This window comes from Xanthomonas rydalmerensis (genome assembly GCF_033170385.1).
In the GTDB taxonomy this organism is placed as follows: Bacteria; Pseudomonadota; Gammaproteobacteria; order Xanthomonadales; family Xanthomonadaceae; genus Xanthomonas_A; species Xanthomonas_A rydalmerensis.
On record NZ_CP126170.1, the window covers coordinates 4,929,617 to 4,987,287 of the forward strand.

The following is a 57,671-nucleotide window of genomic DNA, read 5'->3' on the forward strand; positions in this document are numbered from 1 at the left end:
GGCCAAAACAACGGCAACGGCAACGGCAACGGCAACGGCAATAGCCATCATGGGCTGCAAGCCCTGCGTAGGAGCGGCTTCCGCCGCGACGAACGAAGCCGCGATGGTCTCTAGACCCACGCGCCACGTCGTACCTTGCGCCCTATCCCTCTCCAAAAAATGCGCTCCTCCCATGTCAGCACTCGCCTCACGCGCCGGCGTGCCGTGTCCAACCCAGGCAATATCCCATCCGCCACCAGCCACCGCAGCGCGACCGGCGCTCGGGCTAAGATGCGCGCGGTGACCACCTGCGCCCGCCCTCGCTGATGTCCTGCATCCCGGCCGCCTCGCCGACGCCCCCGCCGTCGCTGCAACAGCAGACGCAGCGCCTGCACACGCAGGTGCAGCAGGCGCAGGCGCGCCAGGCGCAAGCCGAGGTGGAAGTGGAGCGGCACCTGCCGGCCGTGGAGCAGGCGGTGGCCACGATCCGGCGCCGCTTCATTACCCATGCCCGGGCAGCGGCGCGGGCGGCGGTGCGGCGCGAACGCCGCCGCGCCTGGGGACCGGCACTGCTACTGCGGCCGCTGCTGCCGGACTGGCGTTGGCGGGCGGCACTGCTCGGCCTCCTGCTGCTGGTACTGCCATGGACGAGCGCGCACTGGCTGGGCGAGACGCGCGGCTTCCTGGACTGGTGGCGCCAGGTCGGCCCGCACGGCGATGGCAGCCTGCTGCTGCAAAGCCTGCTGCCTTCGCTATTGGCGTACGGCCTGCTGGTCGCCGCCGGTGCACAGTTGCTGGCCTGGCACCACAGCCATGCCGAGCGGCGCGCGCTGCACGCGTTCGCACGCATGCCGCTGGCGCTGGTACAGGTGGCCGACGCGGCGCAAGGCGATGCGGCCTCCATGTACACGGTCACCCGCGCACCATGGCCGCAGCGTGCCTTGCATGGCCGCTGGTCCATTCCCGCCATGCATGGCGATCTGTCCGGCGCGCGCCTGCTGGCATTGCATGACGGCGCTGCCGAACCGCGCCTGCTCGCCTTGATCGTACTGCCCGGCACCGACCACGCCGCGGCCTGCATCGTCCTCGACCATGCCGTGACCGAGACCGCGCCGCAGGCGCTGCACGCCATGGCGCTCGCGCTCGCGCAGGACGCCGTGGAGGATGCGGCCCCGATCGCCGCGCTGCACGATCACGTGCAGGCCTGGGAGACCGCGCGCGCCCAGCAACGCGCGCTGCAGCAGCGGCTGCAGAGCCTGGATGCGGTGCAGCGGCACTGGGCCGACATCGCCCTGCCCGACGCCACGCTCGACCAGATCCTGAAACTGGTCGACCTGTTCGTGTCCGGACGCGCCCCGGCGCCGAAAGGCATGCTCCTGCACGGGCCGCCGGGCACCGGCAAGACCCTGATCGCGCGCAAGCTGGCGCGCCATGCCGGCTGCCATTTCGAGGCGCTGGGCGTGGCCGATCTGAAGGCCGCGCACATCGGCCACACCGGTCCCAAGGTGCAGGCGATCTGGCAGCGCTGCCGCGAGCGCGCACCGGCGATCCTGTTCATCGACGAGTGCGAAAGCGTGTTCGCGCGCCGCGGCGGCGCCGACAGCGACAGCTTCGGCGCCGAGCTGGTGCAGACCTTCCTCGCCGAATGGGACGGCTTCCACGCCGCGCATGGGCAGGTGCTGGTGATCGGCGCGACCAACCGCCCGGCGCTGCTGGACGACGCGATCCTGTCGCGCTTCACCGCCAGCATCGCCATCGGCCTGCCCGACGCCGCGGCGCGTGCCCGCATCCTCGGCGCCGAACTGCGGCGTGCCGGTTTCGCCCTGGAGCCGGATACGCAGGTGATCGCCGACAGCAGCGGCCTCTCCGGCCGCGACCTGCACACGCTGGTCGCGCGGGTCGCCGCCGAGTGCGTCGACGGTACGCTCGACAACGCCACCCTGCTGGCGCAACTGCGCGCGCTGCGTGGCAAGGGTTCCACTGCCGTCGCCACGCTCGGGTGGGACGACATCGTGCTGCCGGCCGCCACCGTCGAGGAGTTCGTCGGCCTGGGCAAGGAACTGCGCAATGCCGAAACCCTGGCCACGCTGGGCGTGCCGGTGCCGCGCGGCATCCTGATGGTCGGCCCGCCCGGCACCGGCAAGACCCAGGTCGCGCGCATCCTCGCCAGCCAGTCGGGCCTGGCCTTCATCGCCCTGAGCAGCGCCGACCTCAAGGCCGGCTACCTCGGCCAGTCCGGCCAGCGCGTGCAGGCCGCGTTCGAGCGTGCGCGGGCGCAGGCGCCGTGCATCGTGTTCGTCGACGAACTGGACATCGTCGCGCCGGCGCGCGGTGCCGACGGCGACGACGCCTTCACCCGCGAGATCGTCGGCCAGTTGCTGCAGGAACTGGACGGCGTCGCCAGCCACACAGGCCAGGTGTTCCTGCTCGCCGCCAGCAACCATGCCGCCGCGATCGACCCTGCGCTGCTGTCGCGACTGGACCGGCAGATCGCCATCGTCTTGCCCGACCACGCGGCGCGTACCGCCATCGTCGCGCGCCTGCTGCACGGCAAGCCGCTGGATCTCGACGCCGACGCGGCGGCGGCCTGGATCGCCGATCGCAGCGAAGGCCACTCCGGTCGCGACCTGCAGAACTGGATCAGCCGCGCCATGCGCCGCGCCGTCCGCCGCGCCCTGCAGGACAGCGACGACGCCTCCGGTACGCGGCTGCAGTGGGATGATCTGGTCGAGACGGCGGGGGCTTCGGTGTAGGTGCTTCGGGCTGGTCGGCGTGGCGCGTGACGGCTGACTGGCGGGCTGAAGCATGCCGCCCCGGGTCTTTCCGGGAAGATACGACCGGAAGCATGACGGCTTCATTTGTCGCGGCGAATAACACCTCCAATTTTGATGGGGTGTGTCCCTTGTAGGAGTGGCTTTAGCCGCGACAGGGCATTCCTGGGGATACCTGTCGCGGCTAAAGCCGCTCCTACGAGACAGTGGCGCATCCGGCCACATCTGGCAGAAGGGAACGTGCGCTCGAGTCGATCCAAAGTGCGACATGTGGCTTTTTGAAATGCATCGGCCTGACATGCTTGGCCGACCATATGAAACATTTGAGTAGTGCAACAAGACGAACAACGCGTAAGCGCGGAGAGAGAATCCAGCCACCGAATGTGGCAGCGTGCCTCCACGGTGTTCGGCCGGAATCCTCTATGGGAGGGGCTTCGGCCCCGACGCGGCTGGCCAGACGGAGCCAAGCGCTCAGCGACTCAGCAACGCGATAAACACCAGCCCTCGGCGAGCGCAGCTAAACCCGCACCAACGGCACCGAACGCACTGCATGCGCACGCAACGCTGATCCAGGCATCATGCGCAAAACACCGCCAGGAAACGCACCACGTGACACAGCTCGCCTCGTCCCCGCCCCCGCACGCCGAAGCCATCGTCGTGATGGGCGTGTCCGGCAGCGGCAAGACCAGCGTCGCCCAGGCACTGGCGGCGCACTACCGGCTGACCTTCCTGGATGCAGACGATTTCCACAGTGCTGCCGCCAAGGCACAGATGGCGCACGGCATTCCGCTCAGCGACGCACAGCGCGCGCCCTGGGTCGCGGCCCTGGCGCAGCGCCTGCGCGCATCGGTGGATGCCGGACAAAGCGTGGTGCTGGCCTTCTCCGGGCTACGCAAAGCGCATCGGCAACAGTTGCGCGATACAGGCGTGCCGATGCGCTTCGTGTTCCTGCACGCGGCCGCGCATGTGATCGCCGAGCGCCTGGCCGCGCGTCACGGCCACTTCATGCCACCGACGCTGCTGCAGAGCCAGCTCGACACCTTGGAGCTCCCGCTGGACGAGCCCGACGTCATTTCGGTGGACGTGGACGCACCGTTCGCCACGGTCGTGGCCGATGCCATCGCGCAACTGGATGCAAGCGCCGCCATCGCCTAGCGCGTTCCTCGTCGGTACATCCTCAACCATGCACGCCGGGTTTGTGGCGGTGATGACGCAAGCTGCCCGTCGTAGGAGTGGCTTCAGCCGCGACGAACGAAGCGAAGGCACCTGAGACATGCTTTCCTAGCCGAACCGACGCGCCTTCCGTCACAACCGCATTGCGTGTCTTTGGCTTGTGACGTCGGGCAAGGCGCCGGCATTCCTGCAGCTTGTAGGACGACGATGCCTACAAGCGCCACACTACCGGCGGCGCTTCGTCCGACCCGCCACGAAGCGCGACACGTTCGGCTCGTCGGGCACGTGCCAGCGCCACGGCGCGTCCGTCGCCTTGCTGATGCCGACCCGCTGGGTGACAACCGGCGCGGTCGGCGGCGGCGTCCCGTCCTGGCCTAGCCACAGGCGCGACTGTCGCGTGGTCAGGTCCAGCCCATTGTCCGCACCGGATACACCCAGCGCCTTGGCCAGGCGCCCCGGCCCACGGGTGAGATCGGCCGCGCGCACCGCGCCGCGTGCCAACTGCATCGCCTCGATCCCGGCCACCGGCGCCAGGGCGCGAATCAGCACCGCATGCCCCGGCGCACCGCCACACACTGCGTTGAGCGCCCAGTGCATGCCGTAGATGAAGTACACATACAGATGTCCGGGGGGACCGAACATCACTCGCGTGCGCGGGGTCATGCCGCGGAACGAATGCGCCGCCGGATCCTCCGCACCGCAGTAGGCCTCCACCTCGACGATACGCCCGCAGCGACCGTCGGCGGTGACGAGCAGCTTGTTCAACAGTTCCGGCGCCACCACACGGGCATCACGCGCATAGAACGCACGTGGCAAGGGCTTAGCGACAAGCAGATTCATCCAGTAAGTCTAAGCCCTGCGGCAGAGTCGCTGAGTGAGCCGCGACGATGCATTTCGAGCATCGTGATTCTTCCAACCGAATGCTGAGTCTGCCAACGGCGCGGCATGCCGCCCGTGTGGGAGGGACTTCAGTCCCGACGCAGGAGGTCTCCAGAATCACGATCTTCTTCCTCGTCTCCGATGACGCACCACGCATCGCGGTGAACGGTGGCGGCTCTCTGACCGAGGCAGCGGCCGGGGTGCGGAGCGTGTTCGACCGCTGCGACGGCGACTGAGTTTTACCAGTCATGCCACCACCGCATCAGGGCGCAGGGCACATCGCATGCCCCGCCCCGATTCTGCTTGAGGCAACGCCAAGCATCGTCCGCATCTCCGACCTGCCCCACTCACTCCTGCGGAACGTTCAACTCCTTCAGCAATTGCGGTGCCGGATACACCTTGGCCATCAACCAGCGCAGGTAGCGCATGTCCACATGGATCGCGCGCTTGTAGCGCGGGTCGTACCACCAACTGGCGCTGACAGCCTCCCAGTTGCTGTCGAAGTTCAGCCCGATTAGCTCGCCGCGCGCATTGAGCACCGGCGAGCCGGAGTTGCCGCCGGTGGTGTCCAGGTTGGTCAGGAAGTTCACCGGCTGGGTCTTCGACTGCGGATCGACCGTGCTGCCGAAGTCGCCCTTGGCGATCGCCGCCAGCAGCGGCTTGGGCGCATCGAACGGCTCCTTGCCGGTGTTCTTCTCGACGATGCCGGCGACCGTGGTCAGCGGCGCGAAGCTGACCGCATCGCGCGGCGCCAGCGGCTCGACGCGGCCATAGCTGATCCGCAGCGTGCTGTTGGCGTCCGGATACACCGCACGCCCCTGCTGCTTGCGCCAGGCGAACAGGGCACGCATGTAGGCCGGGCGCAGCCGCAACTGCTCACCTTCGCGCGCCTTGCGCTCGTCGTCCAGCCGCAGCTGCGCCGGCACCAGCATGACGGCCAACGTCAGCAACGGATCGGCCGCAGGCGCCTTGCCTTCACGCGCGGCAGCGAAGCGAGACAGGCGCTCGGCCTCGGTGCCCAGCGCGGTGTCGGCATAGGCCTTGTCCAGCGCCGCCTGCAATTGCGCCGGCGTCCGCCCGAACGCCGCATCGAACTCCGGCACCCGCTGCGCCTCCGGCAGTTGCTGATAGCGGATCAGCAGCGTCGTCAGCAGCGCCTTCTCCACGGTGGGCGAATAGCGCCGCTGCACCTGCTTGAGCATGCCCTCGATCAGCGCCAGGTCGCGCTGCTGATAGCCGCTCTCGCGCTGATCGTCGGGCTTGCTTGCCTCCAGCCGCAGCCGCTCCAGGGTCAGGGCCGAACGCAGCGCCTGGGTCTGCGTGGCAACCAACCCCAGCAACAGGTCGCGCTCGCGCAGCGCCGAAGCCTGACCAAGCAGCTTCTGCAGCGCGGCGATGTCGCGCGCGTCGCTGCCATGCGTAGCCGCGAGCATGCCGCGCTCATCCTCCGCGCGCAAGCGAACCGCATCGCTGCGCTGCAGCCCTTCCAGTTCGCCAGCGGCCCGCTTGCGGTTGTTCTTAAGCGACTGCAGCTGCGACGCGTAGCGCGTGCGCGCCTCCGCATCGGCCTTGCCCGACGCCTCGATCACCTCGATCAACTGGTCCAGCACCGCCACCCGCTGCGGCAGCGTCGCCCCCACCTGCTCGGCGAACTCGGCCCCCGTGCGATGCCGATAGGTGATGCCCGGATACCCAGCCAGCATCGCGAAATCGCCGGCCTTCGGCCCATCGGTGGCGATCTGCAGATGCGCCGGCGGCTGGTAGGGCACGTTGTCGGCGCTGTAGTCCGCCGGCTTGCCGTCCTTGCCTACGTAGGCGCGCAGCAAGGTGAAATCGCCGCTGTGCCGCGGCCACATAAAGTTGTCGATCTCGTCGCCGTAATTACCGATCGCCCGCGGCGGCGCATACACCAGGCGCACGTCACGCAGCTCCAGCTGGCGGATCCGGTAGAAGTCCGTGCCGTAATACATGTTGGCGACACTGCAGCGCACCCCAGCCTCGCGCTCGCAGTCGGCAACGATCCGCTTGCTCGCCGCATCCACCGCATCGTAGTAGGCGCGCCCCGTCTTGCCCTTGGCCGACCCCAGCACCTGATCGGTGACCTTGTCGAAGCCCACCGTCACCAGCACCCGGAAATCGGGATTGGCCGCGCGCTCGTCGGCGCGATCCCGCGCGATGAACCCGTTCTCGATCAGGTTCTCCTTCGCTGACGTGTTGTACTGGATCACTCCATAGGCGACGTGGTGATTGGTCAACAGCAACCCGTCCCCGGACACGAAGGCCCCGGTCCCACCTCCGACTTTGACCACCGCACTCAACGGCGGATGGGTCACCTCGGCCAACACCTGCGGATCACCCTGGAAGCCTGCTTCGCGAAGTGGCTTGGCTAGCTCCGGCATCTGCGATGGCATCCACATGCCTTCGTCGGCATGGGCGGTGGTGGTCGCGGTGGCGATAAGAGCGAGGCTTAGGGTGAGAGAGGCAACGAGGCAGTTTTGCAGGGCCATACGATCTTTGAGGCTAAATAAATGCTTCTACCTTAGCTCGAGTGGCATAGGGCGACAACTGGTTCAATTCGCGTACCAAGCTTGCCACGCTGTGATTACTTTAGCCGCAGCCCACACCGCGGACCTAGTAGAGTGATCCAGCCTCAAACTCGCCTGACTCATAAGCGATATGTCGAGCCATTTTATATTGTGAAATCCCGGCTACTTTCTATTTAGATCTTCCACCACGCGGCTTATAAACCTAATGACCTGCATCGTGTCGAAAAATTTTCCGCTTGTTCCTGTCACCGGTATCAAAGCTTCTCCACCGCTTGTGAGCTGAATTGAGACGCACAAGTCGTTTTTTCCATAAGGCACGGAAGCCCTCTTTATTTCGTCATACCTTATTTTTCTTATTGCCAAGTCCTCAACCCATGCTAATCCATCAAAAAAGAAAGCAACATTACCGACACTATCCGATTTGTTTTGATAAATTCCGATGAATTCACCAAGTGATACGGCACTAAATTCTTTTGGAATTGCAGGGCTTTCCGCTGAACTAATGAAGTTGCATGTTTCACGTAAAATTCTGCGCGCGCGAATATATGGATTCATAGGCAGATCTAATCGCTCACTTCAATGAAATTGTTATAGTTTCGTTTGCACCTTCTGATACCACGTTGTAGCGCCTTGCCAAAAAGTCAAACAACTTCTCATTAGCAAAAGATGCTTCTATTCGGAGCGAAGTTGCCCCCGTAGCCCTTGCGGTTTCAACCATGTTATCAACAATTCTGTACGGATTTAATATCCGCCCTTCCAGCATATCGACGCGCATTGTTGCAACACCATCTTTTACTGTAAAAGCTCCTCTAAGTTCCGTTACTGTACCTTTTACTCCTAGGTCAGCGACCCGCAACTCTCTTGAAAAATTTGATGCTCCCTCAAACCAGAAAAATCCTTTTCCCGCCAATCCCGCCAGTTTAAAGGGGGCGCCCTCGGGCGTGTCCATCAGCGGATAATATATATCGTGCCAAATCGCCCCGAAATCAGTAAGACTTCCGTCTCCGGTAAACCAATTTCTATCTGTAATCCAACTCCAACTGGAATCAGTTGTAGGCGTTACAGTGATTGTGTCCATATTTGCGACAGGGATGGTAGGTTCTGAGTTCCCATCCTTGTCCTTCCCGAGCCTTCCGTCTGGATCGATATATCTATATGGGTTGTTCCCGCCGTACCAGTAGCGATTGAAGTTGGCTCCGTTTTGACTACCTATAGGGTCGCTACTTAGGAATCGGCCAACTGCAGGATCATAATATCGTTGTTGCATATACGTCAGGCCGGTTATTGCGTCCCCAATGTGACCAGCGTACGCAACATCATCCGACAATGGGCGATTCAGAATACTTCCATAAGGCTCATACTCACTCCGCTCGACGACATTGCGGTCCTTGTCAGTCACCAATACAGGAGATCCCAGCCCATCCGTATGGATATAGCGGACCGTCTGTGCCGAGGCGCCGAAGGCGATGAGCAATGAAAGGCCGGCTGCAGCCATCAGGCGCAGTGCCGCACAAATCCCCTGGAAATTTGACATTACTCGTCCTTGCGAGTTGGAACCATAGATGCGCGATGTATAATTGACTTTTCTCGTAGAAGTCGAATCGACAACGCTTCCCCTAGCAACATTACTGTGCAACGTACCCAACGAAATCTACGGTGCAGACTCCGCCAGAGCCGGCTTACTTCAAGTAGACCTCAACGATGTCGCAGCCATTGGTCTGCACATCGATCTTGCGCTTATTCACTAACGCCGTCATCAAGACGGCCAGCAACGCCTTGCCACCTGGTTGGTCGTCTTGAAAATGCAGGACTTGGGTCCCGGATGTGGACTTGCATTCCGCTGGCGTGTCTGACAGCCAGACAAAATGGTCAGCATGGGCCTGATATGTGCCCAGTTGTACGACGTCGACATTCTGCATCGACTCGTTTGCCGATGCTGGCCCACTCAGGCTGGCAAACAGCAACAACGTGGCCCATGTCGTTCTCATAGCTCGTTCTTCTCTTCCGTTAATTGTTGTGCTTTTCAGATGGCTGGCTCGCTTGCATCCTACCCAGTCAATCAACCATGTAGATGAACTTTCCGGTGCACGACGTATCGTTGTCGTCCATGATCAAGGTCACGCGTTTCCCACTGACGAATGCCGACATCAACATCGCGTAGATCGCCTTGTTGTTTTCCTGCTCCTTTGCCCAATAAACCGGCTTTCCGGCGGGGCACGTGGCATTCCCCTCGCTAAGGAGAAAAGGGATCTGGGTAGGCATGTAGGTCGCCTCGATCTGCGTCACCTTGCCCGTGATGATCTGCAAGGCACTCGCCGAATCGCTGTAAGACATCCAGAGCAGCGCACATCCCAACATCAAGATCAAACGCATAAAAGCTCCCCATTAAGAAATTAAAGATTAGATTGCGGATGCCGTTCTTCCGGCACCGCAACCTTCAACTGTTCAGCAGCAGCTGATACAACAGCGGCACGATGTCCACCGCAGGCCGCTGGTCATGCGTCACGTTCGAGGCCGCGGTGCAGTTGCCGTCAGCCGTGCAAGCGGTCACGCGGTACGAATAGATTCCTGCCGGCCTGGCCAACGAGGTCCAATTGCCCTGGCTGCCGTCATACACCGCAGTCCAAGTGACACCGTCCACGCTCTCTTCCACCACATAGCGGGTCGCGCCGGAGACTGGGTTCCAGTTGACGTAGTCCTTGACCGAGAGCGCCTGCCCTAGCGGCCAGTCGGCTTCGGCGACCAGGCTGCCACCCAGCATGATGTAGTCGGTAGACTTGGACTGGCGCTGGTTCTTCTGGAAACGCAGTGCTCCGGACTGGTCGTACAACGAGCCGATGTTGCCAGCGCTCTGCAGCGCCAGCGTGCGACGACCAAAGCCGTCGTAGCGGTAGGTCTCCTTGCCGGTCGCCTGACGCAGGCGGTTGCCGTAGTCGAACACGAAGGCCTGGCCATTCTTGTTGCTGAGGTTGCCCTGCGGGTCATAGCTCATGCCGATGACCGTACTGCCGCCGCAACTGCCGGTCTTGACGTTGGTGAGCTGCCAGTTGGTGCCGTAGCAGTAATAGTGATCGCGGCCCGGCGCAACGACGTGGGTCAGGTTGTCGAGCACGTCGTAGCTGTAGGTAGCCGTGCCGAACATCGGCGACTCAGCCTTGATCAGCCGATCCATGCCGTCATAGGTCATGGTGCGGTTGCCGCGCTGGTTACGCCCGGTGGCGCCGTCGCTGATGCCGGCTACATTGCCATTCGCATCGTAGTCGTAGCCGTCGTTGAGGAAGGCGGTACCGCCATAGGCATCCTGGCTGGTGTCCGGCAACTGACGCGCGTTCTGTGTCAGGGTATGGACGATGCCGTTGCCGTAGGTGAACTGCTTGATCGCGCCGTTCGGATAGTAGCTCACGCCGGTGGCGTAGCTGCCGGCCTTAGTCGGCTGGCCCAGGGCATTGGGCGCATAGTCCACGGTCTGTCCCGACGGATAACGATGTGCGGCGAGATTACCGTTGGCATCATAGGCGTAGCCCAGCGCCCAAGTCTCGCCATCGGCCTGGCCCTGGCTTTCGGCGATCAACAGGCGACGCTTGTTGTATGCATAGCTGTTGTATGTGGCGACACCATTGTTAAGCGTGGTGATCTGCTTGACCGCGCCATCCGGCCAGTAGATCCACGCTTGATTGCCATTACCATCCGGAAAGCTACGCGACCTGATTCGGTTGCGCACGTCGTAGCTACGATCGACCCGGCGCCCAGAGGCGAAGGCCGCATCCGCGTCGCACGATGTAGTACTTGGCAGCGCCAAGCCAGCCGCGCTCCATACCATATTGCCTACGGCGTCATAGCCATTGGCGATAGCGCCAGTTTCTGGCTCTACCGTTTTGCAAAGTTGCTGATATGCGTCATATACGTAACTTCGAGTAAGCGAATAAACACCGTTAGCATCTCGACGCCGTACAGAAACTGGCTTTCCAAAGATGTCGCGCGCAATCTCAGTGACACCACCTTCTGGATGCTGAACCCAAACGGGGATATCATAGGCCGGCTTATCAAAGATCTGATAGCCAGTTAACGTTATATTGCCTCTCGGATCAGTCACACGAATTTGGTTGCCGGGCAAATATTCCGTAACAGTCTTCAAAGCTTCTGATCCCGAATCTTGCGATACAACGACCTTGCGTCCAAGCGCGTCATAGTCACTCCATACGCCGGTGTTCACCTGCGCTGTGTCACTAGGATATGACGCGAATTTGAGACGCCCTGCGTAGTCGTATGAAAATCTTTGATAGCGTTGGCTTGAGCCCTCATTTGCGAGATCGACTTCACGCGTAAGAACTGTACGCAGCAAGGCATCAAAGTAGGTTACTTTGCGATAGTTCCCTGCGGAAACAGTTCGCCGCCAATGGCCGGCGGGCAGCCCATATTCAACTGACGCTATTTGTTCAAGCGCCTGATTCGTATCGTTCCAATTTGTAATGTCATTGCCTTGGTAAGATACTTTTACAAGCCTTCCCATTACATCATAGCTGTAGCCTGTAAGGTAGCCGTTTTCATCAGAAAGTGAAGTTATCAATCCATAGTCATTGACAGTTGTTGATACAGAGCTATTGTCAGGGAACAATATGGACTGTGGAACGCCCCGCTTCCAGTTATAGAAGTTCGTGACGCCGTTGTTTGCGTCAACGATGTTGGCTAAGGTTCCGTCGCCGTTATAGTTCAAGGTTTGTAGAAGCCGCCCAAAGCTCCAAATCTGCTTTGGCATTGCATTAGCGTCGTAAACCACTTTGGATTCCACAGCCCCAGTGTCATCATTAGTTGCCTTGGATTTATTGCCCAAGATCCATTTTGAATAATCATCATAATACTCAATGGAATCTTTTCGAGCATACCAAGGGCTATAACGGGACGAAGCGACGGGTCGCCCAAAGTTATCGAAAGTGCTTATCAAGTACTCATAGACTGTGCCAGCCTGATTTACGGTTTTTCTGGACGACGGGGAAACCTCTACTGCCTGTCCATCGTTCATTATGTCCAAAAAAACTGTTCCGATTTTTTTTGGCCAAGAACCAGATCCAGGAGCAGCATAGCCAAAGTCAGTTGCCCTTAGAATGGCCGATCCAACCGCACTGGTATATTCTTCGACGCGCAACAGTTGGCCCTCAGAATAATCAAGTCGATTGCTCGAAATGTATCTTGAGGTGGCACCATTCGGATCTGTCACATCGGTCGACACAGTGTTTGTGCATCCCGAATTGCAATCCTTTTCCCAGCTGTTATTCGGGCCGGAATAACTATACGACCATTTTTGAGGTGAAATGCCGGGTCCAGAAATTGTCTTGCTCAATATTGCGCTTACTGTATAAAGATTAAATTTTTTCAGGTATGAAGGCTCACCATTGGGCCCACCACCGTTGCAAACATACTCTGCATGTGATCGCCCCCTAACGATCGAACCTAATACAAATGTCGCAACCGCCCCAGAAGGGTGGCGCACTGTTCCGCTCTTGGTTCCTGAATTTTGAGTTGCGACAGGAGCACAAGCATTCGGGTAATAAGAAACTACTGATGGCGAGCCCTGCCAATCCGTAAAACCAGAAAAATCAATACTCCAGCCACTATTGTCTGGCAGGTACACCGAGGCCAGTCGGACTCGGGAATCTGACGCGGTTTGATAGCCGTATTTCCACGTCCTGATTGGAGTGTCTGAAGCTTGCAATGTGGCCGAAACAATACGATTTCCTGGAGTGGAAGTATTCGCTCCCTGCCACGATTCGTAATTTATCGTTACTGCACGACCGTCACTGGCTTGGATTTTGATGAGGTTTCCAGACCCATCATATTGATACTGCAAAGAATTTCCGAAACGATCTTCTACACGAGAGACCATCATCATGGCCATCTTTCGCTTAAAAGCGTAATCTCGTGTTCTGGTAAAATTTAATTCTGGGTATGGCCTGTAAACCAGCCAGTCCATCCAGTATTTTGTTCCATCCGGCGAGACTACAAGAAAAGCTTGGCCAGATAACCCATTACTGGTGGATTGCAGACAGCTTATCATCCACTGTTGCTTTGTTACAATTGGAAAACTCTTAGCCGTTCCATCTGCTTCATACATCGTTGGTGACAGAGAATTTGAAGCATCACGGAGAAGCAGGTCCTGTGAACCCACGTTGGGAATTACGAGCTGATAGCCACCCCACCAATTTTCAGCTGTATACCTCACAGAGGAATGTAGACCAGTATTCATGAAAATTGTGGGTGCCTTCGCGAAACCACTGCAGCGATTTCCGCTAAAGAATGTTCCCTTATAATCCGATTGCTCTGAAAACGCTTCAAATAAAGTTTCAATATGGGGAACTTCCAGCCTCCAATCGGCGAATGCTCGAGAGGGTCCTTCTTCAGCGCGCGAATCCCTAACATCGTAAGTGCGAACAAGCTGAATTGGCAAGCCAATGCCAGGCAGATTAATATCTACTTGTCTAAACGACATTGCACCGCTATAGAGGCTTATATTTTCACCAAAGCTTTGTCCGCCCAAAGAAGCTACAGTTTGAGAATCACGCAACCGGTCCTCATATTCATCCTGAGGCGTTACAACAGCCATTGCCGGCCATGTTGCGAAAAAGAAGAGCACTAGCAGGACAACGAAACGAAGTCCCCCAAACTTACTGAGCATTGTCATCCCCTAGTCCCAAGGCGTTGCGCCGAGGGTAGACATAACTCTCTTAAATTTGCTAAGGCTTTGTCAAGCAGATCGTCTGGGTGGTTGCGGGTCCGACCAGCACTACTTCTCCTTCCGCCAATTCACCGACCCACGGTTTTCCACCGTGCTCGATTCCACCTCGGCGTCGAAGCCGCGGCCGAGCAGGTATTTCAGCGTCAATACCGAGCCGCTACCGATCAGCGACACGCCGTAGCTGACGTAGAGTTTCGGAGAGAGGTATTTACCGAAGCCCACCACCGAGCCGCCGAGGGCGCGCGACTGGCTGACGCCGGCGTCGTCGAAGCCGAGCTTGGCGCCAAGCTGCGAGGCGAGCAGGCCGCTGCCGGCCGACAGTGCGCTGGCCGCGGCGGTGACCTGGTCGGCTTCGGCGCTGCTGGTGTTGCTGAGGCTGCGGCCCAGTACGAGGTAGGACATGGCCTCGGATTGCGACATCGACGGGTCCGACCACACGTCCGCATGCGGGGCGGTGGCGCGGCCGGTGACGTCGATGCCGGCGGTGACGTCGGCGACCTGGCGCTGGGCGCGGATGTTGATGCGCGGGTCGGAGACGATGTTGTTGCTCCAGGTGAGCTGGCCGCGGGTGATGGTCAGGTCCTGCCCGTACGCCTTGTACTTGCCGCTGACGTCCAGCCCGCCAGTGGCGGTCATTTCGCGGCCCTGCCGCGAGCGCACCTGCATGGCGCCGGTCAGCGCGCCCTTGAGGCCGAAGCCGGCCATCTTGACCTGGTCGCCCAGGGTCACCCGCAGGTCCATCTCCAGCGGCGAACTCGGCGCGGCCTCGGGATCGGCCGGGTCCAGCACCACCACGTCCTCGGACAGCGAGGTGCCGCGGTCCAGCCGTTCCAGGTCGATGTCGGCCGACGGCACGGTGACCTGGCCGCTCAGCATCATCGTCTTGTTGGCGATGCCGAACTGCAGGTCGGGATTGGCCACCGCGCGCAGTTCGGCGGTGTTGGACACCAGCACGTTGGTGCCGCGGATGTTCAACTGCAGCGGCGTGCTGTCGCCGTACCAGGACAGTCCACCGTCGACGTTGAGCGTGCCTTCGCCGGACTTGACCGAGGCGACGATGCGCGCCGAGCCGTCCGGCTGCGCGTCGAAGCGGCCCTTGCCTTCGCTCAGCGTCAGACCCAGCGCCGGCAGTTCGCCGGTGAAGTTGCTGAGCGTGGCGTCGCCGCCCATCGCCGGCTGCGAGCGGGTGCCGCGCAGGCTGACGTGGCCTTCGACCAGGCCCTTGGGCCGGACCAGGTCGGGCGAGAACAGTTCGAGCCAATACAGCTTCGACATGTTCATGTAGATCTCGCCGTTTAACGGTGCGTACGCGTCCCAGCCGGTGTCGACGGTGGCGTCGACGAAGCCGTCGCCCTGGAAGCCGATGCCGAGCTTGGAGTGGATGTGCTGGGCGCTGAAATCGGTGACGAAACTGAACTGGTCGTAGCGCAGCAGTTCGCCGCGGGCATTGTCGCCCAGGCGCAGGCCGCCCTCGCGCGAGGCCAGGCGCAACGAGCCCTGCCAGGCGTTGCCGGCAGGCTTGAAGTTGCCGTCGATGGACAGGTCGCCGCGCAGGTACATCTTGCGGCCGCTGTTGGGTGGCAGCCACGGTTGCACCAGGGCCAGTGGCAAGGCATCGCCGCGCAGGGTCAGACCCTGCTTCGGCCAGTCGGCAGACACGCACAATGCACCGCCGCTGCCCGGGGCCAGGCAGCTCTCGGACAGGCTGAAGGCGCTGCCGGCCACGCTGAAATTGGCCGCCTGCCGCAGCTGCCACGGTTCGCCCTTGGCCGGGGCGATGCGCAGCGTGTTCAAGGCGCCCTGCCAGCGCGCGCCGTCGCGGCGCACCTGCCCGGCCAGGGCCAATGCGCCCATGTCGTTCTGGGTCTTGGCGTCGAGTTGCAGGTTTTCGACCGCACCGCGCGCATCCACGCTCAGCGTCTGCAGCAGCACGCCGGCATTGAGTGCACTACCGCGCAGGGCGAGTTCGCCGCCGTTGCCGCGCCACGGCAGGCGCCCGCGCAGGCTGAGGCTGTCGGCGCCGTAGCTGTCCCACTTCAGGCCGCTGCCGGTGAGGTCGGCGGTGAGGTCGGGGGCGTCGCGGCGTCCCTTGATCTGGACGCTGCCGCGCAGGCTGCCGGCGCCGCCCGGCAGCAGGTCGGCCAGTTGCAGCGGCTGCAGTTGCGCGTCGATGTCGAGCTGGTCGCCGACCTTGCCCTGCGCCTGCAGGCGGCTATCGCCCAGGCTCAGCTGCAGCTTGCCCTCGCTCTGGCTGCCCTGCAGCGCGAGCTTGGCGTTGGCGTCGAGAGGACGACTGCGCAGGTTTCCGTTCACGCGTGGAATATCGAGCGTGGCCTGGTAGCCGGCGGCGCTGCCGTCCGGCCGCGCCGGCAACTGCTTGCCCTGCGAAGCGAAGGTGCCGGACAGCTTGCCGTCCCAGCCCGGTGCGAAGTAGCCCGGGTCGAACCCGGCCAGCGTGCCCTGCACGTCCCAGTTCAATTCCGGCACCCAGGCCACGTTGCCGCCCAGGTCGAGGGTGCCGCTGGGCATGGTCGCGCGCACCTGCTTCAGCTGCGCCTGGCGATCGTCGCCGCGCACGTCCAGCTGCAACTTGGCGCTGTCCTTGCCGCGGGCGACGGTGGCCTCGCCGTAGGTGGCCCACTGCTTCATCGTGCCGGCCACGCCGAGGTTGGCCTCGACCAGCTTGATCGGCACGGCCGGCGCGTTCGGGGTGGACGGATCCGGCGCGCTGGCGAAGCTCATGCCGCTGGCGTTGACCGCGAAGCGCAGCTGCGTGTTATTCGGGTCGCGCAGATCGGCGGTGCCGCGCAGGCGCAGCTGCCCGTCGAACGCACGCAGTTGCAGCGGCGCGACCGTGAGCACCTGGTTGTCCAGGCTCAGGTGCGAGGGATCGAGCACGAGCTTTTGCCCGTCGCGCGACAGCTCGCCCTGCAGGTCGGCATTGCCGCCCTTGCCGTTCGCATGCAGGTCGAAGGCCAGCGGCACGGCCGCCGGCGCGTCGTCGGCCGGCGGTACCAGCAGCGACGGATCCAGCGCCTTGCTGCTGGCGGCGAATTGCCACACCGGATCGGTGCGACCGGTGAACACCAAAGTGGCGCGCAGCGGCGCCGGTGCGTTGCCGGCGATGGCCACTTCCATCTTGTCCAGGTCGCCGCGTGCGACCAGGCCCAGGCGCGCCGGGGTGCGCCCGCGCGCAGCCGGCAGCACCGCGCTGGCGGTGAGGTCGGCTTTGTAGTCCTGGCCCGGCAGGTAGTCACCATTGACGCGGAAATCGCCGCGGTCACTGTTGACCACCACCTGGGTGGCGCGGAACTCGCCGTTGGCCACTTCCACGCCGCCGCGCAGCGTGCGGATGTCGATCATCGGCTGCTGCGCCTGGGTGATGCGCAGGCCGTCGATGGCGATGCGGTCGGCCTGCAGGGCCAGCGGTACTTCGATCTGCGGCAGCGACTGCGGCCAGCGCGGCAGTTCGAACGGTTCGTCGCTCTTGGCCAGGTTGAGCGTGGCGTTGGTCAGTTCAAGCGCATCCAGTTGCAGCTTGCGCCCGAGTAGCGGACGGATGTCCGGATCCAGGTAGGCGCGCTCGGCGGTGAAGTGGATCTCGTTGTAGTGGAAATCCAGGTTGTGCAGGGTCAGCGGGCCGGCCAGCGGCCCCTCGGCGCGCTCCCAGGTCAGCGTCGAGCCGGCCGGCAGCCGCGCCACTACCTGCGCCAGCAGCACGTCGCGCCCGGCCACGGTCTGCAGCAGCCAGTACAGCGCGATCACGGCAAGCAACAACAGGCCGGCAATGGTCAGCGCCGAACCCCACCAGAAGCGCTTGCGCCGGTAGAAGCGCGGGCGCCGCGGCGGCGGCGGCGCGGCGGGCGACGTCGGCTCCAGCGGCGCGCTCACAGATTGGCTCCGATGTTGAGATAGAGCTGGAACTGCGAATCCGGGTCGTTCAAGCCATGGGCGATGTCTACCCGCACCGGGCCGACCGGCGAACGCCAGCGCAGGCCGAAGCCGACGCCGGTGTGCCAGTCGGGCGTGTCGTCGAACGCGCTGCCGCTATCGACGAACACCGCGCCGCCCCATGGCCCGCCCTTGAAGTAGTGCTCGTACTCGGCGCTGCCGGTGAGCACGTGCTTGGCGCCGAGCGCGAAACGGTCCGGCCGCGGCGTGCGCGGGCCGACCTCGCGGAACGCATAGCCGCGGATGCTGTTGTCGCCGCCGGCGAAGAAACGCAGGCTCGGCGGCATCGCCACCAGCGCGTCGGTCCAGGTGCTGCCGGCTTCGCCGCGCAGGATCAGGCGGTCGTTGTCGCCGATGCCGTGGAACCAGTTCACCCGCATGTGCGCCTGCACGAAGCTGGCGTCCGACCCCACGCCCTCGGCGCCGCCGCGCAGGCTGATGTTGCCACTGAAGCCCTTGCGCGGGAACACCTTGTCGTCGACGCCGACGTAGTCGGCTTCGATCTGCGGATAGAACAGCGTGGAGGTCTGGTACAGCGCGCCGTCAAAGACCTCGTCGGTCGAGTAGCGCCAGCGCTCGCGCAGCGCATTGATCGAGGCGATCGCGGTCCAGTGCTCGTTGATCTGGCCGCTGCGGCTGCCGGTGAGCTTGACGTTGCGCAGGTCGATGTAATCGGTCTGCTCGTCGTAGACGCGCAGCGAGGTGGTGTACCAGCCGTCGAGCCACCGGAACGCCGGGATCCGGTAACTGGTGATGAAGCTCTTGCGCTTCTGCGCGTAGTCCAACTGCGTGCTGAGCTTGTGCCCGCGTGCATTGACGTAGCGGCGGTCCACGCCCAGGCGCACGCCGGCGCCGCTCTCGCTACCGTAGCTCAGGCCGGCGGTGTAGATGCTGCGCTTGGCGCGGGTGAGGTTGACGTCCACCGGCACGTCGCCGTTGGCGTCGGCTTCTTCCGGCTTGGGCTGGAGGTCGATCACGCTGAAATAGTCGAGCTTGACCAGCGACTCGCGCAGGCGGTCGAGCTTGCCTTCGTGGTAGTAGCTGCCTTCCTTCCAGTACACCAGCGGATCGAATAGCTTCTGGTTGAAATAGTCCTGGTGGAAGCGGATCGGGCCCATGTTGTAGCGGCGGCCGCTGTCCCAGCTCAGGTCGATGTCGGCGGCGTGGTCGGCGCGGGTCACCTCGACCTTGCGCTGGGTGAAGTCGGCATCGAAGTAACCGCGTTCGGCCAGGCGCCGGGTGATGGTGACCTTGCTGGTCTCATAGACGCTGCTGACGAAGATGTCGCCCTTGCGCGGACGGAAGTTCTTCAAGTCGTCGCCCAGGTAGCGGTCGTCCTCGGCCGGGCCGGTGATGCCCACATGGAAATTGCGCACCCGGATCGGCTCGCCCTTGTCCACGTGCACCACCACGGTCAGCTTGTCGTCCTGGCGCGGCGCCTCGACGGTGATGGTGGGGGTGAAGTAGCCGAACGGCTCCAGCGCCTGCCGGGTCTGCCGTTCGGCCTGGCTCAGCAGGTACTCCAGGCGCGACTCGCCCTGGTCCTTGCCGATGGCGTCGTACAGCGACAGCGAGACCTGGATGTTCTCGATCATCGCCGCGTCGTCGTCCTTGTTCAGGCCCTGGATCTGCACCTTTTCGATGACGCCGCGGGCCTCGGCGAGGCCGGCCAGGGAGAGCAGGGACAGGACGATGGCGAGACGGGGGATGGGTCGCATGGGCGTCAGAATACCGGCACCCCATGTGAAGCTGTTAACTAGACGTTTGTTATGCGTGACCGGGATGTCGGACGCGGCGGCCTCTCCGCAGCTGATTTCGCGCTTCCCGGACCCACTGCGTCGAGGCGTCTACGCCGGGAAACGCGGGTGCGCTGGCGCCGCTTGCCAAGCCGTGGCGACGGCGGCACGCTGACGCCCCGACCCGCAGGAGCGCCGCATGTCCACCGTGATCGAGACCGCGCGCCTGCTGCTGCGGCGGCTGGACCCCGAGCACGACGCGGCGCCGATGCTGGCCCTGCTCAACGACCCCGGCTTCCTGGCGCACATCGGCGACCGCGGCGTGCGCGACGAGACACAGGCCAGCCGCTACCTCGCCGACGGCTCGGTGCGCAGCTACGCCGAGCACGGCTTCGGCCTGTATGCGGTGGAGCGCCGCGACGACGGCGCCTGGCTCGGCGTGGCCGGACTGGTGCTGCGACCGACCCTGCCCGCGCCCGACCTGGGCTATGCCTTGCTGCAACCCTACGCGGGCCAGGGCTACGCCAGCGAAGCGGCGCGCGCGGTGCTGGACTACGCACGTACCGTGCTCGCGCTACCGCGGGTCTACGCGATCGTGGCCCCGGGCAATGCGCGCTCGCTGCGCCTGCTCGCCGCGCTGGGCTTCGTCGCCCAGGGGCGCGTGCGCCTGAGCCCGGAGGCGGCCGAGGTCGAACTGCATCGTTGCGAACTACATGCGCCCCAGGAGCGCACCTGAGCATGGATACCTTGCACACACTGCGGCTGTTCGCCAACTACAGCCAGTGGATGAACCAGCGTCTCTACGCCGCAGCCGCGACCCTGCCGGACGACGCCATCGCCGAGCCGCGCGGCGCCTTCTTCGGTTCGCTGTTGGGCACGCTCAACCATCTGGTGGTGGCTGACACGATGTGGCTGCAGCGCTTCGCCCAGCATCCGGCACGCCATCCGGCGCTGCAGGCCATCGCCGCCACGCCAGTCCCCGCCGCCCTGGATGCGCCGCAGGCCGACTGCTTCGCAGATCTGAGGACGCAGCGCGAGGCGCTGGATGCGACGATCGCCGAGTGGATGTCGCAACTGCATGCCGACGACCTCGATGTGCCGCTGCGCTATCGCAATACCCGTGGCGAATCGCAGGGGCGGCGCTTCGGCGACCTGCTGCTGCATTTCTTCAACCACCAGACCCACCATCGCGGCCAGGCCACCACCTTGCTCAGCCAGGCGGGTGCCGATGTCGGCGTGACCGATATGCTGGCGGTGATTCCGCAGGTGGAAATGGGGTGATCTTGCGATCGCGGGGCGCTGCGCTTGGTGCGTGCCTTCGGGCGTTTAGGCACCTCTAGTAACGCGCCTTTGCATCGGCCGCCTTTGCCGCGGCTTTGCGGGTTCTGTCGTCGCGCTTGTAGGAGCGGCTTCAGCCGCGACAGACGCTCCAGGGAATGCGCGTCGCGGTGAAGCCGCTCCTACAAGTGAGCGTTCTTTGGTCAACCGGGGGCTTCGTTTAGAAGCCCGTCCACGCAGCGTCACTCGTGCGCGAGCTGCCCCTGCAACTGCGCCACGATATCGCGCAACTCCGCCACCTCGGCCTCCAGCACCTGCACCCGACTTTCCAACTCGTCATGCCCCGACGCCGCCGGCCGTGCTTTGAACGTGGCCGCCAGCGCCTCCGCATCCACCGGACCGGCGAGCAAGTGCATGTAACGGTCCTCGCGCTGCCCGCTGGCGCGCGGCAACTGCACCGCCAACTGGCGCTGCGCTAGTCGTTCCAACTGATGGCGCACGTCGTCCGCATCGGCGAAGCGCGCCATGCGCTCGGCACGCGTCAGCAACTCATTGACCGTCTGCGGGCCACGCAACAGCAGCAGGCCGAGCAAGGCCACCTGCTGCTGGGTCAGATCCAGCGCCGACGCCAGCCGATGCTCGTAGCGCTCGGCGCGCGAAGAGAACTGCTGCCGCACCAGGCCGCGCCCCTCCAGTTGTCGCAGCGCGTGTTGCACATCGCCCGGACTCAACGTCATCACCGGCTCGCGCGACGTCTTCTGATTGGCCGCCACCACCGTCGCATTGACCGTGAGCGGATAAGCATCCGGCGTGGTCGCCTCCTTCTCGATCAGGCAGCCGAGGGCGCGGGCTTCGATGGCGGAGAGGACGGGAACTGTATGTGTGTCTGTCATCTTGTCGGCTTCTAAGGTATGAACGGAGAAGCATACTGCTGGCCTGTGCGCGGAACGATTGTCTTTGCCGGCAGGGCCAGGTGCTTGCCTACCGCCACACCTTAGGCGCCAATGATCAGTTGATGGCCAACGCCGCGCCGTTCCTTACACGAGACTTTGAGGTGAACTAAGTGGTGCTGGCCGAGCGGCTGTCGTTGCTGCTGCACAACTTGCTATAGCCGATCGATCTGGCTACGCCAACGAGAGGTTGGCACAGACACCCAAAGACAAGTTCTGGGACAGATCTTTACAGTTCTATCCGATTTTACATTGGATGACTGACCCCTTTTTACTGAACCAAGTATAAATATTAAATTATAATCTCGCAGTTCACCAAGCGCGCCCTTCATCCCCGAGCACAACAAACTCTTTAACTATAAACTCCTAAAATTCTAAGATCGCTTTCAAACTCTATCGCCTCATCAGAAGGAAGTTCAGCTAAAATAGACACAAGATCCATGTTTTCCAGAATATTATATAAATGATCTAAATGGTACTCATGAACTTTTTTCTCCGCCCTACCCGCGGAAAGTATAATGGCCAGAACTTCCAACATCAATTTCTCAATCGGCATCTCAAATGAATTCTCAAGCTCTCCGTAAGCGTAGCCGGCTTCGCTTTCACCCTCAACCCACGGGCTCTTGTGGCTTAGTTTTACCTTGCAGTATTTATAGTAACACTCCAAAAACCACGCTCGAATTTCACTATATGTTACACGATCTTCCATTACGGCACTTTCCTCGGAGGACGAAGCATCGCCCCTCTGTTGTCCAACACATTAACTATAATGTTAGTGAATTTTTCTTTGAACAGTTCAACCACACCTAAGCAACTTGCACATGCAGCTTTTTCCGTGAATATTGTAACTACTCCTTTCGCTGCAGTATTATCTCGCAATTGATCAGCGATGTTGTCTAAGATTTTATATTCGGCATCCGCTCCTCGGTAGACCATCTCTCCAATTTTATTGGGAACGCTTGTAGCGATAAAATTCCCACTTCCAGCGCCAATAAACCCTCTGCTTGCCTCAGAAATTTGACTATGTGCAGCCATCTCTGTTTGTATTCCAGGAATATCTATAGTAGCAACAGCAACGTTGCCACTACGCCTTAGATCCGATGGCAATGCAGCCCGAGCATCCATAACCCTTTGAGCAAAAGTTGCAGTATCGATTACCTTAGCATTTCTTTCTGCACCGTCAATTTTGTTCAGAATACTGGCATCGACTATTCCATCTACTATTTTAGCCTCATGGGACACGTCGGCTACAGTTTCTGTAGCATGTTCTAAGGCACGCCCCACTGAACCGACAGGCACAACGCTGGTTGCAATATTCATCGCCGCATCTGTGGCGACAGTCTTATAGTCGCCATCCGACAAGGAGACCCAAGTGGCGCCCGGTGGGCCGAAGACACCAAGCTGCGCCATCTTCCGGAGGTCGTTCTTCTGAACGAAGCCGACCATCGTGTTCAGATCATCGTCGCTCCACTTTGAGATGTCCGCTGGCCGAGTCGCGCACCACTCCTGGTATTGGCCTTCAAGCTTCAGATCAGATGCAACCGACAGATAATCATCCGGCTTAATCGACTGTCCAACAGTAAATTTCGTCCCCAGCACCTTATCCGTCACCTTGGACAAAAAATTGCCTCGGTACGGACCGTCATAAAGCGTTGGGTCGTAGAACTGACTCAAGGTCGCGGTGAAAGCCTGCTGAAGTTCCCCCTTCTCGTTGACGAACCCAAGGTTGACTTTTGCCGCCTCCGTTGCGAGCCAGTTAGCAGCCGCTTGATATTTTGCAGCATCCTGACTTCTGGTCTTCTTTTGTTCCTCGTTGTCAATCTGATCCAAAGTAGAAGTTATTAACAGTTGGACCGCTTCCTTCTCGCTGATGTTTGCATATTTCGCATAGTCGTCAGCCTTAGCCGCAAGGAAGCTCAATTCGATCGGATGCAGCTGCCGGTTGAACTGCTCTCCCGCGAGCGCAGTGTTCGCGCCTGCTTGTTGACCAACCAGTCCGCCCAATGCGGCACTTCCCATCTCCATAAGACTCTTGAACGTCGCATCGTTCGGCGAGAACCCTTGAGCCAACAGGTAGTCGAACATTGCCTGCTTTGCTTTTTCGGATACGGCGGCGCCAAGCGCCCCGCTGAGGGCATCGCCACCACCGAGCGCCGCGACCGCAGCGCCGGTAACGCCATGCAGCAGAGTCTTCGCAGTTCCCCCATCACCCCAGCTCGCCAAGCGCGTCAGCGCGTCGTCTATTCCCGCCTGATCGCCTGATCGCCTGCCGCCTGGGCCTGGGCCTGGGCCTGGGCCAGATCTGTTTGCGCCTTATGTTGCATGGCTACAGCAACATCGCCAGCAGCACGGAATCCGACCTCGCCCGCAACAGCGGCCAATTCCTTCTGCTCTGCCAACTTCTTCTCGTCGAAGATCTCCTTCAAACCGGACTGCTGCAACTCGGTAGCCTTGCGGTCCAAGCCCGACAGCGCCGCGGTATCGCCGTTGCGCACTTCCACCGTGCCAGCGGCGATGTCGCTCTTGGTGGTGCTACTGCTGCTGTCGCTGCTGTTACCGAGCATGCTCAACCCGGTACGCGCGGCAACACTGACCATGCTGCTGCCTGTCCCACCGCCCACCGACACGCCACTGCTCTTGTACTCGGCCTTGTTCTGCAAGTCCTCCACCGTCAAGCCATTGGTGGACAGGCGATTCTTCTCAGGGTCGGCGGTGCTGGCGATGGCGGCACCGATGAGATGGGTGTCGCCGCCGACGGTGATATCGAACCCACCATTGCCCGCCTGGATGCCACTCTGCTCCTTGACGCTGGTGTAGCTGCTGTTGACCTTCTGCTGGCTGTAGCTGCCACCACTCCCCGACCCGGTCGCCAGGGTCAGACTGGCCTGCTGCTGCTTGCTCTTATAGTCGTTGGTGTCCTGCTCGCTCTGGATCAGCAGATCGCCGCCAACCTTGGCCAACACCTTGTCCCCGATCGCCTGCGCGCCCTTGATCGTGGTGTCGTTGCCGCTAGCCAAGGTGAGCGTGTCATTGGCCGTGACCACGCTCTCGGTGTGGAGGTTGCTGTTGCCCTTGGCGTTGCCCTTGCCGGCCGACACGGTCAGGTAATAGCCGGTCGTTGCGCCGACACTGACGCCGATCTCGCCGCCGGCGTTCTTGTTCTCCGACTTGTTTGTGTTGTTCTCCTGCTGGCTCAGCAGGTTGAGGTTGTTCGCCGCGGCCAGTGCCACGTTGTCGCCGGCGATCTTGCTGCCGATGACATTGAGATCGCCGCCCGTCGCCGCGATGGTCACATTGCCGTCGCTGAGGATGCGACTGCCGCCGGTGGTCTCTTCGTGGGTCGTGGTCTTACTGGACGAGCTGCTGGCACCGATGCCGATGCGCAAGCTCACGCCTGTGGCATTAGCTGCTCCCTGGGCACCATCGGCTGACGCCTCACCGGTTTTCGTCATGTTTCCGGCAACTGCTTCGCCGTTGCAGCCCTTCAGGCCATTGCTGGCCAGACCAGCGGCGTCGCCGATCGCGTAACCGGCCTTTGCTGCGTAAAGCGCCTTGAGCCGATCGTCGTCTACGTCCGAGCCACGCTTGACCGCCCCGTACGCGGTTTGCACCGCATCCACCAAGCCGCCAGTCAAGCCTAGGGTGATCCCCGCACTCTGCTGCTTGGACGTCTGCACCGTATCCACGCGGTTCTCGACCGCAGCGATGGTGACGTCCTTGCCGACGATGGCAGTGCCGGTCTTGCTCAGCACGTCGCTGCCGGTGACGCCCACCGCATTGCCGGCGGTGAGGGTGACCGAGCCGTCGGTACTGCCGACCAGGCGACCGCTCTGGCTCACTTCGGTGGTGTCGAGCGTGTTGGTCTGCTTGCTCGCGCCCAGGGTGACGCTGAAGCCGCCGCCGCTGTACAGGCCGGTCTTCTTGACCTTCTTGTCGTGCTCCTCGCTATGCGTGTTCTGCGCCGTCTCCAGCGTCAGGTCGTTGCCCGCGGCCACCACCACGTTGCCGGTGCCGGCGACCTGCGCGCCTTGCGAGAGTAGGTCGTGGCCGGCCGCGATCTGCACGGTGTCGCCGCTGAGCGTTGTGGCCACTGCCGTGCTGTCGTGCCACTCGTCGTGCGTGGTCGTGGTCTTGCTGGACAGGAAGCCCTTTTTCTTCTTCTGCATGTCCTGCACGGCATCGTGCTGCTCTTGTGCGGCGAGCAGGTTGACGTCGTTGCCAGCGGACACGGCGAGAGCGCCCTTGTCGGTGAACACCTGGGCCGCGGTCAAGTTCACGTCGTGGCCGGACTGCAGGGCGATGTCGCCGGCGGCGGTGAACTCGGTGCCGTGGACGGTCTCGTCGCGGGTGCTGGTGGTCTGCTTGAAGCGCTTGCGCGTCTCCAGGGTGGTGCTGCTGTCGACCGTGGTGAGCGTGGTGCTGTTGAGGTCGTTGCCTGCGACCACGGCCAGGCCATTGCCGGCGTCGAGCTTGGCCGCGGTCAGGTTGACGTCGCGGCCGGCGCTGAGCACCAGGTTGCCGCCGGCGGTGAGGGCCTGCTGGTCGAGGTCCTGGGTCGTGGTGGTGGTGACGACCTTGGTCTTGCCCTGGCGGGTCTGGTCGGTGACGGTGCGGCTGTCGCCCAGCACCGAGGTCACGTTGAGGTCGTGCCCGGCCGCGGCTATCAGGTCGCCGCCGGCCTTCACTTGCGCCTGGCGGATGGTGAGGTCGTTGCCGGCGGCCAGTTGCAGGCTGCCGCCGGTGGCGAGGCTGGTGCGCACCGTGGCCTTGCCGTTGGCGTCGGTAACCAGGATCAGGGACAGGTCGTGCCCAGCCTGCAGGGACAGGTTGTTGCCGACGGTCAGGCTGGTGCCATCGCCACCGCGCGTCAGGCCGGACTCATCGCGCAACGCGGTCGGCTGCAGCGCTGCGCTGTTGCCGGCCTGAACCGTGGTGCCGGTGAGGCTGAGGTCGCGGCAGATGGGTAGCAGCGATCTTAGTCAGCGCACCGCTGAACTTATTTTTTAAAGGAGCTATTGGTCGAGTTTACGCCAACCACATCCTGCTTTTCTGGATTTAGACGAGCCCATGGCGCCACGGGGGGGGCAGCCACCTAATTTGAAAATTTTTGTTCGATTTTTAGAAAAATTATTTCTTAATTTTTACTTGAGTCATAGAAGAAATTCGTTTTTGCCGCGCCGGATGAACTTAATTTAATCGTGAATTTTTCCCAATTTTCGCGATTTTCTTGCTCCATTACCTGGTGCAACTCACGGACCAAACCAGAAATTTCATCATCTGGATCGTCCAACAACTCACTAAATGAAACCCCATCTCGCACAAAAGAGTATTTAGATCCTACAGACCAGCTGTCTTCATACTTTTCGTATGAAAACTCGCAAATCGCCTCCTCATAACCATCAGGAGCAGAATCATGCATCAGCTGAACAATCTCATTAAGAATATAAATCTCTCTTTCCACCCTCAACCCCCGGCCTCATTTCTGAATGTTTTACGCATCACTTCGCCATTTACATAATGATAAAAATCTAATGCGGTGGACCTTAGCACAGCTTACCGAGGCCGCTACGCTATTAATGTCACTTTCCAAACGCCACCATCTGGCAAAATCTCAAATCGCACTTCATGTTCATTAATATTGTACTTTATCCACCTCTGTATATATCCAAGCAGAACATCATACTTCCCTCCTCCAAAATCTTTCGGGGGACCGAATTTAACAAAAATTAATGACTCATTCAAACTTTCGCCACTAACTTCAAATATTTTACCCTTATAAGCAAAAAAACCATCTTGGTCTTTTATAAAAAAATGGATGAAGCTTAACGCATTAGATCTAAAACCAAATTCCAAACCATGGCGAAAGAACTGGTAGTATTGGGTCCCGAAGCTCGGATCACCATTATCGTCAGGGTCACTAGATACAACAGGCATTTCATTTATTTCATCGAGCAAACCACTTACCTCTCTACTAGAGGCTCTGTGCCCAAGAGCTGAAATAAACCTTCTCCAGTCGACTTTCATTTTATAACTCCAGAATTCCTATTTCTCTCAATAATCTTATTCACAGCCTGATCTACTACAGCAGGATCATAGCCTCTTTTTAAAAGATTTTCTCGTAAAGCACTTGTGTTCCTGCAAACTGCTCCACACAAATCTGAAGCATCTCTCTGAACTTGTTCGAAAGTATTTTTCCCGCCGTATGTTTCACCAGCGACATGAACTTCTCGTGGAACTTCCACCGCAGTCGCATTCTGATAGAGGAGCTTTGACTCAGCCTTAGTAAGAGGTCGACCCAACTCTGTTTCTTTTGCTAAACGCAAAGCAGCAAATGAAGGAATATGATCATGCTCCAGACCATCTCCAACTACCTCCCTTGATTTGAGGTTAATATAAGAGTCCACCTCCAGTTCCTGAACTGGCGTTTTTGGGGGCAACCCTAACTTTGAGCCAAACTTGACGCCATCAGCGACATCAAGTGAACTTTCTCCAATGTGCTCTAAAGATCTTCCCACCGAGCCAACAGGCACAACGCTGGTCGCAAAATTTATCGCCGCATCATTGACAACAGTCTTGTAGTCGCCATCGGACAACGATACCCAAGTGGCACCCGGCGGACCAAAGATACCGAGCTGTGCCATTTTCCGAAGGTCGTTCTTCTGAACGAAGCCGACCACCGTGTTCAGGTCGGCGTCGCTCCACTTTGAGACGTCCGCCGGCCGGGTCGCGCGCCATTCTTGGTACTGTCCCTCCAACTTAAGATCGGCTGCTGTGGAAAGATACTTATCATTCGAGATCGAGAATGTTCCAGTCCAGTTGGTTCCAAGGACCTTGTCAGTCAATTTGGTAAATAGCGTGCCACGATAAGGACCATCAAAAAGGGTGGAGTCGTAGAATTGGCTAACAGTCGCAGTAAAGGCCTGTTGCGACTGACCTTTTTCGTTGATGAAGCCAAGATTGACCTTAGCCGCTTCGTTCGCAAGCCAATTGGCAGCCGCTTGGTATGTTGCCGCGTCCTTGCTCCTTGTATGCTGCTGCGCGTCGTTATCCACTTGATCCAGCGTGGAGTTAATTAACAACTGCACCGCTTCTTTCTCGCTGATCCCGGCATATGCGGCGTAGTCATCGGCCTTGGCAGCAATGAAGCTAAGTTCGACTGGATGGAGCTGTCGATTGAACTGTTCGCCTGCCAGTGCAGTACTGGCGCCAGTCTGCTGACCAACCAATCCCCCCAATGCGGCACTGCCCAGTTCCATCACGCTCTTGAACGTTGGGTCGTTCGGCGAGAGTCCTTGAGCGAGCAGGTAGTCGAACATCGCCTGCTTTGCTTTTTCGGATACGGCGGCGCCAACTGCTCCGCTGAGCGCATCGCCACCACCGAGCGCCGCGACCGCAGCGCCGGTAACGCCATGCAGCAGAGTCTTCGCAGTTCCCCCATCACCCCAGCTCGCCAAGCGCGCCAGCGCGTCGTCTATTCCCGCCTGATCGCCTGCCGCCTGGGCCTGGGCCAGATCTGTTTGCGCCTTATGTTGCATGGCTACAGCAACATCGCCAGCAGCACGGAACCCGACCTCGCCCGCAACCGCGGCCAACTCCTTTTGCTCTGCCAACTTCTTCTCGTCGAAGATTTCCTTCAAACAGGACTGCTGCAACTCGGTAGCCTTGCGGTCCAAGCCCGACAGCGCCGCGGTATCGCCGTTGCGCACTTCCACCGTGCCAGCGGCGATGTCGCTCTTGGTGGTGCTACTGCTGCTGTCGCTGCTGTTACCGAGCATGCTCAACCCGGTACGCGCGGCAACACTGACCATGCTGCTGCCTGTCCCACCGCCCACCGACACGCCACTGCTCTTGTACTCGGCCTTGTTCTGCAAGTCCTCCACCGTCAAGCCATTGGTGGACAGGCGATTCTTCTCAGGGTCGGCGGTGCTGGCGATGGCGGCACCGATGAGATGGGTGTCGCCGCCGACGGTGATATCGAATCCACCATTGCCCGCCTGGATGCCGCTCTGCTCCTTGACGCTGGTGTAGCTGCTGTTGACCTTTTGCTGGCTATAGCTGCCACCGCTACCCGACCCGGTCGCCAGGGTCAGACTGGCCTGCTGCTGCTTGCTCTTATAGTCGTTGGTGTCCTGCTCGCTCTGGATCAGCAGATCGCCGCCAACCTTGGCCAACACCTTGTCGCCGATCGCCTGCGCGCCCTTGATCGTAGTGTCGTTGCCGCTGGCCAAGGTGAGCGTGTCATTGGCCGTGACCACGCTCTCGGTGTGGAGATCGCTGTTGCCCTTAGCGCTGCCCTTGCCGGCCGACACGGTCAGGTAATAGCCGGTCGTTGCGCCGACACTGACGCCGATCTCGCCGCCGGCGTTCTTGTTCTCCGACTTGTTTGTGTTGTTCTCCTGCTGCTAAGCAGGTTGAGGTTGTTCGCCGCGGCCAGTGCCACGTTGTCGCCGGCGATCTTGCTGCCGATGACATTGAGATCGCCGCCCGTCGCCGCGATGGTCACATTGCCGTCGCTGAGGATGCGACTACCGCCGGTGGTCTCTTCGTGGGTCGTCGTCTTGCTGGACGCACTGCTGGCGCCGATGCCGATGCGCAGACTCACGCCTGTGGCATTGGCCGCTCCCTGGGCGCCGTCGGCTGACGCGTCGCCGGTTTTCGTCATGTTTCCGGCAACTGCTTCGCCGTTGTAGCCCTTTAGGCCATTGCTGGCCAGACCAGCGGCGTCGCCGATCGCGTAACCGGCCTTTGCTGCGTAAAGCGCCTTGAGCCGATCGTCGTCTACGTCCGAGCCACGCTTGACCGCCCCGTACGCGGTTTGCACCGCATCCACCAAGCCGCCAGTCAAGCCTAGGGTGATCCCCGCACTCTGCTGCTTGGACGTCTGCACTGTATCCACGCGGTTCTCGACCGCAGCGATAGTCACGTCCTTGCCGACGATGGCGGTGCCGGTCTTGCTCAGCACGTCACTGCCGGTGATGCCCACGGCATTGCCGGCGGTGAGCGTGACCGACCCGTCGGTGCTGCCCACCAGGCTGCCGCTCTGGCTCACCTCGGTGGTGTCGAGCGTATTGGTTTGCTTGCTCGCGCCCAATGTGACGCTGAAGCCGCCGCCGCTGTACAGACCGGTCTTCTTGACCTTCTTGTCGTGCTCCTCGCTGTGCGTGTTCTGCGCCGTCTCCAGCGTCAGGTCGTTGCCGGCGGCCACCACCACGTTGCCGGTGCCGGCGACCTGCGCGCCCTGCGAGAGCAGGTCATGGCCCGCGACGATCTGCACGGTGTCGCCGCTGAGCATGGTCGCCACCGCGGTGCTGTCGTGCCACTCGTCGTGCGTGGTCGTGGTCTTGCTGGACAGGAAGCCGGTTTTCTTCTTCTGCATGTCCTGCACGGCGTCGTGCTGCTCCTGCTCGGCGAGCAGGCTGACGTCGTTGCTGGCGGACACGGCCAATGCACCCTTGTCCGTGAACGCCTTGGCCGCGGTCAGGTTCACGTCGTGGCCGGACTGCAGGGCGATGTCGCCGGCGGCGGTGAACTCGCTGCCGTGGACGGTCTCGTCGCGGGTGCTGGTGGTCTGCTTGAAGCGCTTGCGCGTCTCGAGGGTATTGCTGCTGTCGCCCGTGGTCAGGGTGGTGCTGTTGAGGTCGTTGCCAGCAACAACCGCCAGGCCATTGCCGGCGTCGAGCTTGGCGGCGGTCAGGTTGACATCGTGGCCGGCGCTGAGCACCAGGTTGCCGCCGGCGGTGAGCGCCTGCTGGTCGATGTCCTGAGTGGTCGTCGTCGTGACGACCTTGGTCTTGCCCTGGCGGGTCTGGTCGGTGACGGTGCGGCTGTCGCCCAGCACCGAGGTGACATTGAGATCGTGTCCGGCCGCGGCGATCAGGTTGCCGCCGGCGGTGACCTGCGCCTGTCGGATGGTGAGGTCGTTGCCGGCGGCCAGCTGCAGGCTGCCGCCGGTGGCGATGCTGGTGCGCACCGTGGCCTTGCCGTTGACATCGGTGACCGGGGTCAGCGACAGGTCGTGGCCGGCCTACAGGACAGGTTGTTGCCCGCTAGTGCCTGCGCCATCGCACAGCATTAAACAAATGGTCAGAGAGAGCCTTTTTCAACCCTATTTATTTCTTCGCAAACTTTACTAAGCAAACCAGCCTCATCTAATTCGAAATATTGCCTTTCGTCAGCATCTTCACTATACATGTCAGCGGAACAAAAAATACTAGATAAACACTCACTTAACGGAGCCGCATCTTCCCGCAAAATTCCTCTGTCGCGCTCTATTTTCCAAAGCTCCATATAAGCTTCAGAAAAAACGCGCGCATCCATTCGACCTAACGCAAAAGATTTTGCAAAATCAAAAAGAACTATACTCATCGCAGCACACCGTTTTTAATGAAATTCTCAAACTGAAGGCTTCCAGGATCAAGCTTAAAACCTGTTACAAAATTTCCCTTTGCATCAACAACAACTACGTTATTTGTATCCGGGTTAAAAAAAACCCTTGAATCTTTTACAAAACCATAAGTCCCATGCTCCACCGTAGCTTGGGCTTTCATATGCCTCTCTAATTCTAATTTAAATTGCTCCAGCGTTTGAGGATTTTTTTTGCTCGTCCCAACACCAAAATCGGATGCGTGTTTAAACTTTTTGTCAAGCTGCTTCGAACTCGCTAAAATTTCCCTTAATATTGGGACAGAATATCCGTCTGGAGCAGAAGTTCTTGATGAATAATTAAATGTCTCCGTGACATCAACTGAGTTGGACCGTGGCTTATCAGCTACGACTTTAATCGCGTCTAAGGTCGGAATCTCACCCTTATTAAAGCCAACTTCCACCACATTGTCTTTCTTTACCAAAAGCTCAAATGCGGGCGGCCCATCGCCTGACCTCGTACTGCGCGGAGCTAAGACCTCAACCGCTCCCATCACATCGTACATGCTGGCGCCGAAATTATTTGCCGCAGCGACTTGCTCCGGGCTACCGCCAAAGAGGGCTGTCAATCTCGCTGGAGACCCAAAGATCCCCAAAACCGCTGTATCTAACCGGTTCCTGTCTTCAAGCGAACTCCCACCAATCAGCGCTTTAACTTGCGGCCCATTCCAATCCCTCTCCGTCAGTAGCTGATAGTCAAGACTGTAAGACGATCCAACGCCGGTCGTAGTTTTTGAAGCGTATTGAGATACGCCCGCTGCAAGTATCGCGTCATATTCCTTCGTCCCTGGCTTAAGATTCATTAATTCTGCTTGCTGCTCCGGAGTCAGGTAGTCGAAGTACCGATCCTTCATCTCGCGGCTCTGCGCAAGACTGACGTCATCCCACTTCCGCTCTACATTTTCTCGGCATTCTTCTGTCTTGCACTTGCTGAGTTCACGCGCCTTTTCATCGCGTTGCGGATGACTCAGATAGTTGTTCACCACCTCGTTGCTGGCCGTCGCAGCACCCGCGGTGCCGCCGGCCACCGCACCCGCTGCCGTCGACGCCAAGGCGGTCAATGTGTCCGCCAACGGCCCGGTGACGCCTGCATCCCGCAGCGCGGTTGCCACGGCGGGCGCAGCGAGCGTGCCTGCAGCGGCGCCGGTCGCACCCTCTAGCCCACCTGTGAGTCCTCCGACCACCGTGTGCGCCAGCACACGCAAGCTGCCGTTGTTGCCCCACTGGCTTTCCAGTTGGTCGGCCTGTGCGGTGAGCTGGGCCTTCTGGTCCGGATCGGTCGTGTCATTGGCCTGCCGACGTAGGTCTGCCGCCTCCGTCATCTTCTTCTCGGCGTAGTCGCCGATCACATGCGTGGCCTGCTGCCCGAATGTCGCCGTGATCTGTGCCTGCGCCGCCACCTGTTCCTGCAGCTTCTGCCCATCCCATTGCTTGGTCAGGCCATTGACGTCATCACCGGTCACGACATCCCGCTTCAGGCCCGCCAGCGTGTCGGCCACGCTCTTGCCGGTCTTGGCTTGCTGTCCCGCTTCGTCGGTGATGACCAGCGCCCCCCCACTGATGCCGCTGTGCGTGGTGGATTGCGCATCGCCGCTCTCATGGCCGTAGCCGGCCGCGCTGCCGTTGGCCCCGGTGTTGTAGTTCTGCCAGGACCACTTGCTGCCATTGTTGGTGGTGGAAGGCGTCTGGCCCTCACTGCCTTTGGACGTGTCGTCGCCGGAGCCCACGCTGTAGCCACCCGACAGGCTGATGCCCTTGGCGTCGTAGCTGCTGGTGTTGGCGATGTCGCTATAGGTCAGCGTGCCGGTGCTCAGGCGGTTTTTGCCTTGGTCGATCGCTTCCTGGCTGCTGGCGATCACCGCACCCTTCAGGTCGGTGTTGCCGCCCACCGTGATATCGAAGCCGCCCTTGCCCGCCTGGATGCCGCTCTGCTCGGTGACGCTGGCGTAATCGCCATTTACCTTGTTGCTGCTGTAACTGGCGCTGGCACTGAACCCCATACCGAACGTGACGCTGCCACCGACCGACTTGTCCTTGCTGGCATAGGTGCTGGTGTCCTGCAGGCTCTCGATGTTGAGGTTGCCGCCGACGTCGGCGATCACCTTGTCCGCGGAGACCTGTGCGCCCTTGAGGGTGGTGTCGTTGCCGCTGATGATCGTGGCGTTGTTGCCCGCAGCCACATGGCTGTTGGTGTAGCTGACATCCTCGCCATTGGCCTTGCCACGCGCTCCGCTGGCGCTCAGCGTCACGCCCGCCGCAAACCCATCCGCGCCGTAGGTGACTGCAACGCCGACGGCGGCGCTGCTGCTCTTGCTGGTGCTGTTCTGTTCGGCGGTGTTCTTGGCCGCCTCGATGGTGACGTCATGATCCGCCGCCAGCAGCAGGTTTCGTCCGGCCGTGACGTCGCTGCCGCGTACCAGCAGGTCGCTGGCATCGCCACCGCCGGTGGCGATGAGGTTGACGTCGCCACCCGCCTGTAGCTTGGAGCCCTTGGCCTGGTCCGCCGACTGGGTACTCTTGCTCTCGCTCTTGCTACCACCCACCGTCACGGCGATGCTGATGTTCGCGCCTTGCGCCGCGCTTGCCGCATTGCCACTGGCCAGCGCGCTTCCCGTCTGGCTCAGCGAACTGGCCGCGCCATAGGCGCTGTAGGCCGCAGAACCGGCCGCCAGTGCCTGCATGCGCGCATCGCCACTGACCTTCGAGCCGGCCTTGGCCGTGTCGTAAGCGGACTGGGCCAGGCTCAGCGCCGCAGAGCTAAGCGTGATCGACAGGCCGCCTTGGCTGAACTTGCTGCGCTGCTCGGCATCGGTGGTGTCGTGGACCTCGGTGATGGCGATGTCCTTGGCCTTCACCGTGATGTCACCGGCATTGGCCAGCACGTCGCTGCCCGTCTGCGCATAGCGGTTGCCTGCGACCAGCGTGACGTCGCCTTCCACGCTGCCGACCGTGCTGCCGACATGCGTAACGTCGGTGGTGTCGGCATTGTTCTGGATCTTCTGCGTACCGAAGGTCACGCCGATGCCACCGCTGCCGAACATGCCGGACTTCTTCGTTTTCTTCTCGTGCTCTTCGCTGTGCGTGTTCTGCGCCGTCTCCAGCGTCAGGTCGTTGCCGGCGGCCACCACCACGTTGCCGGTGCCGGCGACCTGCGCGCCTTGCGAGAGCAGGTCGTGGCCTGCTGCGATTTGCACAGTATCGCCGCTGAGGGTCGTCGCCACTGCGGTGCTGTCATGCCACTCGTCGTGCGTGGTCGTGGTCTTGCTGGACAGGAAGCCTTTTTTCTTCTTCTGCATGTCCTGCACGGCATCGTGCTGCTCCTGCTCGGCGAGCAGGTTGACGTCGTGGCCGGCGGATACGGCCAGTGCGCCCTTGTCGGTGAACGCCTTGGCCGCGGTCAGGTTCACGTCGTGGCCGGACTGCAGGGCGATATCGCCGCCGGCGGTGAACTCGCTGCCGTGGACGGTCTCGTCGCGGGTGCTGGTGGTCTGCCTGAAGCGATTGCGCGTTTCTACGGTGTTGCTAGTATCGACCGTGGTCAGCGTGGTGCTATTGATGTCGTGGCCCGCAGCCACGACCAAGCCCTTGCCAGCGTCGAGCTTGGCGGCGGTCAGGTTGACGTCGTGGCCGGCGCTGAGCACCAGGTTACCGCCAGCGGTGAGCGCCTGCTGTTCCAGGTCCTGGGTAGTGGTGGCGGTGACGAGCTTGGTCTTGCCCTGTCGGGTCTCGTCGGTAACGGTATGGCTGTCGCCTAGCACCGAAGTCACGTCGAGGTTGTGGCCTGCTGCGGCGATCAGATCGCCGCCGGTCTTCACCTGCGCCTGGCGGATGGTGAGATCGTTGCCGGCGGCCAATTGCAGATTGCCACCGACAATGAGGCTGGACGTGTCACCGCCGCGCATCAGGCCGGACTCATCACGCAGTGCCGTGGGTTGCAGCAGCAGGTTGCTGCCTGCCTGCAACGCGGCATTGTTGCCGACCTGCAGGGTCGTGCCAGTGAGGCTGAGGTCACGACCGGCCTGCAGCAGCAGGTTGTTGCCGGCAGTGATGCCCGAACGCAGGTCGCCGCCAGCGAGGGCGTCGCGGGTGGTGCTGGTCAGGTCGCGACCGGCACTGAGCAGCACGTCGCGGCCGGCGATCTGGCCGCCGAGGTTGAGCAGGTCCTGATTGGCCTGCAACGCCACGGTGCCACTGGACACAATGCGGCCCTGGTTGAGCAGGTTGCCGACGTTGGCGCTGACGTTGGCGCCGCTGATGGTGCCGGTGTTGCTCAGGCCGGCCGTGGCGTTGAGCGAGACGTCGCCGTTGTCGCTGGCCAGCAGCGCGCCATCGCTGCGCAGGGTCAGCGCGGTCTTGGACGACAGGTAGACCACGGGCACCAGCACCTTCTGGCCCTGGTACTCCTGTTCGACCATCCACACGATGTCGTGGGTCAGCGCGGCGACCTGCGCGGCGGTCAGCGCCACGCCCACGCTCAGGTGCAGCGTGCCGGCCTCGGCCACGCCGCCATCGAGCAGGGCGCGGTACTGGGCCACGCCGTCGGCGTAGTTGCCAAGGTAGCGGCGGCCGGTGAGCTGGGTGATCTGGTCCAGCACCAGGCGCTGTTCGTAGAAACCATCGCCCAGGCGGGTCTGGGTCCACTGCGGATCAACGCCGAGCTTGTCCAGCAGGTAATCGCTGCTGATGAAGTTGTTGTAGTCGACGAAGCGCGGATCGGTCTCGATCAGGTAGCGGCGACCGGGGTTGCTGTTGTTGGCCTTGACCCCGCCCAGGCCGTTGGCGGCGCGGCCCAGCGCGTTGGGATTGGCGCCGTTGCTGCCGACCAGGCGGTACAGCCCGCCCATCGGCAGCACGATGTTGCCCAGCGGCGCGCCGACGCCACCGACCACCTGCGGGACCTGGCCGGTGCCTGGGTCGATCTGCTGGTACTGGCCAGGCACCGTTCCGCCGGTCAGTACCGCCTGCGCGCCGTTGGCCTGAACCTGGCTGCGGCTGCCATTGCCGGCGCCGCCGAGCTGGGCCTGCACGCCGTTGGCCTGGACATTGGAGGCATTGACGGCGCTGCTGCCGTTCAGTGCGGTCTGGACCCCATGCGCATGGACGTCGACCGCAGTCGCGTCGGTGGTGCCGACGAGGCTGCCGCGACCGTCATCGACACGGATCTGGCCGAATCCGGCGGCGGCAATGCGGTTGCCGACACTGGCGCCGCCCGTGGCGGCAGCGGTCTGCGCCTGCACGGCGATACCGCCAGCACCGTCGGCGCTCTTGGTGCCGTACCGGTTCAGGCCTCCGCCCTGGGTGGCGTTGAAGGAAGCGCCGCCGATGCTGCGGCCATCGCTGCCGACCGCGCCGTTGCTGATGGTGGCGCCGCTGATCGCCACGCCCTGCCCGCCGGTCATGTTGGCGGCGAGGGCGATGTAGCCACTATCCGATGTCCCGGAGTTGACTTCGTTTTCCTCGACACTGTAGGTACATCCCGTTCCTCGAATTCCTCGAGCACAGTCGCCATCATCCAAGACTGCGACGCGCTCGATATCGGTGTACTTGGTCTTCTGACTCAACGCGAGCGCGTTGTTCTGCACTACCTCCCGCCCATTGATGAGAGCGTCACTCAATCCATTGGTGCCAAAGCGATTAACCAACAGCTGACCGGCGGCTGCAATCGTGGACGCGTTGTTGTTCACGCTCCCAGAGATCGCGATGTTTCCCCCGGCAGCGATGCGCCCTTCCGCGCTGGCGGAAATGAGTTGGTCACGACTGATGACATCGTAGTATCGGGTCGTACCAAGGCTGACCCTGTCGCCGACGTTCGGGCCATTCTGTTCGGGCATCGGCTGGCCGACGTACAGCACTTCAGAAGGCGTCGTGGCGTTGATTGCCTCGCGCTCGGAGTCCGACAACGGCGTGGTTCTGGCATTGACCACGCGCCGCCGGTTATTGATCTGATTGGCTGCGATCAGGATGCTGCCATCGGCCTCGATGCTGCCGGACACGTTGTCCAGCGTGCCGGTGCGTGCGATGAGCGTGCCGCTGCTGTCGCGCGCGGCGCCGATGGCGATGTTGCCGAGGCTGAAGATCTTCGCGTCGCGGTTGACCAACTGGTCGCGCACCAGCAGGGTCATGCCGCTGGTGGCGCCGATCAGCGCGCTGCCGTAGGCGGCGTTGTCGGTGGCGCCGCCCAGATCGGCGCCGTTGATCAGGGTGCCGGTGTCCACCAGCACGTTGCCGCCGACCAGGCTGCCGGTGTTGCTCACCGACCCAGCAGTGACCTGCAGGTTGCCGCTGGCGGAAATGTCGCCGGCGTTGCCGACGCTGCCGCCGGTGTTCAACTGCACGTTGCCCGAGCGCATGCTGGCGCCGGCAAGGTTGCTGATGTTGCTGGCGTTGATGCCGAGGCTGCGCCCGGCCTGCAGCGCCGAGGCATTGACGAAGTTGCCGCTCACTGCCAGGCGGAAATCGCCGTTGCTGGTGATGTCGGCACCGGCGCGATGGGTGTAGTCGCTGCGGATGGTCAGGTCGAGCAGGTTCTGGCCGAGGATGCTGCCGCCGCCGTCGAAGCCGACAGTGTCGATGACCACGTCGCCCGCACCGCCGGCGCTGCTGCCGGCGCCGATCTGGCCGCCGCTGTTGCTCAGGTTCTGCAGGGCCAGGCGCACCGCCTGTTCGGCCTTGATCTTGCCGTTGCGGTTGTCGAGCGTGGCGCCGTTGCGTTGCAGCAGCATGCTGGCGCCGGCGTAGACGCTGCCGCCCTGGTTGTCGAGCGCGTTGGTGTTGGCGATCAGATCGCCGCCGGCCACCAGTTGCCCGCTGCCGTTGGCGATGCTGGCCGCGTCGAGCACCACACTGCCGCGCCCCCCCAGGCTGCCGCCGACATTGCGCAAGTCGCCACCGGTGGTGAGCCGGGTCAGGCCACCGCCGTTGTTGACGATGCTGCCCTGGCTGTTGTCGATGCGGCCGCCGGACAGGGTCATGGCGTTGCCGCTGTCGAGCTGGCCGCCGCTGTTGAGCAGCGCACCATTGACGGCGACGGTGAGATCGCGCGCGGCGCCGATGCGGCCGCTCTGGTGGTTGTCGAGCTGGCCACGCGCGGTCAGTGCCAGGTCGCGGCCGGCCTGCAGGGTGCCGGCGCTGTTACTGACGTTCTCTGCGCTCAGGGTCAGATCGGTGCTGGCACCGATCACGCCGGAGTCGTTGTTCAACGTATGCGCCAGATCCACGCGCAGGTCGCCACCGGCACCGCCACTGCTCAGCGCCTGTATGGTGCCGCCGCGGTTTTCGAGGCTGTCGGCGCGCAGTACCAGGCTGCCGCCGGTGGCCTGCACTACGCCCAGGCGGTTGTCGAGCGCACCGCTGCCCAGTTGCAGGTTCAAGCCGCGCCCGGACACGCTGCCGCCGATGTTGCCCAGGCCGGCCGCGGTGACACTGGCATCGCCGGCCGCGGCGATGGCGCCGCCCTGGTTGTCGAGCGTGTTGCCGGCGCTGAGCTGCAGCTGGCCCTGGGTGAGGATGCGACCGCCGGCATTGCCGAGGGCACCAGCGCTGCTCACCGTGAGGGTGCCACTACCGGCGTGTTCGATGCGCCCTTGCGCGTTGTTGATCGACGCCGCGCCCAGTTGCAGGTCGCTGCCGTTGCTGACCAGGCGGCCGCTGCCGTTGTCGAACGCGCCGGTGACGGCGATGCGGGTGATGCCGGTGCCACTCTGCACCAGGCTGCCGCTGCCGTTGCGCAGCGTGCTCGCGCCCAGGTCCAGGCCCGCCGCCTGCAGCGTGCCGCCGGCGCCGTTGAGCGCGCTGTTGTCCAGCGCGCCACCGGCACGCACGGTGAGCTGGCCGCCGGCGAGCAGGTCGGCGCCGCGATGGTCCACGTCGCCGCTCGCGGTCAGCGCGGCGTTGCCGCCGACACGGGTGGTGCTGCCGGCCAGCGCGAGTTGCGTGGCGTCTGCGGTGAGATTACCGGCGGCGATCAGGCGGCCGCTGGCGCTGAGCGTGCCGTCGGCATGCAGGGTCAGCGCGCCGCTGTTGCCGAGGCTGCCGTCGCTGCGCACGCCAGACGCGGCCACGCCGCCGATGGCGACATCGCCGCCGCTCAGGCGCAGGTTGCCGCTGGACAGGGTCTGCCCGGCGTTGTCGATGCGCTGGCCCTGCAGCGCGATGTCGGCGCCGTTGACGGTGCCGTGCTGGAGCACGCCGGCGTCGCTGCCGAGCACGACCTGGTTGGCGCTGAGCGTGCCGGCCACGGTCAGGTCGCCGTGTGATTGCAGTTGCAGGGTGGTCGCGGCACTGAGCGCGCCGCTCTGGTTCAGTGCACCGCCGGCCTGCGCGCTGAACGCACCGGCAGACGCCAGGGTGCCGCCCAGAGTCAGATCGCCCTGGCTGACCAAGGCGACATCTCCGCTCTCGCTGCCGAGCTGGCCGCTGCTGGCGACGCTGGCGGCCTGCACGCGCAGGGCGTTGCCGCCGATCAGGTCGCCGCGGTTGTCGACCGCACCGTTGGCGGTGAGCGCCAGGCGCTGCACGCCGTAGCTGCGCCCGGTCTGCTGCAGCGAGCCCACGTCCAGTTGCAGGCGCTGGCGCGCACGCAGCGCGCCGGCGTTGCTGAGCAGGCCGCTGACGGTGAACGTGCCATTGCCCAGGGCGGCGAGCATGCCGCTGGCGCTGTTGGTAGCGCTGGCGGCGGTGAGGCTCAGATCGGTGCCGGCGACGACCTGGGCGGCGTTGTTGAGCGCGCCAGTGGCGCGCAGGTCGAGCGTCGAAGCGGACTGCACCAAGCCACCGAGGGCGAGGTCGCCCGTGCTGGTCATCGCCAGGGTGGTGCCAGCATCGGCGGTGCCCTGGCTGTCGATGGCCGCGCCGCTCAGACGCAGTGCGCCGGTGCTGTGCAGCACGCTCTGGCTGCCACTGCGCAGGGTGCCGCCGGCTTGCAGCGTGGCGTCCTGGCCGGCGCTGAGGCTGCCGTTCACTTGCAGGTCGCGCTGCGCCTGCGCCTGCAGTCCCTGCGTGGTGGCGAGCTGGCCGCCCAGGGTCAGGTCGCGGCCGGCGCGCAGGTCCAGCGCCTGCGCGCTGAGCGTGCCGGCCTGCAGCAGATCGCCCTGCGCTTGGGCGCTGAGCTGGGTGGCTGCGGCGACGGTGCCGCCCAACTGCAGGTCGCCCTGGCTGGTCAGCACCACCTGGCCGCTCTGGCTGCCGAGTTGGCCGGTGCTGGCGATGCGCGCGGCGTCGAGTTGCAGGTCGCGCTTGGCGATCAGGTCGCCCTGGCTGTCGACGGCGCCAGTGGCGTGCAGGGTCAGCGCGTCGCCGGCGTAGGCCTGGCCGCTGTGCTGCAGGTTGCCGACCTGCAAGGTCATGGCCTGGCCGGACTGCAGGGTGCCGGCATTGGCGAGGGTGCCGGCCGTGGTCAGGGCCAGCGCGCCGCGCGCGCCGAGGCTGGCGCCGGCGGCGTTGACGATGCTGGCAGCGGTGACGGTGAGATCGCGCCCGGCCAGCACCTGCGCGGCATTGGTCAGCTGGGTGCCGGCGGCGAGCGCGACATCGCGCCCCGCCTGGGCCACGCCGGCCAAGGCCAACGTGCCGTCGCTGCGCAGGCCCAGATCGGTGGCGGCGTCGAGCGTGCCGCGGCTGTCGATGCTGCCGCCTTGCAGGGTGATCGCGCCGGCCGTGCTCTGCAGCACGGCGGCGTTGCCGGTGGCCACGCTGGCACCTTGCAACTGCAGGTCGCCGACGGTCAGGGCCTGGCCATCGACGCTCAGGGCGCGCTGCGCCTGCAGCGTCGTCGTGGAGCCGCTTTGCAACGCACCGGCAATGCCGACGTCGCGCCCGGTCAGGGCGACGGCCCCGGCCTTGGCGACGCCATCCAGCCGCAGATCGCCTAGCGCGGTGGCGCTCAACGCCTGTGCAGCGACGATGCTGCCGCCCAACTGCAGGTCGCCCTGGCTGGTCAGCGCCACCTGGCCGCTCTGGCTGCCGAGTTGGCCGGTGCTGGCGATGCGCGCGGCGTCGAGTTGCAGGTCGCGCTTGGCGATCAGGTCGCCCTGGCTGTCGACGGCGCCGGTGGCATGCAGGGTCAGCGCGTCGCCGGCGTAGGCCTGGCCGCTGTGCTGCAGGTTACCGACCTGCAGGGTCATGGTCTGGCCGGACTGCAGGGTGCCGGCATTGGCGAGGGTGCCGGCCGTGGTCAGGGCCAGCGCGCCGCGCGCGCCGAGGCTGGCGCCGGTGGCGTTGGCGATGCCGGCAGCGGTGACGGTGAGATCGCGCCCGGCCAGCACCTGCGCGGCATTGCTCAGCTGGGTGCCGGCGGTGAGCACGACATCGCGCCCGGCCTGGGCCACGCCGGCGACGGCCAGCGTGCCGTCGCTGCGCAGGCCCAGATCGGTGGCGGCGTCGAGCGTGCCGCGGCTGTCGATGCTGCCGCCCTGCAGGGTGATCGCGCCGGCCGTGCTCTGCAGCACGGCGGCGTTGCCGGTGGCCACGCTGGCGCCCTGCAACTGCAGGCCGCCCGCGGTCAGGGCTTGGCCATCGACGCTCAGGGCGCGCTGCGCCTGCAGCGTCGCGTTGGTCGCGCTCTGCAACCCACCGGCGAGGCCGACATCGCGCCCGCTCAGGGCGATCGCGCGCGCCTTTGCCACGCCGTTCAGGCGCAGGTCGCCCTGCGCGGTGGCGCTGAGCGCCTGCGCGGCGATCACGCTGCCGCCCAGTTGCAGGTCGCCCTGGCTGGTAAGCGTGACCTGGCCGTTCTGGCTGCCGAGTTGGCCGCTGTTGCTGAGGCTGCCCACGTCCACCAGCAGATCGCCGCCGGCGATCACGTTGCCGCGGTTGTCCACCGCGCCGCTGCTGCGCAGGGTCAATGCCTGGCCGGTGGAGAGTGTGCCGCTGTGCTGCAGGCTGCCGGCCTGCAGTTGCAGCGATTGTTCGCCGCGCAGCAGGCCGGCGTTGTCGAGCAGTCCATCGACGTGCAGGTCCAGTCCGCGACCGGCGGCCAGCGTGCCGGCGGCGCGGTTGACCGCACTCGCCGCCTGCAGCTGCAGATCGCGCCCGGCCACAACCCGGGCGCTGTTGTCGAACGCACCCGCAGCCGTCAGCAGCACGTCGCCACCGCCCTGGGCGATGCCGGCCAGGTGCAGCACGTCCTGGCTATGCAGGGTCAGGTCGGTGCCGGCATCAAGCGCACCTTGGCTGTCGATGCTGCCGCCATCCACGGCGATGTCCGCCACGCTCTGCAACACCGCGGCGCTGCCAGTGCCGACGCTGGCGCCACGCAGGTGCACGCTGCCGCCAGCCAGTGCCTGACCGTCCAGTTGCAGCGCGCGTTGCGCCTGCGCCTGCAGGGTGCTGGCGCTCTGCGTGGTGCCGGCGAGAGTCAGGTCGCGTCCCGCCTCCAGTTGTACGGACTGCGCTTTGCTGCTGCCGCCGTGCAGCAGATCGCCCGCCGCCTGCAGGTGCAGCGCGGTGCCGGCGACCTGGGTACCGGCGAGTTGCAGGTCGCCGGCGCTGGTCACGCTCAGTTGGCCGTCCTGACTGCCGAGCTGGCCGCTGCTGGCGACGCTGCCGGCGGTGATCGCCACGTCATGCTTGCCGATCAGATCGCCGGTGTTGCCGAGTGCGGTCGCCGCCTGCACGGTCAACGTGTCGCCGGCGTAGGTACGGCCACTCTGTTGCAGGCTGCCGACGCGCAAGCTCGCGGCCTGGCCGGCCTGTACCAGGCCGGCATTGTCGAAGTTGCCCTGCACGTCGGCGTCGAGCGCCGCCTGGGCAAGCAATTGGCCCTGCGCCTGGTTGCTGGCACTGGCGGCGGTGAGTTGCAGCGCGCGGCCGGCGAACACCTTGGCCTGGTTGTCTAGGTTGCCGTCGGCCAGCACCGCGACGTCGCGCCCGGCCTGGGCGATGCCGGCCAGGTGGATGTCGCCCGTACTGTGCAGCCGCAGATCGGTGCCCGCGTCCAGCGCGCCCTGGCTATCCAGCGCCGCCGTCTCCACCTGCAGGGCGGTTGCGCTCTGCAGAATTGCGCCGGTGGCGAGTGCAACGCTGGCGGCATTGACGCCGACCGCGCCGTTCGCGCTGGCCTGGCCGTCCACGCGCAGCGCGCGTTGCGCCTGCAGTTGCAGGGTGTCGGTGCTCTGCACGGTGCCGACCACGCCCAGGTCGCCCGCAGCAGCGAGCTGCACGCCGGCCGCACGCAGGCTGCCGCGCTGCTGCAGATCGCCCAGCGCCTGCGCGTTCAAGGCACCAGCGGCCGCGACCACGCCATCGAGTTGCACGTCGCCGCGGCTGTTCAGCACGACCTGGCCGTGCTGGCTGCCGAGCTGGCCGCTGCTGGCGAGACTGCCGGCATCGATCTGCACATCGCTACCGCCGACCAGGTCGCCCTGGTTGGCGACGGCGCCATCGACGGTCAGGGTCAGCGTGGTGCCGGCATTGGCCGAGCCGGTCTGCGCGAGGCTGCCGGCGCGCAGGCTGAGCGCGCCGCCCGCGTACAGGTGGCCGTCGTTGGACAGCGCGCTGGCGCTGGTCAGGCTGGCGTCGCCCAGGGCCGACAGGCTGGCGCCGGCAGCGTTGCTGAGACTGCCGGCGCTGGCGCTGAGCGCGCCGCCAGCCACGACCTGGGCCTGGTTCTGCAGCACCCCGGCACCGGTCAGGGTGAGGTCGCCACGCGACTGCGCGGTGCCGGCCAGCGACAGGTCGCCGGCGCTGCGCAGCGCCAGGGTCGTGCCGGCATCCAGCACGCCGGCCTGGGCGATGCTGGCGCCATCCAGCGCCAGTGCGCCGCCGGTCTGCACCTGTCCGCTCTGCAGCAACGCGCCCTGCGCGTGCAGCGTGGCGTTGCCGCCGGCGGCCAAGGTGGCGCTGCTGCGCAACTGGCCGTCGGCGCTCAACTGCAGGTCGCCATCGGTGCGGATCACGCCGTCCAGCGCGGCGTCGCCGGTGGTCTGCAGCTGCGCGCTGCCCGCGCGCAAGGTGCCCGATTGCAGCAAGATGCCGCCGGCCTGCGCGGTCAGCGCGCCTTTCGCCGCCACCTGCCCGGCCAGGGCCAGGTCGCCGCGGCTGCGCAAGGCGACGTCGCCACCCTGGCTGCCGAGTTCGCCGCTGCTGAGCAGTTGCGCCGCGTCCACGCTCAGCGCCGCGCCGGCAACCAGGCTGCCGCTGTTGCTCAGCGCCGCAGTCGTGGCGAGCGTCGCGTTGCGGCCGGCGTAGCTGCCGCCGCTGTTGCCGACGCTGGCCGCGTCGATGCGCAGATCGCGTCCGGCATACAGCGTGCCGGCGTTGTCGAGCGTGCCTGGCGTTGCCAACGCAATGTCGCCGCCGGCCGAGACCACCGCACCGGCCGCATTGCCGATCGCCGCCGCGCCCAGGTCCAGGCGCCCGCCGGCGCTGAGCTGACCGAGCGTGTCCAGGCGTCCGCCGGCCTGCACGCTGGCGTCCTGCCAGGATTGCGCCAACCCGGACAGGCGCATCTCGGCATCGCTGCGCAAGTTGAGGCCCGAACCGGCGTCGAGCGCGCCGGCGGCATCGATCCGCGCCGCCTGCACCGCGAGGCGACCGGCGCTCTGCACGGTACCGCCGCGCTGCAGCCAGGCCGCTCCGGCCTGCAGTTGCGCCGCGCCGCCAGCATAGGCGCTGCCGCTGCTGCGCAACTCGCCACTGGCGCTCAGCGACAGATCGCCGCCGCTGTAGAGGCTGCCGCCGGCATCCAGTTCCGAACCGAACAGGGTGATGGCACCGGCGCTGCTGCGCCCACTGTGCGCCAGCGCGCCACTGGCGGCCGCATCGAGCAGGCCATGGGCGATGGTGTCGCCACTCATCGTCAGTTGCGCGGCGCGCAGGCGCACGCCGGCCTGCTGCGAGCCGAGCACGCCCTGCTGGCTCAGCGCACCCGCCGCGTGCAGGTCGACATCGTCACGGGCCACCGCAGTGCCGGTGAGGCTGAGCTGCCCGGCGCTGTCGATCTGCAGGCTGCCGCTCTGCGCGGACAGGGTGCCGCGGCTGACCACGCCGACACCGGCTTCGGTGGCGATCAGGCGGATACGGTCGGCGTACATGCCGCCCAGGTACGCCACATCGATGCCGATCGCCGGCGGTGCGCCGTCGCTGCCCGGCAGCACCTCCAGCAACATGCCGTCGTAGCCGATGCGCTGCGCACCGGCACTGGCCAGCAGATCCTTGGCCCACACCGACCCGCCCACGCTCAACTGTCGCGACAGCAGGTCCAGGCGATCGACGTTGTAGGCGTCCAGGCCGTTGCTGCCGACGCTCAGCGCGCCGCCGGTGATGGAGAAGCCGTTCAGGGCGCCATCGGCGCCGAGCAGCGGGGTGCCGGTGGCCAGGGTGACGCGCGAGGTGTTGAGGAAGCCGCAGCCGTCGCAGACGATGCCGTTGGGATTGGCGATCACCAGCTGCGCCTTGGCCCCGGCGATTTCGGTATAGCCCTGCAGGCGGCTGGTGGTGGAGGTGACTTCGTTGAGGATCAGCGTGGCCGCGCCGCTGTTCTTCAGGTTGTCGTTGCCGGCGATGTAGCCGCCGAGCTCGGTCTTGGAGATCTGCGCGCTGTTGTTGAGGATCAGGCCGTTGCTGCCGACGTCGAAGCGCGAATAGCGGTTGTGCGAGACGCCACGCGCGTTGGGGGCGACGATGTCCACCACCGGCACGCCGTTGGCCGCGGCCTGTTGCCCGGGCTGGCGCCCGTCCGGATTGGCGACCGGCGCGACCTGCGCGTACAGCGGCAGCGAGGTCCAGGTGACGGTGCAGCACAGCAGGGCGGCGAGGCCGCGCTTGAGCGGCTCGAGCAGGCGGTGGCGGCGATCGGTACGGTCCATGTGCATCGTCGTCTCTCTCGTGCCGCCCAAGGCGGCAAATCCATTGCGTTGCCTGCCGCCAATTGGCGGCAGTGATGTCAGAACTGGTAGATCAGGCGCACGCCATAGGCCGGCTGCGCGCTGTGGAAGTCGCGCGGCGCGTGCAGGTCCCAGCCGGCGAAGCCATCCCAGCTGAGCCCGCCGCGCGCACCGCGCATGCCGACGAAGCCGCCGACCAGGCTGCGCCCGGCCTGCGCCGACGCGCTCGGCCCGGCGATGCGGCCGGCATCCACGCCCAGGTATGGGGTGATGCCCAGGCGCTGCACCGGCAGGTTGAGGGTGTTGCGCCAGTACGCGCCGCGTTCGGCGCCCAGGGTGCGTTCGCCATCGAAGCCGCGCACGCTGTAGCGCCCGCCCAGAGTGATGAATTCCGACCCCAGCAGCAGCTGCGGTGAGGTCTGCGCATGCAGGCTGCTGTCCCAGCTCAGCGCCACCGGGCCCAGCGCGAACGGCAGGCCGGCGCTGACGTCGAGCGTGGTGACGCCGTAGCGGTAGCCGGGGAAGCCCACCGCCGGGTCGTAGCCGGTCCACTGCCCGTCGAACCACGGCGTGCCGCGGCGGTGACCCAGGCGCGTGTCCAGCTGCAGCTTGCCCAGGTAGTGGCGATGGCTGAGGTAGAACTCGGCGCTGGTGGTGTGGCGGCGCTGGATGCCGATCTCCACCCCGTCCAGGTAGCTGCGCGCTGCCCGCTTGGCCACCACCACGCCGAGCGTGGTCTTGCTGGTGCCGGTGCGGTGGATCACCCGCTGCAGATCCAGTTGCGCGCTGTTCGAGCTGCCGCTGGACTGGAAGCTCTGGCGGAAGCCGTCCACCTGCTGGTGGTAGCGATAGGACGACAGCGACAGCGAGGCCGTCCACCAGCCCCACGGCACGCTATAGGACAGGCTGTTGCCGCGCGTGCCGCGGGCGGCGCCGTCGTCGACGAGGTCGTGGTTGTAGCCGATCGAGAGCAGGTCGTTGATGCCCAGCGGCGCATCCAGGGCGAAGTCGATGCCGCCCTGGTAGCGGCCGGTCGCCTGTACGCCCGAGTCGTCGGCGTTGAGCACCGCGCGCCAGCGCTTGCTGCGCTGCACGGTGATCAGCAGGTCCGACTCGCCCGGCTGCTCGCCCGGGGTGATGTCGATCTTGGCGTCCTGCGACGGCACCCGCTTGAACTGCTCCACGCCCTGTTCGATCGCGCGCAGGTCGAGCACGTCGCCCGGGCGCAGCGGCAGCGCACCGCGCCAGAACACGCGGCCGTCCGCCGACTGCACGCGCACCTGGCGCAGGCGCCCGGGCAGCAGTTCGAAGCGCAGCTCACCGCTGGACAGGTCCTGCGCGGGCACGCCGAGGCGGGTGGTGACGAAGCCGCGCGCGACCAGTTGGTCCAGCGCGCGGCGGCGGATCAGGTCGATGCCGGCCGTGCCGATGCAGCGGCCCTCGTAGCGGCGCAGCGACTGCCACAGCCAGGAAAAACGTGCCGCGTCGGGGCCGCCGCCACCGAGGCGGATGCGCCGGATCGGAAAGCACAGCGCTTCGGTCGGCAAGGCGGTGCTGCGCATGTCTGCCGGCGCTTCGGCCTCGCGCGGACCCACGAACGGCGCCTGCCGGTCCTGTTCCTGCTGCCGCTGCACCTGCTCGGCCTGGCGCAACTGTTCCTGGCGGTCGAGCGTGGTGGGTTCCTGCGCGTGCGCCGACCGCGCAGCCGCCAGCGCGCACACGGCCAGTACGACGAGAGAAGCTCCTTTTCTCGAACTATCCACTGCAACGTCCCCTGTGACGCTTCCGGAGGTTGCCTGCATACGCAGGCGCGATCGCGCTGCAGCGCGCGAGGCGCCGCATCTTGCGGTTTTCCGTACGGAGAAGTGTGGTGCAAACCACAGCGCTGCGGCATCCGGACGCTCCTGACGTGCTGTCAGGAAATTCCCTGCAAAACAGGCACTTGCGTGAATTGCGTCACTTCCACAAAGGATGCGCGTCACAACTGGTGCGCCATCCGCCGCGACTGCCACACTCGCGGCTCAAACCTCGAAGGCCTCGCATGCTGCCGCTCACCCTCCTGCTGGCCCTGGCCTCGCCTGCCGCCCTCGGCGCCGCACCGGCCCACACCGCCGCAGCGCCAACGCCGACGGAATGCCCCGCTGCGCCGGGCGCCCTGAGCGATGCCGACGTCTGCGATCCACGCCGCGGCATGCTGCAACTGGCCTATCGTGCCGGTCGCGTCGTGCTGCAGGTGCCGGGACGCGCGCCGACCGTGCTGGAGACCATCCCGCGCGCCTACGCACCGGAACGGATCGGCACCGAGCACGCCATCCGCCTGTTGCCGACCCGGTTGCAGCCGTATCTGGCGCGCGACCGCCTGCTGTACCTGTCCGTGCGCCGGTCTTCGCCCGGGGACGGACACGGCTACTGCGGCGCCGGGGCGGAGATGGCGCTGACCGTGATCGACCTGCACGGCACGCCCACGATCCTGGCACGCGTGCCGGTGTCCAGTTGCCTGGACAACATCGATCTGGACGCGCCCGACCTCGATGACCTGACGCCCTACACCGTGCGCGATGGCCGCCTGCGCATCCGCTTCAGCACCTATGCCGGCCACGACAGCGACGCCCACGTCGAGGCGGTGCTCGCCCCGGATCTGCGCGCACTGACGTTCGTGCCCTGAGCGTGGCGGCCCGCCTGCGTTGCGCCGCACCTGTCATCGCAACCAGCTAAAATCCTCGGTTCATTTGCCTAGGTTCCTGCGCCCGATGACTCCGATCGCCCGCACCGCACTGGCCTGCGCCGTGCTCGCCCTGTCCGCCTGCAAGCCGCAGACGCAGGTCGCCGACCCGGCCGCCAAGCCGGCCACCACTGCATCCGCTGACGCGTCTGCCGCCGCGCCGGGCGCCGCCGACGACAACCTCAACGCGGTGCTGTGGATGCAGCGCTCGGCCGAGTACCAGGCCCTGGCCGAGCAGACCTATCGCGCTGCCGCCGACCGCCTGGATGCGGCGCTGAAGGAGCCGAACTGGGACGCGCTGGTGCCGGAGGAGCGCGGCAACGCCGCCGCCGGATTGAAGCCGGCGGTGGTGATGGACGTGGACGAAACCGTGCTGGACAACTCGCCGTACCAGGCGCGGCTGATCCGCAACGGCAAGGAGTACGACGAGGTCAGCTGGGACCAGTGGGTGGCCGAGAAGAAGGCCAAGCCGATTCCGGGCGTGGTCGATTTCGCCAAGGCCGCCGACGCCAAGGGCATCACCGTGCTGTACGTGACCAACCGCGCCGTGCACCTGACCGACGCGACCCTGGCCAACCTGCGCAGCGCCGGCCTGCCGGTGGCCGACAACAGCGTGCTGCTGGGCCTGGGGACGGTGGTCAAGGATTGCGAGCAGAACGGCTCGGAGAAGAACTGCCGGCGCAAGCTGGTCGGCCAGCAGTACCGCGTGCTGATGCAGTTCGGCGACCAGCTCGGCGATTTCGCCCAGGTGGTGTCCAATACCCCGGAAGGCCGCGCGCAGTTGCTGCAGCAGTACCACGACTGGTTCGGCGAGCGCTGGTGGATGTTGCCCAACCCCAGCTACGGTTCCTGGGAGCCGGCGCTGTTCAACAACGACTTCACCCAGTCGCGGGCGGCGCGCCACCAGGCCAAGGTGCAGGCGCTGGAGTTGGCGCAGTGAGCCGTGCGCCGCTGCCGCTGGCGCCGCACGAGCGGCTGATCTTCGCCCTCGACGTGCCCGGGCGCAGCGAGGCGCTGGAGTGGATCGAGCGGCTCGGCGATGCGGTGGCGTTCTACAAGATCGGCATGGAACTGCTGGCCTCGGGCGAGTACTTCGACGTGCTGGACACGCTGGCCGGATGCGGCAAGCGCGTGTTCGTGGACCTGAAGTTCTTCGACATCCCGGCCACCGTGGGCGGGGTGATCCGGCGGCTGTCGCAGTGGCCGGTGGACTACTGCACCATCCACGGCTGGCACCCGCCGATGATGCAGGCCGCGGCCGAGGCCAACGGCAGCGACATGCGCCTGCTGGCGGTGACCGTGCTGACCTCGATGGGCCGCGCCGACCTGGCGTCGATGGGCATCGACCGCGCGCCGGAAGACGTGGTGGTGGAACGCGCGCTGGCCGCGCAGGCCGCGGGCATCGACGGCGTGATCGCCTCCGGCCAGGAAGCGGCGCCGATCCGCCGCGCCACCGGCGCCGGTTTCTCCATCGTCTGCCCGGGCATCCGCCCCGGCGGCCCGGTCGGCGACGACCAGCAGCGCACGGTGGGCGTGGCCCAGGCCTTTGCCGACGGCGCCGATGCGATCGTGGTCGGCCGGCCGATTCGCCAGGCCAGCGACCCGCGCGCCGCGGCGGAGGCCATCCAGCGGGAGATTGCGGCGACGCTGGCCAGCAACACCGATTTTAAATCAATAACTTAGATGACGGATCCTAAAGCATTGCTTTAGCTTCGGCATGCCGGTAGCATGCCCAGCGTCCGGCTCTGCCGGAGATGTGCCATACCGTTCTCCGGCTTCGGTCGGATTTGAAGAGGCCCGCGCCTGGTGCGCGTGGCCTCTTTTTTTGTGCCCGCGTGGCGTGGGCGGTGCTTACACAGCCTTGGCCGCGCAGTAGCGGTCGATGAAGGCCTGGTGCGGCGGCATCGCGTCGGCGCAATGGCCGATGGTCTGCTCGACGCTGGCCATGAAGCGCTCCAGGTCGGCCTGCGGCACCTGGTCCACCAGCGGATGATAGGCGCGCGGCAGGATGCCCTGCCCGACCATCACCTGCACCCAGCTGATCTCGGCGAACATCTCATCGCCGTTGCGGTAGAAACGGCCACTGTCGCGGAACAGGTCCAAGGTCTCCTGCAGCTCCGGTGTGATCGGCATGCTGCGGCAATGCCGCCAGAACGCGCTGTCGTCGCGCTCGGTGGCGTGGTAGTGCAGCAGCAGGAAGTCGCGGATGCGGTCGAACTCGAAGGCGATACGCTCGTTGTAGCGCCGCACCAGCACCGGGCTGATGCCTTCGCGCGGGAACAGTTCCAGCAGCTTGGAGATGCCGGACTGGATCAGGTGGATGCTGGTCGATTCCAGCGGCTCCATGAAGCCGCTGGCCAGACCCAGCGCGATCACGTTGCGGTTCCATACTTGCTTGCGGCGGCCGGTGAGGAAACGCAGCGGTCGCGGATCGGCCAGGGCCGGGCCGTCGAGGTTGGCCAGCAGCGTGGCCGCGGCCTCGTCGTCGCTGATGTGCGCACTGCAGTAGACGTAGCCGTTGCCGGTGCGGTACTGCAGCGGGATGCGCCACTGCCAGCCGGCCGCGCGCGCGGTGGCACGGGTGTACGGCGTGGGCGGGCCGACCTTGGCGCAGGGCACCGCCAGCGCGCGGTCGCAGGGCAGCCAGTGGCTGAAATCGTGGTAGCCGGTATGCAGCGCCTGCTCGATCAGCAGGCCGCGGAAGCCGGAGCAATCGATGAACAGGTCGCCTGCGATCGCCTCGCCCGAGGCCAGGCGCACCGCGCTCACGTTGCCCGATTCCGGATGCAGCTGCACTTCCTCGACGATGCCCTCGCGCCGGGTCACCCCGCGCTGCTCGGCGTAGCGGCGCAGAAAGCCCGCATACAGCGCCGCATCGAAATGGTAGGCGTAGGCGATGTTGGCCAACGGCGAATTCGGCGGCACGTCGGTGGCCGAGGTCATGAACCGGTCGCGCTTGGCGGCGACGGTGTTGAGCGTGTAGGCGCCGAGCGGCCTGGCCTTGCCGGCAAGCGCCTGCTTGAACCAGTACTGCTGAAACGGCAGCAGCCCGAGCGGATGCCCGATCTCGGTGCCGAAGCCGTGCACGTAGGAGGTACCCGGGCGCTGCCAGTCGGCGAACTCGATGCCGAGCTTGAAGCTGCCCTGGGTGTGGCGCACGAACTCGGCCTCGTTGATGCCGAGCAGGTTGTTGAAGGCCTTGATGTGCGGCACGGTGGCCTCGCCGACGCCGACGATGCCGATCTGCTCGGATTCGATCAAGGTGATGCGGTAGTCCGGACCCAGCACCCGCGCCAGCGCGGCAGCGGCCATCCAGCCGGCGGTACCGCCGCCGACGATGACCAGGTTGCGAAGAGGGGCGGCGTTCATGCGTGCGTGGTCCTGTACCGAAGAAAGGGGCGACCGCAAACGCGGACGGGGCCACCTGGCCCCGTCCGTTGAAACCCCACGCGCGCCGGTCGGGCACGCGCGTGGGTCATGCCGTGGATCAGAACTTGGCGCCGATCTCGAAGGTCACGGTGCGCGGCACGTACATGATGTCGCCGGTCTTGTTGATGCTGATGTTCGGATCGTACCGGCCATTGCTGCCGAAGTCGTTGTAGACGTACGTGTTGTAGTTCTTGAAGTTGAAGGCGTTGAGCAGGTTCACGCGCGCCGACAGCTTGAAGTCCTTGTACACGGTGAAGTCCTTCGACGCCTGGAAGTCGACCGTGCGATAGCCCCAGATCTTGCCGCCGACCAGGAACTTGCCATTGCCCGGCGGAATCGCCGCGACCTGCTGGCAGGTCGCACCATCGGGATCGGTCTTGCCATAGCACGCGATGGTGTTGATCGGTTCCGGGGTCGCCAGCACCACCTTGGCACCGAAGGTCATGCCCCACGGGCCGTCGATCGAGCCGGAGGCAACGAAGCGGTGGCCCGCCACGGCGTCGGACTTCACGAACGGATAGTCGTGGATGGTGGCCTTGTCGAAGCCGAAGGGCTCGTCGATGTTGCGGTTCTGACGCGCGTTGGTATGGGTGTAGGACAAGGTCAGGCCCCAGCCCGATTCCTTGGTGTAGGGCTTCTCCGCCGACAGCAGCACCTGGGTGGTCCGCTGTTCCAGGCCATTCATGCCGATGATGGTGTTCTTGTAGCCCGGCACCGGTTCGCCCCACGGCGCGCTACCGTTCTGGAAGTACGCGCCGTTCGGGTAGCGGTTGATCAACGACATGGCGAAACCGTCGTAGCTCAGGTTGCGCTGCACGGTCACGTCGGTCAGCCAGTCGCCGACCTGGTTGCTGATGCCGATGCTGTACTGATCGCTGTACGGGGTCTTGAGGTGGTTGTTGAACATGAACAGCTCGCCGCTGCCGCTGACGCCCGCGATGGCATTGAGATTGTCCATGCCGTTGAGGTACTTCGTATCCCACGGCACGCACACGCGATCGCTGCGGTAGCACTGGCCGGTGGCGGGGTTCTGGAAGAACACCGCGACAGGCGACAGCGCCGCCTTGCTGGTTTCGTACGCCATCTGCTCGAACAGGTTGCGGTCGTAGGACCGCCCGGCACCACCATGCAGCACGGCAGATTGGTCACCGAAGAAGTCGTAAGAGAAGCCCAGGCGCGGCTGCCACGCGTCCTTGAAGTTCTTGCGGTTGTGGCCGTTGCTGATGTAGTCGGCGGCGTTGACGCCGCTCGGCAACAGGCGGTTGGCCCAGGGCTGGCCCGGGTTGGCCGGATCGTCGGAATACAGCGCCTGCACAAACGCGGGCGAGGTGACGAAATCGGTGTAGGCCGGGTTGTCCTCATAATCCCAGCGCACGCCGATATTCAGCATCAGCTTGTCGTTGACCGCCCAGTCGTCCTGCAGGTAGATGCCGTACTGCTTGGCCTTGGTGGAGACGATCGCGCTCTGGCCCGGGGTGGCGTACGGCGAATAGAAGTCCACGCGATAGGGCGTGGAGGCCACACCGTTGGCGTCGACCGAGTAGCTGAACTGCGGGTTCAAGGACGCGGCGTCCTGCGCCGTCAGCTTGATGTCCTTGTAGTTCACGCCCATCTTGATGGTGTGGTCGCCGTGCCACTGGAAGCTGGTGAAGGTCAGGTCGTTCTGCAGCGACCAACCCTCTTGCTGACGCTTCTGCACGCTGGCGCCACCGGCCGGTCCGGTGGACAGGAAGTTGTACTCGCCGATGTTCGGATCGGTGTAATCCAGGTAGTTGTAGATGACGCCGTTGCCCGTGCTCATCGGCAAAGGATCGTTGCGGCCGTCCTCGCGGCTGACGATCAATTCGTTGTACCAGGCATCGGCGCTGTGCGCCCAACGCAGCGCAACACGCTTGTCCTTGTTGATCTTGTCCAGACCGTGATCGGTGGCGTTCTGCCCACCGACGTTGTCGGTCTGGGTTTCGTCACGGACTTGCGCACTCAGTTCAAAACGGTCGCGATCGGTCGGCTCGAAATCGATCTTGCCGAAGTACAGGTCTTCGGTGAACGGCAGGTTGGCCGCGCCGTACTGGCCGGACAGGTTCGCCGGCAGGAAACCGACATACGGCGCCGCCTTGGCATCCGGATAGATCGTGCGCGGCACGACGTTGTCCTTGCCTTCGTAGGCGAAGAAGAAGTGCATGCGGTCCTGCAGGATCGGGCCGCCGATCGCGAAGCCGTATTCCTTGGTCTGCGAGTCCACCTTCCTGCCGGTCGCTTCCTCCGCCGGGCTCTTGTCGCGCAGATCCTGGTCGGTATAGCGGTAGAACACCTCGCCGTGGAACTCATTGGTACCGGACTTGGTGGCCGCGGTGACCGCCGCGCCGCTCACCTGGCCGAACTCGGCCTTGTAGTTGGAGGTGATGACCTTGTACTCGCCGATCGCCAGCTGCGGGAACGGGTTGCCCTGGCTGTCGTTCTGGCCGGCGATGCCGCCCTTGGCCACGTAGCTCTTCTGGCTGACGCCGTCGATGTAGAGGTTGCCGGCGCTGCTGTTGGAGGCGCCACCGCGCAGCGTGGTGTGGCCCTGAGAATCGATCTGGAACACCATGCCCGGCACGGTGTCGGCGAACTCCAGGAAGTTGCGGGTGGCCTGCGGCAGCTGCTCGATCTGGTGCAGCGACACCACGTTGCCCACTTCCGAGGTCTTGACGTCCTTCAGCAACGGCGCGCTGACGGTGACGGTGTCCAGGGTGGTCGCGTTGCCGCCGGCGGCCGGGGTCGCGGCGTCGAGATCGACGGTGGACGAGGACGCCACCTGCAGGGTCACCGTCTTGGTGACGCCATTGGCCTCGACCTTGTAGGTGCCCGGCTGCAGGCCGACCACGGTATAGCTGCCATTGGCGGCGACCGGCGCGCGGCGCACCGAGCCGGTGGCGATGTTGGTGACGGTGACTTCGGTGCCGGCCTGGGCGGCGGCGACCTGACCGCGCAGGGTCGCGTTGCTGGACTGGGCCATCGCCGGCATCGTGGCGAACAGGCAGGTGGCCAGCGCGCAGCACAGCAGGCTGCGTGCGGGCAGGTTGGAAGCGGAACGCGGTTTCTTCATGACAGAAGCCCTCCCAGGGCGGTAAACGGGATCATTGTTGTGTTCTTCTAGGTGCAGCAAAAAAACGACATCGGTGCGGCATGCGTCGGTGTCAGTCCATGGTGGTCCCTCGCTGAGCACTGGAGGCACGAACGATGAGTTGCGGGGCGATCGCGCTGGCCGACGCTGCCGATGCCGCCGGAGCGGCATGCGGTTCCAGCGCGGCGAGCAGCAGTTGCATGGCGCGGGCGCCGAAGCCGGCGATGTCCACGCGCATGGTCGTCAGGGCCGGATGCACGTAACGTGCCATCGGCACGTCGTCGAAGCCGGCCAGGGCGATGTCCTCGGGCACGCGCAGCCCGGCATGGGTGAAGGCGAACAGGCAACCCAGCGCCATCATGTCGTTGGCGGCGAACACCACGTCCGGCCGCTGGCCCTGCAGCAGGGCTTCGCCGGCACGGTAGCCGGAGGCCTCGTCGAAGGCGCCGGGCAGTACCAGGGGCGCCTCCTGCGGGCAGCGCTCGCGCAGTTCGTCGCGGTAGCCGCGCAGGCGCTCGCGCGCGTCGAAGTTGTCGTCCGGCCCGGCGATGAAGGCGATGCGGCGATGGCCCACGTCCAGCAGATGGCGGGTCATGGCGCGCGCGCCACCGTAGTTGTCGACGTTGAGCACCTGCGCCTCGCCGAGGCGCTCGGCGCAGTTCATCAGCACCGCCGGCAGTGTGCCGGGCAGCAGGTCGGCCGGGTCCTCGGCATCGTTGGCCAGGTATGGCGACATGATCAGCAGGCCATCGACGCGCCCGGGCATGCGCCGCACCGCCAGGCGCTGCTGCTCGGGTTCGCCGTGGTAGCTGGACACCAGCAGGTGCAAGCCGCGCTCTCGCGCCACCGTGTCGATGCCGCGGATCAGCTCGGAGAAGAACTCGCCGTGCAGGTCCGGCAGCACCACGCCAATGGTGTGGGTACGGCGGCTGCTCAGGCTGCGCGCGGCATGGTGCGGCACGTAGTGCAGGGTGCGCGCGGCTTCCAGCACCCGCGCGCGCACGGTTTCGGCCACGTGCTGATGGCCGTTCATCGTGCGCGACACGGTGGCGACCGACACGTTGGCCAGGCGCGCCACGTCCTTGATGGTGATGTTGGCGCGCGGATCCGGCGCCGGAACGGGGGGCGGGCTCACCAGCGTGCCTCCAGGGTCCGGTCGGACCTGCGCGTGGCGACG

At 64.2% G+C, this 57,671-nt stretch carries 28 protein-coding genes and 2 pseudogenes; 8 read left to right on the forward strand and 22 right to left on the reverse strand.

The genetic code is table 11. The features are described 5' to 3' along the window. The first annotated feature begins 305 nt into the window (after positions 1 to 305). Both QN245_RS21080 and QN245_RS21085 read left to right on the forward strand, forming a co-directional pair. Positions 306 to 2,732, forward strand: a complete 2,427-nt coding sequence (locus QN245_RS21080) for an AAA family ATPase (protein ID WP_317844162.1) — start codon at positions 306 to 308, stop codon at positions 2,730 to 2,732. Positions 2,733 to 3,410: 678 nt separating this feature from the next. Next, positions 3,411 to 3,905, forward strand: coding sequence for a gluconokinase (locus QN245_RS21085; RefSeq protein ID WP_160969192.1), 495 nt, complete (start codon positions 3,411 to 3,413; stop codon positions 3,903 to 3,905). A gap of 243 nt (positions 3,906 to 4,148) precedes the next feature. Here the strand turns inward: QN245_RS21085 and QN245_RS21090 are convergent, their stop codons facing one another. After that, positions 4,149 to 4,763, reverse strand: a complete 615-nt coding sequence (locus QN245_RS21090) for a DNA-3-methyladenine glycosylase (protein ID WP_317844163.1) — start codon at positions 4,761 to 4,763, stop codon at positions 4,149 to 4,151. A gap of 47 nt (positions 4,764 to 4,810) precedes the next feature. Between QN245_RS21090 and QN245_RS21095 the strand changes: the two genes are divergently transcribed. After that, positions 4,811 to 5,038 (forward strand): hypothetical protein, encoded by a 228-nt coding sequence (locus QN245_RS21095; protein ID WP_317844164.1) that lies wholly within the window; start codon positions 4,811 to 4,813, stop codon positions 5,036 to 5,038. A gap of 111 nt (positions 5,039 to 5,149) precedes the next feature. Here the strand turns inward: QN245_RS21095 and QN245_RS21100 are convergent, their stop codons facing one another. The 8 genes from QN245_RS21100 to QN245_RS21135 form a co-directional block, all read right to left on the reverse strand. Beyond that, positions 5,150 to 7,309: a S46 family peptidase gene (locus QN245_RS21100; protein WP_425612891.1), complete on the reverse strand. Its 2,160-nt coding sequence runs from the start codon at positions 7,307 to 7,309 to the stop codon at positions 5,150 to 5,152. A gap of 201 nt (positions 7,310 to 7,510) precedes the next feature. After that, the gene (locus QN245_RS21105) at positions 7,511 to 7,903 is read right to left on the reverse strand and encodes a hypothetical protein (RefSeq protein ID WP_317844165.1); all 393 of its coding nucleotides are present in this window, start codon (positions 7,901 to 7,903) and stop codon (positions 7,511 to 7,513) included. A 16-nt stretch (positions 7,904 to 7,919) separates the two neighbouring features. After that, a complete protein-coding gene (locus tag QN245_RS21110; RefSeq protein WP_317844166.1) occupies positions 7,920 to 8,882 on the reverse strand; it encodes an RHS repeat-associated core domain-containing protein in 963 nt (320 codons plus the stop codon). A gap of 145 nt (positions 8,883 to 9,027) precedes the next feature. Then, the gene (locus QN245_RS21115) at positions 9,028 to 9,336 is read right to left on the reverse strand and encodes a hypothetical protein (protein WP_317844167.1); all 309 of its coding nucleotides are present in this window, start codon (positions 9,334 to 9,336) and stop codon (positions 9,028 to 9,030) included. A gap of 67 nt (positions 9,337 to 9,403) precedes the next feature. Next, complete coding sequence (locus QN245_RS21120) at positions 9,404 to 9,721, reverse strand: hypothetical protein (protein WP_317844168.1); 318 nt, start codon at positions 9,719 to 9,721, stop codon at positions 9,404 to 9,406. Between the two features lie 64 nt (positions 9,722 to 9,785). Then, positions 9,786 to 14,018 carry an RHS repeat domain-containing protein gene (locus QN245_RS21125; RefSeq protein WP_317844169.1) on the reverse strand — a complete coding sequence of 1,411 codons (4,233 nt, stop codon included), beginning with the start codon at positions 14,016 to 14,018 and terminating at the stop codon, positions 9,786 to 9,788. A gap of 108 nt (positions 14,019 to 14,126) precedes the next feature. Then, positions 14,127 to 17,969 (reverse strand): translocation/assembly module TamB domain-containing protein, encoded by a 3,843-nt coding sequence (locus tag QN245_RS21130; RefSeq protein WP_317844170.1) that lies wholly within the window; start codon positions 17,967 to 17,969, stop codon positions 14,127 to 14,129. After that, positions 17,966 to 19,747: an autotransporter assembly complex protein TamA gene (locus QN245_RS21135; RefSeq protein WP_160969160.1), complete on the reverse strand. Its 1,782-nt coding sequence runs from the start codon at positions 19,745 to 19,747 to the stop codon at positions 17,966 to 17,968. Before QN245_RS21135 ends, QN245_RS21130 begins: the two co-directional genes overlap by 4 nt. Positions 19,748 to 19,964: 217 nt before the next feature. Here QN245_RS21135 and QN245_RS21140 point away from each other — a divergent pair, with 217 nt between their 5' ends. Continuing rightward, positions 19,965 to 20,501, forward strand: a complete 537-nt coding sequence (locus QN245_RS21140) for a GNAT family N-acetyltransferase (protein WP_317844171.1) — start codon at positions 19,965 to 19,967, stop codon at positions 20,499 to 20,501. 2 nt (positions 20,502 to 20,503) lie between these two features. Next, on the forward strand, positions 20,504 to 21,046 hold the full coding sequence (locus tag QN245_RS21145; protein WP_317844172.1) for a DinB family protein: 543 nt from the start codon (positions 20,504 to 20,506) through the stop codon (positions 21,044 to 21,046). A gap of 239 nt (positions 21,047 to 21,285) precedes the next feature. Here QN245_RS21145 and QN245_RS21150 read toward each other — a convergent pair whose 3' ends face one another. The 10 genes and pseudogenes from QN245_RS21150 to QN245_RS21195 all read right to left on the reverse strand — a co-directional run bounded on the left by QN245_RS21150 (position 21,286) and on the right by QN245_RS21195 (position 48,964). Next, positions 21,286 to 21,936, reverse strand: coding sequence for a YceH family protein (locus QN245_RS21150; protein ID WP_317844173.1), 651 nt, complete (start codon positions 21,934 to 21,936; stop codon positions 21,286 to 21,288). Positions 21,937 to 22,345: 409 nt separating this feature from the next. Then, positions 22,346 to 22,702, reverse strand: coding sequence for an Imm2 family immunity protein (gene imm2, locus QN245_RS21155; protein WP_317844174.1), 357 nt, complete (start codon positions 22,700 to 22,702; stop codon positions 22,346 to 22,348). Beyond that, entirely contained in the window at positions 22,702 to 23,439 is a 738-nt protein-coding gene (locus QN245_RS21160; RefSeq protein WP_317845413.1) for a deaminase domain-containing protein, read from the reverse strand. Before QN245_RS21160 ends, imm2 begins: the two co-directional genes overlap by 1 nt. 393 nt (positions 23,440 to 23,832) lie before the next feature. Further along, a pseudogene (locus tag QN245_RS21165) lies at positions 23,833 to 26,945 on the reverse strand (hemagglutinin repeat-containing protein); the annotation flags it as partial. Positions 26,946 to 27,127: 182 nt separating this feature from the next. After that, on the reverse strand, positions 27,128 to 27,454 hold the full coding sequence (locus QN245_RS21170) for an immunity protein YezG family protein (protein ID WP_317844175.1): 327 nt from the start codon (positions 27,452 to 27,454) through the stop codon (positions 27,128 to 27,130). Positions 27,455 to 27,558: 104 nt separating this feature from the next. Then, positions 27,559 to 28,017 (reverse strand): hypothetical protein, encoded by a 459-nt coding sequence (locus tag QN245_RS21175; protein WP_317844176.1) that lies wholly within the window; start codon positions 28,015 to 28,017, stop codon positions 27,559 to 27,561. After that, a pseudogene (locus tag QN245_RS21180) lies at positions 28,014 to 31,963 on the reverse strand (hemagglutinin repeat-containing protein). The gene QN245_RS21175 and the pseudogene QN245_RS21180 overlap by 4 nt, the downstream one beginning before the upstream one ends. A 113-nt stretch (positions 31,964 to 32,076) precedes the next feature. Then, positions 32,077 to 32,358 carry a colicin immunity domain-containing protein gene (locus tag QN245_RS21185; RefSeq protein ID WP_160969172.1) on the reverse strand — a complete coding sequence of 94 codons (282 nt, stop codon included), beginning with the start codon at positions 32,356 to 32,358 and terminating at the stop codon, positions 32,077 to 32,079. Then, positions 32,355 to 47,219, reverse strand: a complete 14,865-nt coding sequence (locus QN245_RS21190; protein WP_317844177.1) for a hemagglutinin repeat-containing protein — start codon at positions 47,217 to 47,219, stop codon at positions 32,355 to 32,357. Before QN245_RS21190 ends, QN245_RS21185 begins: the two co-directional genes overlap by 4 nt. 77 nt (positions 47,220 to 47,296) lie before the next feature. After that, positions 47,297 to 48,964: a ShlB/FhaC/HecB family hemolysin secretion/activation protein gene (locus QN245_RS21195; protein WP_425612972.1), complete on the reverse strand. Its 1,668-nt coding sequence runs from the start codon at positions 48,962 to 48,964 to the stop codon at positions 47,297 to 47,299. 314 nt (positions 48,965 to 49,278) lie between these two features. Between QN245_RS21195 and QN245_RS21200 the strand changes: the two genes are divergently transcribed. From QN245_RS21200 to pyrF, 3 genes are all read left to right on the forward strand, one after another. Next, the gene (locus tag QN245_RS21200; RefSeq protein ID WP_160969176.1) at positions 49,279 to 49,902 is read left to right on the forward strand and encodes a hypothetical protein; all 624 of its coding nucleotides are present in this window, start codon (positions 49,279 to 49,281) and stop codon (positions 49,900 to 49,902) included. A gap of 85 nt (positions 49,903 to 49,987) precedes the next feature. Then, a complete protein-coding gene (locus QN245_RS21205) occupies positions 49,988 to 50,899 on the forward strand; it encodes a 5'-nucleotidase, lipoprotein e(P4) family (protein ID WP_160969178.1) in 912 nt (303 codons plus the stop codon). Then, the gene (gene pyrF, locus QN245_RS21210; protein WP_317844179.1) at positions 50,896 to 51,642 is read left to right on the forward strand and encodes an orotidine-5'-phosphate decarboxylase; all 747 of its coding nucleotides are present in this window, start codon (positions 50,896 to 50,898) and stop codon (positions 51,640 to 51,642) included. The genes QN245_RS21205 and pyrF overlap by 4 nt, the downstream gene beginning before the upstream one ends. Before the next feature lie 168 nt (positions 51,643 to 51,810). On the opposite strand, the gene QN245_RS21215 is transcribed toward pyrF, so the two are convergent. The 3 genes from QN245_RS21215 to QN245_RS21225 all read right to left on the reverse strand — a co-directional run bounded on the left by QN245_RS21215 (position 51,811) and on the right by QN245_RS21225 (position 57,629). Then, positions 51,811 to 53,328 (reverse strand): tryptophan halogenase family protein, encoded by a 1,518-nt coding sequence (locus QN245_RS21215; protein ID WP_317844180.1) that lies wholly within the window; start codon positions 53,326 to 53,328, stop codon positions 51,811 to 51,813. A 118-nt stretch (positions 53,329 to 53,446) separates the two neighbouring features. Beyond that, the gene (locus QN245_RS21220; RefSeq protein WP_184448872.1) at positions 53,447 to 56,476 is read right to left on the reverse strand and encodes a TonB-dependent receptor domain-containing protein; all 3,030 of its coding nucleotides are present in this window, start codon (positions 56,474 to 56,476) and stop codon (positions 53,447 to 53,449) included. A 91-nt stretch (positions 56,477 to 56,567) separates the two neighbouring features. After that, the gene (locus QN245_RS21225) at positions 56,568 to 57,629 is read right to left on the reverse strand and encodes a LacI family DNA-binding transcriptional regulator (protein WP_184646824.1); all 1,062 of its coding nucleotides are present in this window, start codon (positions 57,627 to 57,629) and stop codon (positions 56,568 to 56,570) included. Positions 57,630 to 57,671: the final 42 nt, after the last annotated feature.

What these genes read in the sequence shown, in the direction of transcription:
- QN245_RS21080 (WP_317844162.1), top strand. Translation starts at nt 306, where the DNA reads ATGTCCTGCATCCCGGCCGCCTCGCCGACGCCCCCGCCGTCGCTGCAA.
- QN245_RS21085 (WP_160969192.1), top strand. Translation starts at nt 3,411, where the DNA reads ATGGGCGTGTCCGGCAGCGGCAAGACCAGCGTCGCCCAGGCACTGGCG.
- QN245_RS21090 (WP_317844163.1), bottom strand. Translation starts at nt 4,763, where the DNA reads ATGAATCTGCTTGTCGCTAAGCCCTTGCCACGTGCGTTCTATGCGCGT.
- QN245_RS21095 (WP_317844164.1), top strand. Translation starts at nt 4,811, where the DNA reads ATGCATTTCGAGCATCGTGATTCTTCCAACCGAATGCTGAGTCTGCCA.
- QN245_RS21100 (WP_425612891.1), bottom strand. Translation starts at nt 7,309, where the DNA reads ATGGCCCTGCAAAACTGCCTCGTTGCCTCTCTCACCCTAAGCCTCGCT.
- QN245_RS21105 (WP_317844165.1), bottom strand. Translation starts at nt 7,903, where the DNA reads ATGAATCCATATATTCGCGCGCGCAGAATTTTACGTGAAACATGCAAC.
- QN245_RS21110 (WP_317844166.1), bottom strand. Translation starts at nt 8,882, where the DNA reads ATGTCAAATTTCCAGGGGATTTGTGCGGCACTGCGCCTGATGGCTGCA.
- QN245_RS21115 (WP_317844167.1), bottom strand. Translation starts at nt 9,336, where the DNA reads ATGAGAACGACATGGGCCACGTTGTTGCTGTTTGCCAGCCTGAGTGGG.
- QN245_RS21120 (WP_317844168.1), bottom strand. Translation starts at nt 9,721, where the DNA reads ATGCGTTTGATCTTGATGTTGGGATGTGCGCTGCTCTGGATGTCTTAC.
- QN245_RS21125 (WP_317844169.1), bottom strand. Translation starts at nt 14,018, where the DNA reads ATGCTCAGTAAGTTTGGGGGACTTCGTTTCGTTGTCCTGCTAGTGCTC.
- QN245_RS21135 (WP_160969160.1), bottom strand. Translation starts at nt 19,747, where the DNA reads ATGCGACCCATCCCCCGTCTCGCCATCGTCCTGTCCCTGCTCTCCCTG.
- QN245_RS21140 (WP_317844171.1), top strand. Translation starts at nt 19,965, where the DNA reads ATGTCCACCGTGATCGAGACCGCGCGCCTGCTGCTGCGGCGGCTGGAC.
- QN245_RS21145 (WP_317844172.1), top strand. Translation starts at nt 20,504, where the DNA reads ATGGATACCTTGCACACACTGCGGCTGTTCGCCAACTACAGCCAGTGG.
- QN245_RS21150 (WP_317844173.1), bottom strand. Translation starts at nt 21,936, where the DNA reads ATGACAGACACACATACAGTTCCCGTCCTCTCCGCCATCGAAGCCCGC.
- imm2 (WP_317844174.1), bottom strand. Translation starts at nt 22,702, where the DNA reads ATGGAAGATCGTGTAACATATAGTGAAATTCGAGCGTGGTTTTTGGAG.
- QN245_RS21160 (WP_317845413.1), bottom strand. Translation starts at nt 23,439, where the DNA reads ATGGTCGGCTTCGTTCAGAAGAACGACCTCCGGAAGATGGCGCAGCTT.
- QN245_RS21175 (WP_317844176.1), bottom strand. Translation starts at nt 28,017, where the DNA reads ATGAAAGTCGACTGGAGAAGGTTTATTTCAGCTCTTGGGCACAGAGCC.
- QN245_RS21185 (WP_160969172.1), bottom strand. Translation starts at nt 32,358, where the DNA reads ATGAGTATAGTTCTTTTTGATTTTGCAAAATCTTTTGCGTTAGGTCGA.
- QN245_RS21190 (WP_317844177.1), bottom strand. Translation starts at nt 47,219, where the DNA reads ATGGACCGTACCGATCGCCGCCACCGCCTGCTCGAGCCGCTCAAGCGC.
- QN245_RS21200 (WP_160969176.1), top strand. Translation starts at nt 49,279, where the DNA reads ATGCTGCCGCTCACCCTCCTGCTGGCCCTGGCCTCGCCTGCCGCCCTC.
- QN245_RS21205 (WP_160969178.1), top strand. Translation starts at nt 49,988, where the DNA reads ATGACTCCGATCGCCCGCACCGCACTGGCCTGCGCCGTGCTCGCCCTG.
- QN245_RS21215 (WP_317844180.1), bottom strand. Translation starts at nt 53,328, where the DNA reads ATGAACGCCGCCCCTCTTCGCAACCTGGTCATCGTCGGCGGCGGTACC.
- QN245_RS21220 (WP_184448872.1), bottom strand. Translation starts at nt 56,476, where the DNA reads ATGAAGAAACCGCGTTCCGCTTCCAACCTGCCCGCACGCAGCCTGCTG.